The following is a 57671-nucleotide window of genomic DNA, read 5'->3' as shown; positions in this document are numbered from 1 at the left end:
TTCAAGACCAGTCAAAGCTCCCATCCCTTGAGTGCACAAGCAATGGCAGTTGGCAAAAGTTTTGACGGCAATATGAAAGTGGATAGCGCAGGTGCACTCCTATTCAATGCCTGGGCAGACCAATTAACACGTAATCTCTTCTCTAGATTAAGTTATATGTTTACTGAAAATTATGGGGCACGAAACTACCGCGCTCCACTGATTCTGCAAGTGAAAAATCCCAACAGCCCTTGGTGTGATGATCCCAAAACCGAGCAGATTGAATCCTGCCAAGAGTCATCCAACAAGGCGCTTGATAAAGCCTTGGATTACTTAAGCAAAGAATATGGCAACGATCCCAAGACTTGGGCCTGGGGTAAGGCGCATATCGCCATCTCTGAACATCGCCCACTGAGCAAGGTGCCGCTACTCGGAAGCCTGTTCAACATCAAAACGCCTTTCCCTGGGGATAGCTTTTCAGTCAATGTGGGACGCCTTGAGCTTTTAGGGTCCGAGAACCCCTACGAAACACTGCAGGCCCCAAGCTTACGGACAGTCTATGATTTAGCGGATCTAGAGAAATCACTGTTTGTGTATCAGACAGGTCAATCTGGGTGGGTGCAAAGCAAGCTTTATCGTAATATGAACTCATTGTGGGCCAATAATGAGTACCTCCCTTTGCAAATGAAGCCCGAAAAGACTAGTCGCCAGCTAGAATTAGTTAATAAGTAAGCCACCCCCATATTGGTACTGGGTGCCATAGGCGTTTAAAATAGCGTGTACACCTCAAAAGCAATGACTAAGGACTGAATTCTCATGAAATCTATCACTACCCTGCTCGCAACTTCAGCTGCATTACTCATAAGCGGGAATGCCGTAGCTGCCTGGCAAGATATTGGCAAGAATGATCAATCCACCGTATACGTAGATACTGCTACCCTGCAAACCCAGGGCAACCTAGCGCAGATCATGTCGATGCTGGACTTTAAAAAACCTGGTCAAGACCCACAAACCAAAGAGAATGTGAATTCGATTATTGGTTTAAATGAATACGATTGCAGCTCCGGAAAATATCGTCCGATTGAATTCAAGGTATTCACTGGTAATCGCGGCAAAGGCAAAGTCGTTGTGGATCAAAAAACTCCTGATAGCATTTTTGAAGCCATTCCAAACGGCTCATGGGCTGCAGGTGTATTTAATGTCGCGTGTCGTAGCAAATAATTTTCCGTATTTGCGCTTCATCCCTCTCCGCTGGATTGGCCTAATCTGCGCACTAGGATTGTTAAGCGCCTGCGCTGCACCATTAGCGGCGCTTGGTAGCTCTGGAACAGCAGCTGCCAGCACCGTTGGAACTGCTGCCATAGCCAACCCTGGCACAGCGGCTAGTCTTGCCTCTACTGCAGCAACAGGCAAATCCCCTTTAGAACATGCGGCATCCGCTGCCACCAAAAAGGAATGTAGCTTCTTTAATGTGATTGACTCAAAACCTATCTGCATCGAGGTTGTCCTACCCACCATTACCGATAACAGCGAGCCCTTATTAGGGCCCGCGGATACGACCAAACAATCTGCCCAGCAATAACTAGCCCAGCTACCCCAAACCAGTGGGATAACAGACTAAAATTACTTTTTACAAGCAATTCACTAGCAATTTAATATGACAACCGAAAACTATTACCTCACTCTCACTTGCCCCAACAAACCTGGTATTGTTGCCGCGGTCTCTACTTACATATTTGAGTTGGGCGGTGACATTGAAGAAGCCCAACAGTTTGATGACAAAGCCTCTAAGCGCTTTTTTATGCGCGTCAGCTTTAGCTGTCCTGCGAATGTAGATTCACTCAGAGCTGGCTTTTTAGAAATTGCAAAGCGTTTTGAGCTCACATGGGAATTGCGCGCAGTAAAAGATCTCAAACGAGTTTTAATCATGGCTTCCAAGTTAGATCACTGCCTGGTTGACCTTCTCTATCGCTGGCGCATTGGTGAATTGCCAATGATTATCTGCGGCATCGTCTCCAATCATCCTCGCGATGTCTATGCCAGCATCGATTTTGCGGATATCCCGTTCTACCATTTACCAGTCACACCCGAAACCAAGCCGGCGCAAGAAGCCAGGCTTCTAGAAATTGTTGCGGAGTCTAAGGTAGACATGGTAATTTTGGCGCGCTATATGCAAATTTTGTCGGATGATTTGTCGACTCAGCTATCTGGCCGCTGCATTAACGTACACCATTCATTCCTGCCAAGCTTTAAGGGTGCTAAGCCTTACCACCAAGCGCATGCGCGCGGCATCAAGCTGATTGGCGCTACCGCCCATTTTGTGACCAGCGATTTGGATGAAGGCCCAATCATTGAGCAAGACGTGACTCGAGTTACCCATGGCGATACACCAGATGATTTAGTACGCAAGGGTCGAGATTTAGAGCGCGCCGTTCTCTCAAGAGCTTTACGTTACTACCTACACGATCGCGTTCTTATTAATGGAGCGACTTCAGTAGTCTTTTCTGATTAACCGAGGAAAGACCTTTGCTAAGGCCTCACCCCTGGAGATTCTAGGGGTAGGCCTCTAGCTCGCCACATCAAAAACAACTCTAACTGCGCCATCTCTGGCGAGCCATACTCAAATTGTTGCGCTCTAACTCCACTCATGCAATTGCGCAAACGTCTTTGCAATGAACCCAAGGTTTGCCACTCTAAGCGATAGATGGGATAGGCATTGGGATGCCCTTGAGGTATTGGGCTGCCACCAAGCTTTAGACCTGACCTATCCTCATGACATTGCGCACAAGATAAATTCAGCTGCCCCATACGCTCATTAAAGGTCTGCCTGCCTTTTTTCATGAAAGGTGCGTTAGCAGAATTTTCACTAACTGTAATTGGCATTCCTTTAGACTGAAACGCTATAAAGGCCGTTAAAGCGAGGAGGTCTTTGGTCTCGTAAGCCAAGGCAGGAACTGATTGAGCGCCAACTCGACACTGATTAATTTGCCCCTCTAACGTCTGAAGTTTGCCTTTGATTACTTTAGGGTATTGCGTAGCTACACCGCGCATGGATTTTTTTGCATCACCATGACAGGCGCTACAAGATTTACTCTGTGGGCCGACCTTTTTTTGCCATAAACTTTCACCGTCACCAACCCAAAACATTGCTGGATTGAGCGAGGGATCATCTTGCATCGCTTTGTTCTCGGCAGACATTAATTCATAACTCGATTGCTGTAATAGCGGCACTGCTTTAGCCACGCCCATGCATATGAGGCTAGCAAGCGTGAGATAAAGACCACTCAGAAAAAGAGATGTCTGTTTTTTCACGAAACAGTAATATGAGACTGGTTTACCGCCTCGTAGCCATCGTCCCCAACCCATCTGAACTCGAGGGTTCCGGACTCCACAGCGATCGCGGTAAAGATGATCAAGGGATTGGCCCCTATTCCTGAATAGAAATCCGCTTTAAACACTTCCACAGTGTTGTAGGTGCAGGTAAAGGTACGAATGATATCGCGGGGAATGAGCTTGCCGCCCTCGGTATAGCGAAAACCTGACTCCATGTCATGTTGCGCAATTGCACGAATCTCAATAATGGAATCTTTTTTGGCCGTCGTTGGCATCGTGATAGAGGTACGGGAAGTTTTACTCATACCATCTCCGTACACGCTGAAAGGGTTACCAAAGTTTCAGCAGAGCCTTGCCAAAAACTGCCATTACTCATCTGCGCAATAGCCCATACCTTCTGGCTATCAGCCAAACGGACACGCGTCGTAATGTTTGCAGTGCCCGAACGTGGAGTAAGGTAAACAGTAAAGATATTAGGCAAAGGATTGCCCTCGGCAATCACATGTATGGTCTTGACGTAATCATTTGCTGTCATAGGGCTATCAACGCTGACCTTCAAGACCACTAGATTGCCGTTCTCCACCAGCGGAGGAATAGTTAAGGTAACCTTACCCTCCCGAATGGCGGCGCCACCAACAATCTTTTTAATAGCCTCTTCCGCATCCTCATTTTTAGCAAAGGCTACTAAGGGATTTGCTAAAAAGCCAAAGGCTAGTAGCCCAAGACCTTGCGCTTGCTTAAGCCATTGTCGGCGATGATGGTGAGTAAGGTTTTTCATCTAGAGTTCAATTAATTTTGATTATTCAAAGTTATTAAGAAAGCAATTACGTCTTCGATCTCTTGGCCATTCAGCATGGTTTGACCAACAAATTTAGCGGCCACGCGATTGAGATGGCTTGTTTGATAGTAAGCCGGCATGATGGTTTGTGGATTGAAATGTGCTGCATTCACGATGCGCGCCCTTAGTTGAGGAGCATTTAAGCGGGCTACGCTCGCCTTGAGCTCAGGAGCTAAGTTTCCCTGAAAACGCTCTTCTGGAAACGGGCCACTATGACATAACAAACACAAGCCAGTTTGGCGACTTGCCACAATCGCTCTACCACGCACCGGATTGCCCGCCTCAGAAGAAAGGGATTCGAAAATCGAATCCCCCGTTATTACTTGAGCGTGCACAACATTGAGATTGAGGATGACTAGCCATGAAAACGCTAGCGCAACCCTCTTTCTCATCGACACAATTTCACTGTGAGCTAATACTTAAACCAGCTTGATGCCGCTGTTTTTCAAAGGCACAGTGCGCAAGCGTTTGCCTGTGGCACGATAAATGGCATTGAGAACAGCTGGTGCAGCTACAGCAATCGTTGGCTCACCTACACCACCCCAGTCTTTGCCGCCACCCTGAATGATGATGGTTTCCACTTTTGGCATTTGAGATAGGCGGATGGAATTAAAGGTATCAAAGTTCTTCTGAACAACAGCACCCTTTTCAATCGTGATTTCCTCCTCGAATAAAGCGGAGAGACCGTAGACAAATGAACCAGATACTTGACGTGCAATTTGCGCAGGGTTTACTGCATAGCCTGGATCAGTAGCGGCAACAATACGATGAATCTTCACTTCATTGCCGTTAGTTACCGATAACTCACAAGCTGCTGCTACGTAACTACCAAAGGAACGCATTTGCGCAATGCCACGGTAAACACCTGGTTTGGCTGGCTTAGTCCAACCAATGCCATCAGCTACCGCATTGAGCACTGCTACTGCACGTGGGAAATTTTCCATATGCTTGCGACGGAACTCTACAGCATCCATACCAGTTGCTTCAGCCAACTCATCCATAAAGGTTTCAATAAAGATCGCATTTTGGTTTACGTTCACACCACGCCAAAATCCAGGTGGCACATGGGTGTTACGCATTGCATGATCGATATTTAAATTTGGGAAGCTATAAGTAATGCCATGCTCACCAGTAGGCTCCACCCCTTGGAATGCCAACGGATCTTTACCCTTGTTCGCAGCGACTACAGCTGGACGCACTGCAGCCAAGATAGACTGACCTGATAGGCGCATATTGACCGCTGTCACATTTTTCTTATCATCTATTGCGGCAGACATCTTGCACATCATGACCGGATGGTAGCGACCTTGTGTCATATCCTCTTCACGAGTCCAAATCAGCTTGATAGGAGTGCCCGGCATTTGCTTGGCAATATTGACCGCTTGTGTTGTGTAATCCTGGAAGGCTCCGCGGCGACCAAATCCACCGCCAAGGTTTACCTTGTAGACATTACATTTCTCTGCAGGAAGTCCAGATGCAGCAATTACCGCTGCTAACGAAGCTTCACCGTCTTGAGTTGGAACCCAAGCTTCACAAGAGTCAGTAGTCCACTTGGCAGTCGCTGTTTGCGGCTCCAGAGTGGCATGATTTAAGAATGGGTAGAAATAAGTAGCTTCTAATTTCTTAGAAGCGCCAGACATGGCTGCTTTGACATCACCATTGGTATTGTGAACAAAGGCATCATCAGCGTTCAAGCCCTCTTCCAACATCTTCTTAATAGAAGCACTGGATACATTGACGTTATCACCACTATCCCAAACGATATTCACTTGGTCTAAAGCGGTTTTAGCTTGCCAGAAGGTCTCTGCAACAACCGCTACCGCTGAGTCACCTACCTGAACTACCTTCTTAACGCCTTTCATACTTTGCGCTTTAGCTGCGTCGTAGCTCTTGACCTTGCCACCAAACACTGGAGACTCTTTAATGTTCGCCACCAACATGCCTGGCATCTTCAAGTCAATTGCGTAGACCTGTCGACCAGTCACCTTGTCAGAAACGCCGTCGATACGATTGACGGGCTTACCAATCAAGGTCCACTCTTTAGGATCCTTCAATGGCACGTCTTTTGGCACCTCCAACTGTGATGCCGCTACAGACACTTTACCGAAGGTTGTCTTTTTGCCAGATGGGGTATGAGTAATCACGCTATCTTTTGCTACGCATTCAGAAGCGGGCACATTCCATTGATTTGCTGCAGCCTGAATCAACATCATGCGCGCAGCAGCTCCGCCTTTACGCACATATTGCTCAGAAGTACGAATACCGCGACTACCACCAGTGGAGTAGCTACCCCATGCCAGCTTACGCTTTAAATTCTCACCAGGTGATGGATAGTCATAAGAAACTTTTTTCCAATCACATTGCAATTCTTCCGCAACCATCTGAGCTAAGCCAGTAATAGTGCCTTGACCCATTTCTGAGCGGACAATACGCACAACAACATCATCATTTGGCTTAACTACAACCCAGATACCAATTTCTGGGGTAGCTAATGGCGTCATGGCGGTGGTGCCAGTGCCCATGGCTGCATTTGCAGCAGACATAAAAGAAAGATCGAGGCCAATGGCTAAGCCAGTGGCAATTGCACTAGAGCCAATAACAAAGTGGCGACGGGAAGTATTTGTATTTGTAGTCATGTCTTTCCCCTTAAGCCTTGCTAGCCGCATGAATCGCTGCGCGAACTTGCTGGAATGTCCCACAGCGGCAGATGTTCGTTATGGACTCATCAATTTGCGCATCAGTGGGCTTTGGATTGTTTCTTAATAGGGCCGTTGTTGCCATCACCATGCCGGACTGGCAGTAACCACACTGAGGCACTTGGTTGTCTACCCACGCTTTTTGAACTTTGGATAGCTGACCACTCTTCTCTAGACTTTCAATCGTCTCAATTTTTTTACCTTCAGCAGCGCCTACAGGAATAGAGCAACTACGGATGGCCTGACCTTCAAATAACACTGTGCATGCACCACATTGACCCACTCCACATCCATACTTAGTGCCGGTTAAGCCGACCTGTTCGCGGATTACCCAAAGTAATGGGGTTTCTGGATCTACGTCCACCTTGTATTTTTTGCCATTGACATTCAATTCAGTCATGAGTGCTCTCCTATAAATTCTTTATTTGGTTTCAGGGGTAACTTTCTTACCCCTTTTTATCGTGTGCTTATATTAACTAAGAATTAATATATTGCAATGCAACATTTACCACGGGCGAGTAACTAGTTCGCCTGCCAATCGAGAATTAATTCTGAAAATAATACGGTTGCGTCTGTAATTTTGTCGACATAACAAAATTCGTCAGTTTGATGGGCCATCTCTGACTGGCCTGGCCCCAGGATTACCGTAGGTGGATTGCCGATAGCGGGCTTTAATGCTGATGCATCGGTAAAGTAAGACACGGTTTTCTCAACTGGGCGAACCCCATTAATCTTTTCACAAAAATCAAACACACTTGCCATCCAGGGATCTGTAGCAGGCGTGAACACCCCTGCAATATCAATAATGGTATCCAGACGAACAGCAGGACCTAGCGCCTTACATAAGCAGCCGTAAATATGTTGATGGCTTTGCCCTGCAACCGTACGAATATCCAGCGTCATTTCAGCTGCATCAGGAACCGAGTTGATATTGATGCCCGATTTAGCGGTCCCTACATTGAGGGTGCCCTGACCCATCAACTCATGTACAGGAGTATCGAAAGCAAATTTTTCTAGAGTTAATGCGGCCTTAGCCAGCTTATAAAACGCATTATCTCCACGCTCAGGCATCGAGCCATGCGCGGTAACACCATCGGTAGAGGCTTTCAACCAGTAGGCCCCTTTATGACCTAGCAAGGGCTCATTGGCTGTTGGCTCGGCCACAATAAAGCAACCAGCAGGGCCCAGAAAATCCAATATCTCCTGATTGGCCGCTAAATGAAATGCGCCTTCGCAGCCCGTCTCTTCTCCTGCCGTAATGATCATGCTGACACCAGCACCCTGCTTTGCGGAGTCAGCCATTTTCATAGCCGCAACAACAAAGGCAGCTACGCCACTCTTCATATCGCTAGAGCCGCGACCATAGAGCTTGCCATTCTCTATAACGCCGGCAAAGGGTTCATATTTCCAAGTACGAGCACCCAAAGGGACAACGTCTACATGCCCAGTAAAACAAATGCTTGGTTTTTGTTCGGAACAGGCGCCAATCTTGGCGACCAAGCTCATTCGATGCGGAGCAAATTCAATCTTGCGACATTCATAGCCAACGGACTCTAAAAGCCCGGCTAAATAGTTGCAAACTTGATCTTCATTGCCCGGGGGATTAATCGTATTGAAGCGAATGAGCTCTTGAGTTAATTCAATTGGATCAGGAATGCAATTAGTCATCTTCAGTTACCCAAAATAAGCTGCTTGCACTTCGGCATTCTCAGCCAATTCAGCAGCACTTCCCTTGGCTACCACTTGACCTTTGGTAATGACATACCCACGATGGGCAATTGCCAAGGTTTGTCGAACATTCTGCTCAACCAACAAGACTGTAGTTCCCATTTGATTGATTTCTTTAATGATCTTAAAGTTTTCTTTTACGAATAAAGGAGATAAACCCAATGAGGGCTCATCGAATATGAGCAACTCCGGAGAACTCATTAAGCTACGACTAATAGCCAGCATCGCCTGTTCACCACCGGACATGGTACCTGCCAGCTGATTAGAGCGCTCTGCAAGGCGCGGAAATAAATGCTTTACATGCTCACGACGCTCTTCAATGACCTTTTTGTCGGTCACCAAATAAGCTCCGGCGGATAGATTTTCATCCACCGTCATACGTGGAAACACGCGACGTCCTTCTGGAACGCATGCAATCCCCGCCTCAATAATGCGATGTGTTGGCAAATGGGCGATATCCACGCCATTAAAAATAATTTTTCCACGATTAGCTGGAGTCAACCCTAGGATGGAGCGAATTAAAGTGGATTTACCAGCCCCATTGGCACCTAGAATGCAGGTGATTTCACCCTTCTCGACTTTGATGGATACATCCTCTAATACATCAATCCGATCGTAAGCGGTATAGATGTGTTCAATCTCTAATAAGGCCATGATTATTCCTGCCCCAAATAAGCGACTTGCACTTCGCGATTATTCACAATCTCATCGTAAGTGCCCTCAGCAATCTTCTTGCCATAGTTCAGAACAATACAACGCTCAGTCATCCGTTGAATCAAACCCATTTCATGCTCAATCAGAATAATGGTGAATGGCTTAATCTTGCTGCGTACTTGCAAAATATCATCCATGACTTCAGCAGTCTCATCATGAGTCATGCCAGCTGAAGGCTCATCTAAAAGGAGTAAATCGGGTTGACTAATTAAGGCTCTGCAGATTTCAATACGGCGACGATCAATCATTGGCAAGCTTGCCACTGGCTCAAATATTTTGTCTGCTAACTTAGGATTAAAGGTAAGGAGCAATTGCCTTACCTGCTCAACTAGGCCATCGTATTCTTGCTTGAATTTCTCTCTTTGAAACAAATTAAAGAAAAGCCCAGTATTTAATCGACGGTTATCACCAATGGCGATGTTGTCAAAGACAGTCAGCGGCAAAGATAAGCGTGAGCGCTGAAAGGTGCGAGTAATCGCATGCAAATACACTTGCTGAGCAGTGGCATCAGTCAAATCCTCACCGCGGAATGAAACACTTCCTGAGCTTGCCCGATACAAACCGGTAATCACGTTAAAGAAAGTAGTTTTACCCGAGCCATTGGGGCCCAGCAAACCTAATACCTCGCCTTCATTCACATGAAGATCCAATGAATCTAATGCTGTCACGCCACCAAAACGCATGGTGAGTTTTTCTGCAACCAGAATCTGCTTCTTAGGTGATGTCAATGAATTCATTTCTCACCCCCCGCTTTGTTACCCGGGAAATACTCACGAATCCGCCTTGGCAATAAACCATCAGGACGGAATAGCAAGATCAAGATCACCACAATGGCATATAGCAAGAAACGATATTCCTGAATGAATTGAAGCTTCTCAGGAAGAATCACCACAATAGCTGCCGCAGGAATGATTCCCCATGGGTTACCAATACCACCCAAAATCACAATCGACACCAAAATTAAAGAGTCGGCAAAGGTAAAGTTATTAGGGGCAACGTAGGCAGTCATCATTCCATAGAGCGCTCCCGCCATACCAGCAATGAAGTTACCCAATGTAAATGCAACTACCTTCCAGTGCGCAATATTCACACCAAAAGTAGAAGCTGCAATTTCATCGGTGCGAACCATATCCATACTTAAGCCAATCCATGAGCGCTCTAGATTGCGGGTAATTCTGAAGCTAGCTATCAGCAGAATCAATGCGATCAGGAGATATGGAATGTAAAATGACAGCTCAAAACCACCAATGTCCAAACCATCCGATAAATTCCAGCCAAAAATAGTGAGCGGAGGGATCTTCAGACCCTGTGGACCACCCAAGGTATCGTTCACCTCTAAGAAGTTACGAAACAAGATACCAAAAGCAATGGTGACTAAGGCCGCATAGTGCCCGCGCGTTCTCAACACTGGGTAGATCAATATGCAACCAATCAAGGCAGAGAAACCCGCGGCAATAAATAGAACCAGCAAATGTGGGATTGCGGTATGCGTAGCTAGGATTGCTGCGGTATAGCTACCGATACCAAAAAATGCGGCGCCTGCAAAGTTCACAATACCGACATATCCAAATTGAATATTTAAACCCAGGCAAACAATGGAATAGATCAGCACTGTAGCGAGCATCAATAGCGCGAAGTGTGAATTGTGGAACACCAGCATGGTTATGAGCACACCTGCAATCGAAGCGTAAGCAGGAAACTGTGGATGCTCTCTTACGGCAATCGCAAGCTTATCCATCAAACCTAATTTTTTACCAACCAAACTGGTTACAAATGCGAGGATTACGAGAGCGCCAACTTCTAACTGGTTTTCAGATCCAAGCAACAGAATGCTGTAGACCAGGCAGGCAATGAAGGTAGATATTAATAACTTCATACTTAAACTCGCTCGCTGGATTTTTCAGAAATTAAGCCTGTTGGCTTTAATCCCATGATGATGATGATTACTGCAAATGCAAAAACGTCTTTGTACGCGCTGGGAACGCTCGGCATGATGGCTGGCAATAAAACAGCGCCAATGGTTTGGAGTCCCGCAAATAAGAATCCCCCCACAATCGCGCCATAGAAATTTCCTAACCCACCTACTACCGCAGCCGAGAAGCCGATCACACCTAGCAATAAACCCATACTGAAGTTGACTTCGTTGTAATACAGACCATTCATTAAGCCGGCGAGCGCAGCTAAAGCTGACCCCAGCATGAAAGTAATCAACACAATACGGTGAAAGTTAATGCCCATAATGCGCGCTGTTTCACTATCTTGCGCAACCGCCCGAATAGCTAAACCAATTTTGCTCTTGGTAATGAGGCGTTGGACAGCAACAATGGTTAACACTCCAGTAATAAGCAAGATGAGGCTGTCAGAGCGCAGAGTAAACTCACCCAGAGCGATGCCATCTACTGGCAATAATTTTGGGAAAGGTTTTGGGTTGGATCCATTGGGATAAAACAAACGAACCATTTCGCGTAGTGCGAGACCCAACATCAAAGTCACTAATAGAGTATTGATTGGGGGCGCTTTCTGCAAAGGCAGAATGAGATAGCGTGCAATGACTGCACCAAGAAAGGCTGCAACAGCCAGACTTACTACTATTAACACCAAAAGCTGTAGCCAAGGAGAGGTAAACGTCTCAGCTATACCAATATAGGCGGTGAGGCCAGCAAAGGCCCCCACCATAAGGATGTCACCGTGAGAGAACTTAATAACATCCAAAACACCGAAGTAGAGGGTAAATCCAACCGCCACGATTGCATAAATGACACCCAACATCAAACCATTGAGCAGGTACTGCAAAAAAATATCAAATGACATGCAAAATTACCCTCTTCTACTACGATTTCAATTACTGCCCTAACTTGCGCTGCTTTTTAGCATAGAGACTATCTTCCCAGAGAACCCATTTGCCATCTTGTGCAACATACTTAGAGATCAAAGGAACGATATTTTGACGATGATCATCAAAGCTCACTTTGCCAATAATCGTTTCTACGTTTTGGGTGTTGTTTAAGACTTCCATCACCTTCTTACGATTAGGGCCAGCCTTTTCAATTGCAGCCATGATCAAGTTAGTGGCGGTATAAGCAAAAGGGCCGTAGGCTTCAGGTGCATCTGGATATTTCTGCTGTGAATACTTGGCAATAAACTCAAGACCGCCAGGAAGTTTTTCCCAAGGTGCGCCTTCGATAAAAGACAAAGAGCCCTCAGACAATTTACCTAAGCCCTCGATATAAGCATCAGACTTGATGCCGGAAGTACCTTCGAATACTGCCTTAATGCCCAAGCGATCCATTTGTGTGCGGATACGAATACCAATAGGTGTGAGACCGCCAAAGTAAACCACCTCAGGATTCAGCTGCTTAATTTTGGTTAACTCAGCAGTGAAGTCTTGCTGGTCAGCAGTTACGCCAAAGGTGCCCAAGATCTGGCCGCCATTTTTGGTAAGGAACTGGGTGAAATACTTGTTGTGACCTTTGCCGTAATCGGTAGTGTCATGAATGATGACCCACTTCTTGTAGCCTAAACCAGTTAAGAATTTAGCGGCCACTTCATTTTGATTGATCATCGTGCCGTTAACGCGATGAATTTCTTTGTAGTCATTACCATAAGTGATTTCAGGGAGAACAGCGCCCCACACCATGACTGGCAAACCAAACTTATGATAAACATCAACAGTACTCATTGCCACTGCTGAGCAGTAATGGGTTACACCAGCAATAATGGAGCTGTCTGACGCTATTTTGGTAGCAACTTGTACGCCTACGTTAGGCTTGCACTCATCATCGGCAGTAACCAATTCATACTTATATTTTGCATTAGGGTCTTGGTTTTTCATACGCACCGCTAGATCAGCAGAGTTACGACCACCAATACCATTTGCAGAAACACCTCCGGTCAACGGCCCAATATAGGCAATCTTGACCGTGTCTTTAGCCGATACAGAAAAAGAAAGGCTGGAACACAAAGCAAGAAGCAAGCCAGATACGAGTGACTTCATGTTGAATCTCCTGTTTATTAATATGAACTGCTATTTTCAAACCAGTGTAGCAAGGTTTTACATACAAAATATTGACTGGGATCATCAGAGTATCCCCGCACAAGGTAAATTTAACTCGGGAAGTTATGGTGAAACCTCAGTAAAACTCCTTCTTTGGTGCCTTTGGCACTGAGATAGCTATAAGGGCACCATATTCACGCAGGCGGTAAGATAGATACATGATTTTTGGCCTCGTACAAATCCTCCTCTTTCAAAGTCTTGGCGAACTTGTTTCAAAGTTCCTTTTGCCGACGCTACCAGGCCCAGTCATTGGATTGGTTCTCTTGGTGCTGTGGCTTGTTTTACGCAAAGGGATTAATTCTGACTTAGCTATGGTGGGCGATGGCTTTAGTCAGTACCTTGGCTTACTGTTTGTTCCTGCAGCTGTTGGCGTGGTACTTTTCTTGCCCCAACTCAAGGCAAATGCATTAGCCATTATTAGCGCCCTCATTGGTAGCGTAATTCTCACCATTGCCTCTAGTGCGTTTGTCGCACGTTTATTAAGCAAGAAAGAATCTCATGAGTGAAAAGCACTCCATCGTCGAGATTTGGGTTTACTTATCGGGTAGCCCGCTTTTTGCCTTATTCATCACCCTGGCGGCTTATCAAATTGGACTCAGCATCTATAAAGCCAGTCATCAGAACCCGCTAGCCAATCCAGTAGCTATTGCCATCCTGATTGTGGCAAGCACGATTCAATTTATTGAAATGCCCTACTCCACTTATTTTGAAGGCGCGCAATTTATTCACTTCTTATTAGGTTCTGCGACAGTATCTTTAGCCATCCCCATCTATAGAGGGTTAAACAGTCTTAAAGGCAGATCACTCCCTCTAATAGCTTCGCTATGCACGGGCGGACTAGTATCAATTATTAGTGCCGTAGGTATTGCCACTATGCTTGGAGCGGATGCGAGCATCACTGGGGCCATGTATCCCAAATCAGTCACTGCTCCAATTGCTATGGGCATTGCCGAGCGGATTGGGGTCTCACCCACTCTAACGGCCATCTTTGCAGTCAGCACCGGAATACTCGGGGCTATTTTGGCGCCCTTTGTTTTGAATGCATTGGGTATGAAAGCATGGTGGCAAAGAGGTTTTGCTATTGGTATTGGCGCTCATGGCATCGGCACATCACGTGCGTTTAGCATTCACCCTGAAGCGGGAACATACGCCAGCTTAGCGATGGGAATGAACGGCGTGGTGAGTGCCGTTGCCATTCCTATCATTTATCACCTGTTTAATAAGTGATTATTTAATTTACTTATTTAATTTGCATAGCTACATCAATAGCATCACCTAAAGCGCTACACATAAATTCCAGCTCTTCTGGTTTTGAGATAAACGGAGGCCCTACGGCGATCGCATCGCCCGCTACCCTAACAAGCGTGCCTCTCTCAATACAAGCTTCCAGCACTTTCATAGCGCGCAGACCAGGCTTTCCAGGAACGGGGTCAAGCTCAACAGCGCCTGATAACCCAAAGTTACGGATATCCAAAATACCTGACTTGCCTTTTAATGCATGCAATCCACTCTCAAGAACTGGCTCAAGCGCTTTAGCCCGATTAACTAAATCATCAGACTCAAAGATATCGAGTACTGCGTGGCCAGCAGCTGCTGGAATCGGATGGCCCGAATAGGTGTAGCCATGGAAGAATTCAATAGCCTGCTCTTGACCACCATTGGCAATGATGTTGTCGTAAATATCTCCACGCACAATCACGCCACCCAAGGGAATTACGCCGTTAGTAATTCCCTTGGCAAAGGTAATCATGTCTGGAGTGACACCAAATCGATCGGCGCCGAAGTTTGCGCCCAAACGACCAAAGCCGGTAATCACCTCATCAAAGATCAGCAAAATACCGTGCTTTGTACAAATCTCACGAATCTTTTGTAAGTAACCATCAGGCGGCACTATGACTCCAGTTGATCCCTGCACAGGCTCCATGATCACAGCGGCAATCGTATTGGCATCATGAAGAGCAACAATCTTTTCCAACTCTTCCGCCAAATGAGCGCCCCACTTTGGCTGCCCTCTTGAGAAAGCCATCTGCGAAAGATTTAACGTATGCGGCAAATGATCTACACCGGGCATCATCATGCTGGCAAACATTTTGCGATTGGCGACCATGCCGCCTACGGATATACCTGCAATACCAACACCGTGATAAGCGCGATCTCGACCAATCAGCCGAATACGAGATGCATTGCCCATCACTCGGTGATAACCAATCGCAATTTTCAATGCGGTATCAACTGCCTCGGAACCGGAATTGGTGAAAAATACTTTATCCAACCCCTCTGGCGCCATCTTCGCAATTCGACTAGCCAAGCTAAAGGTAGTTTCGCTGGCCATCTGAAACGCAGGGCAATAATCCATGGTTTCAAACTGTTTTTGAATGGCTGCACCAATACGTGGATCAGCATGCCCCAATGGGGAGCACCACAGCCCAGATAAACCATCAAAAAGCTTACGACCCTGATCATCAAAGTAGTAAGCTCCCTTGGCTGACTGCATGATCTTCGGATGATGCTGGAAGTAGCGGTTAGGTGTGAAGGGCAGCCAATAAGCTGACATATCAATCCCGCCAGTTGTTTTATTCAATGTTGTCATGCGTCTCTCTTATTTGATCTTTTTAAAACTAGATTCTGAATTTCCAATACTATATTACTCATCTCACTATCGGATCATTAAATGCACTATTTCAAATCTCTCATCCTTGGCTCCTTAGGACTATTGACCTTAAGTAACTCAGTTATTGCCGCCCCTGATACAGATTGGCCTAAAAAACCGATTGTTGCGATTGTGTCCTTTCCTGCAGGCGGATCTACTGATATCTTTGCGCGTAGCGTGACGGCCCCATTGGCAGAAGCATTGGGTCAAGCCATCGTCGTCGAGAACAAGCCGGGCGCAGGCGGAATGATTGGTCTACAAGCCGGTGCTAAAGCGGCTCCTGATGGCTACACTATCAACATTAGTGCGCTGACAAATCAATCGATTTCTTCAGCCCTATTTAAAAACCCTCCAGCTGACTTACAGAAAGATTTTGTTCCCGTTGCATTAATCGGAACAATTCCCCACTTAATCGTGGTGAATCCGTCCGTACCAGCCAAAAATCTTCCAGAACTCATTGCCTTTATTAAATCTAAAAAGGGTGACTTTAATTACGCATCCCAAGGTAATGGCAGTCTCTCCCACCTAGAGTCCACTTTGTTTATGCAGCGTATTGGGGCAACAGGCACTCATATCCCTTACAAAGGTAGTAGCTTTGCTTTGCCTGATTTGATTGCAGGCAACACCCTCATGATGTTTGACAGCGTGACTGCTTCATTGCCCCACATTCAGAGTGGCAAGCTGCGCCCGATTGCCATTGCTGCCGCAGAACGTTCCCCTCTGATGCCCAATGTCCCAACTCTAGGGCAAGATGGCATGAAGCAATTTGATGTAGAAAACTTTTATGCAGTTTATGTTCCCAAAGGAACATCTCCAAATATTATTGCCAAGCTTGAGCGGGAGATACGGAAGATTTTGACTAATCCTGATTTCAAAGCACGTATGGCAGCTCAAGGTATTCACCCCCAGTTTGCAAACTCCGAGAAATTGGGTGAAATTACGGCAAGTGAAGCCAGCAAATGGGAGAAGGTAGTAAAGTCAGCGAATGTTAAAGTTGATTAAGTCGTTAAATAGATAAGCCCTTATGTTGATATCCCCTCCTTTTGGTAGTCGCGCCCCTGTTCTAGCTAAAAATACCGTTGCGAGCTCTCAACCGCTTGCTACTCAAGCTGGTATTGAAGCCCTGCAAAACGGTGGCAATGCTGTTGATGCGGCACTTGCAACTGCAATCACACTGACTGTAGTTGAACCTACGATGAATGGCATAGGTGGGGATGGTTTTGCAATTCTCTGGGATGGCAAAAAGATACACGGCTTAAATGCTTCTGGTCGCGCTCCCGCTGCTTGGAAGCCAGAGTATTTTGCTGGTAAATCTGCGATGGATCTCATTGGCTGGAATACGGTCACGGTCCCGGGCATGGTTGCGGGTTGGATCGAGCTCTCTAGAAAGTTTGGCAAGTTGCCCTTTGCGCAATTATTTAAACGTGCAATCGATTATGCGGAAAATGGTTTTCCGGTTTCACCTGTTATCGCTCGTCAGTGGCGCGAAGCCATTCCAATCCTTAAAAACCAACCTGGTTTTGTAGAGTCATTTTTAATTGATGGTAAAGCGCCTCAAGCTGGTCAAATCTGGAAATATCCAGCACAAGCCAAAACCTTAAAAGAAATTGCCGCTACAGAAGGTGAATCTTTTTATAAAGGTCCTCTTGCACAAAGCATGGTGGACTTTGCTCAAGCTACTGGTGGTTGTTTCACCATGCAAGACTTCGCCGATAACCAGCCGGAGTGGGTTGAGCCTTTAGCCTTCGATTACGGTGACTACACCCTCCACGAAATTCCACCGAATGGCTCAGGAATTGCCGCTCAAATTGCCTTAGGCATTTTGCAAGCAGCAAATGCAAAGCAATACCCCGCTAATTCAGCACAACGCATTCACTTACAAATTGAAGCGATGCGGATGGCCTTTGCAGATGTTTATGCTTATGTTTCCGATGCACGCTCTATGCAAATGCCAGTAAGCTCTCTATTAAACAGAGATTACCTGGCAAGTCGTGCAGCCATAATTGATCACAACAAAGCCGGTAGCTATGGTCCTGGAGATCCACATTCAGGCGGCACTGTTTACTTATGCGCTGCCGATGAATCCGGCATGATGATCTCGTATATTCAATCGAACTTCAAAGGCTTTGGTTCTGGGGTAGTTGCCCCAGGTGGCATTGCCTTTCATAATCGTGGCATGAGCTTCAGATTAGAGGATGGACATCCTAATCAAGTTGGACCTGGCAAGCAGCCCTTCCACACCATCCTTCCGGCCTTCCTTACTAAGGACGGCAAACCTACTATGGCATTTGGTGTCATGGGTGGCAATATGCAGCCGCAGGGCCATATTCAGTTTGTGATGCGCTTTGTAGATGAATACCTAAACCCACAAGCCTGCTCTGATGCGCCGCGTTGGCGCATCGATGATGTGGGCAAGCTAACCGTTGAGGCAGCAATGCCCCAAAGCGTGGTTGATGAATTAAAAGCGCTGGGCCATGACGTTGCCGTTCAGCCTGCAAACAGCCTGGACTTTGGCAGCGCACAAGCAATTGCTAAATTGAACGAAGAGACTCTTTCTGCTTATGTTGCTGGCAGTGATCATCGCAGGGATGGATTAGCAGCTGGATTCTAATTATCTAGAATTCGGCAAGCAATTCATATAGAAGCGCTTGATCTCTTGATCGCAACTCACATCTCTGGGCTCAATCGGTCTTTGTAGAGAAATACCTTCTATCGTTTTGCAACGGCTTAGGGCAACGTAGACTTGTCCTGAGGCAAAAGCTCCTGAGGAGAGGTCAACCTTAACCTTATCGAGCGTCTTGCCCTGGCTCTTATGAATCGTTACAGCCCATGCCAGCATGAGCGGTATCTGAACATAAGTGCCGATGATGCTAGGAGATATCTTTCCTGACATCATGTCGTGATCGTAGCGATAAGATTCCCACTGATGACCCGTGACCTCAACAGTGTTTGAGTACGGTCCATTCTGAACCATGACCTTCACCTTATCTGCCAGCATTTCACGTACCACCCCAATGGTGCCATTGACCCATCGCTTCGGAAACCCTGGATCCGTTGCAGTGAACATGACCTTGGCCCCAACCTTGAGCACTAAATTATTAGGTGATGGCAAGTTGCGCTCATCAATATTAAATTTTCCGGTTGAGCTGCCAGAGTAGACTTTACCCTCAGCAGTAATGGCACGTAAGCCGGCACCATTGATTTGATCGGCTCGGGCATTGGTAGTGGTTAGAGTAATAGTCTGCTCATCTAGCTCCACATCCTTTTTGAAGCACTGAGCATTGAGTGTGTCGATTGCTTCTTCTATATCCTGATTGATTCGGATGCGATTTAATAAGCCAGCAAAGTGCTCGTCTTTTTGACGGAAGATCTTGGAGAGCTCCACCATCGTGACATCTTTACGATGCAAGGCCATTGCGCAAAAGAAATAAGGCCCCTCATATCCTCTTTCGGACAAAACTTGCATATCGGAACTAGAAACCACTGGTGGCAGCTGAAACAGATCTCCCACAAACATCACCTGAATGCCGCCAAAGGGTTTGCCTTTTTGTGGGCCATTCTCGCGCAGAAATAAATCCATCGCATCCACCACATCGGCACGCACCATCGAGATCTCATCAATGATGAGTAGGCGGATATCTTTATAAAGACGTTTATCACGCAGCGGCTTGATATCTTCTTCTGGAAAAATTAAGCGTGGGGGCAATCTAAAGAAGGAGTGGATCGTTACTCCTTTAACCTGCAGAGCCGCAACACCTGTTGGTGCAACTACCACGACATTTCCAGGTATGGTTTCTCGCAGATAGCCAATTAAGGTGGTTTTACCAGTGCCCGCTTTACCGCTAACAAAAATATAAGGATCGTGACGCTCAATAGCCTCAATTACCGCCTGGTAATCGGGAGTAATTTCAATATCGGAAGAATCTACAGCAGGATTAGTCATTCCCTATTGTTTCACGGCATCGGCAACACAGCGAAATCCGATATAAACCACAGCAATATCGCCAGGTTTGGACTCCACATCAGATTCTTGCTGCCGCTCTGGACCGTACCACCATGAAGCACCACGAGTGATGTAGCCTCCATTACGCTCTGTAGCCGTCCACTCCCATACATTGCCACCCATATCGAACAAGCCATTCACGCCAGGTTTGGTTGAGCCAGCGATAACGTGCCCTGTACCTCGATTCAGGGCCCCGGCAGGAGCAAGACCCTTGTAATCACCACAACCACTGAGGCAGTGAGATACCGCTGGGGTGCTACCGCCCGGATAGGGGTAACGCTGACCCTTTACGTATCCAACAGGAGGATTAGCCCTTTGCTCTAAGAATGCGGTACTAGTCCACTCAACATCTGTCGGTAAACGTTTACCGTAATAGCGGCAGATAGCTTCAGCCTCTTTTTGATTAAGATGCGCCGCTGGCTCAGCATCTTTTGCAGGAACGCCGTAGGGAGTTTTCCATGTCCAATCTGGCTTTTGAACAAAGCCAGCTTCATAAGATAAGCCGCCACCCTTCTGCTCTGCTGCACTCACAAAACCCGTTGATGATGCGTAAGTCTTCACGTCAGCAATATTCATCTCGGTTTGATCCCAGATCAAGTTTCCAATTTGCACCGTAGGAATGGTCGAAATGGGTGCGCTTTGAATTGGATTTGATCCAATTAATATGGACAAAACCCCAAGGCTGATCGATGGAATTAAAATAATTTTGCGGATATTAAATTTTTTCATAAACAATCATTTTTCCCAATGTATTTTGTGCTTAAGCTTGCTTAAGAATACAAACGTTATTCGTCGCAAGCGTCACGCGGAAAAATTAAGCCTCATGAAATATCTTTGAAAACTGCCTGAATAACCTTCTCACCAAAGATTTCAATAGCGTTTCGGCCGCTGGATTTAGCTTCATACATGGCCATATCGGCATTGTTCATCAAATCGGTCTCGTTTGATCCATGGTCTGGATATAAGGCCACCCCAATACTTGCACTTGTATTTACAGTATTGCCATCAGCAATAATCGGCATTATGAGGGAGGATCGAATTTTTTCAGCAACCATCAAGGCATTCTTCTCGTCACCAACACCTGGCAAGAGCACAATAAACTCATCCCCGCCGAGACGAGCCACAGTATCAGTATCTCGCAGACAGTCTCGTATTCTTTCTGCCACTTCCATAAGAACTGCATCACCCGCAAGATGGCCATAGACATCATTAATCGTTTTAAGATTGTCTAAATCAATAAAAAGTAGCGCTAATTTAGTTTGGTTGCGCTTGCAATTGGCCAATGAATACGAAAGACGATCAGAGAATAAAGTCCTATTGGGTAATCTTGTAAGAACATCATGATGTGCGCGATATTGGTTTTCAGCATTACGCCTATAAGTCCTCAGAAGAAAATAGGTTCCAACAAATAAAATAATGATGCTCAAAACGGTGGCAATTAAGCCGCCAGTCGCATTCTTATGCCAATTAGCCAAATACAAGGATTCAGGCACAACCGTACCCACCACAAAAGGATAGCCAGAAACCTTACGATAAGAAATCATGCGCTCGACAGGGGACGTGTTTTGCCGAGTAAAGCCGGTCATGGATGTAAAGATCACGCCATTACCTTCTGCGGCAGCAGCCAAAGATTGCTCAATCAAGCTATTGGTGTTGACACGACCAATCAGATCTTCAACTAGAGGCCAACGGGTTATTAAGGTCTTGTCTTTGCGATAAAGAGTTATCGCTGCACCATCACCCAAATTGGCACCTAATCTCTCGTACAAAGAGGAGAAAACCTCTACAGAGACACCCACCAAAATCACCCCGAGAAACTCATCGTTTGCACCATTGACACGCCTGGCTAAATAAAAAACCCATTTACCGTTACCCTTATTTTGCACGGGGGTGCTATAGAACGTTTCAAGATCATTGTGATTTTTCAGGTAAACAAAATAGTCACGATCAGCCAGATTAATTTCGGGAGCGGGATAGGAGCGGGAGAAATTAAGCACTCTACCGTCATTAGCCACAAAAGTGGTGACATCTAAAATGGAATTAGATTTTGTCTTTTCCTGCAACAGCTCAAATTGATTTTTATTGGAAGCAAACTTACGATAGCTGCTCTCATCTTCAATTTTCGCTGCATAAAACACATCATCAATACTATTTAAAACGGTATTGGCTGAAAAAATAATCTGCGAAGTGTGCTCGGCCAATATTAATGTCAAGGCGGAGAGTTGATCTGCACGATCTTCTGTTGTATTGCGTCGTAGCAAATATCCAGAAATTACCGCATTGATAATAAAGATGATCGCCAAAATAATGGAAGCACCCAAAATGAGGCGAGAGTTACGGCGAACATTAGAGCTAGGCTCAAAACTAATTGTCATTTCGAGTCACCTTATAGCCCAGAGATCCAATGAGGGGTGCGTCTATAAACAACCCTAATTGAGCGCGATCGTCATCCCGATTGGCCAAGAATCGGGCCATTAAGCCTGCCAGAACGATGAATGTTGCAAAGTAAAGTGTTTGGTTTGCTAACTGCATGAAATATTTAAATAAATTGGGCTAATTAAGTGCTGGTAATTCATAATGTACCCTATTATTAAGTTTTACAAATCATAATCAATTGCCAGCATATTGCTCATCTAAATTCAATCATTCTATGGCTTGGCATACCCTTCTTCGACTTTGGCTTTTGAGCTTTGCTCTGATGCTGAACTCTCCAGTAAGCGCTTTTAGCGGTGAAGATTGGGCTCAATTTAAAACCGCATTTATTGAAAATGGCCGGGTAGTAGATAGCGGTCAAAATGGTATCAGCCATACCGAAGGTCAGGGGATGGCATTGCTGCTTGCAGTACAAAATAATGACCCAGCAACCTTTGCTCAAATCTGGACTTGGACCCAACACAATCTCCAAGTTCGTGACGATAAATTGTTTGCCTGGAGCTGGTCTCCCAAGGAAGGCATTAATGATACGAATAATGCCAGCGATGGCGATTTATTTATTGCCTGGGCTCTATCACGGGCGTATCGCAAATGGAATGAGCCGAGTTATTTATTTGCAGCCATACAGGTCAGTCAATCTATTAGGGCAACGCTCTTACGTAAAACGAGCAAGGGCACTGTTTTACTTCCTGGAGCCATGGGCTTTGAAAAACCAGAAGGCTTAAAACTCAACCTCTCCTACTGGATCTTCCCTGCAATTGCCAATCTATCTGCGCTCGATCCGGCTCCAGAATGGGAGGAATTAAGGATTAGTGGCTTAAAACTAATAGAAGAGGCTAGATTTGGCAAATGGCAGTTGCCATCAAATTGGATCAAATTAGAGGGTGAGAAGCTAGGCCCTGTAGATGGCGAGCAATTTGGATATGACGCAGTGCGCATCCCCCTCTATTTAATCTGGGGGCAACAGGCAGCTCCCTCCTCTATAAAGCCCTTTCAAAACTTCTGGGGCTCTTTTACCGGAAAACCGCTACTACCGGCTTGGGTAAACGTGATTTCTGGCGATATGGCGACCTACAATGCGTCTGCAGGCTTTTATAGTGTTGCCGCCATCACACTTGCTTATCCCAATATAGATTCAGCCCCATTGCCCAGCTTTAATCCTGACCAAGGCTATTACTCTTCTATGCTTTCTTTATTTACCAAAATGGCTCTCGAGGATCTGAAAAAGTAATATGGGAATTTGGAATTTCTATTTCATTATCAAAATAATCCTGTTTTATACAGGCTACATTCATTTTCATTTTTTTGTTAATGCCGCCTTTGCTCTTGGTCTGATTTTCTCCCATGCCAATCCGACATTGCTGCGAATTCGCAAATGGATAGCATTACCTATTGCTATCGTTATTCTGTATTTTGATAGCCCTCTCCCGCCCCTCCGAAATATCATCCCCAAAATTAGTCAGTTGCTCGATTTTAGTTTTCAGTACTACTTAGAGCTCTTGACTCGAATTTTGGATTGGCGAGTAATCGCTATCTTGCTGGGACTCTATATTGTTTACTTCCTGCTTTCTAAGAAGCTGAGAATGACAACCATTGCTTCTTTAGCAATCTTAAGCACCTTACTTCCACTGGGAGCAAATATGGCTCCCCTAGCCTATGATTCTGATGGTCAAGTCATTGGCCTCCCTAGCGATACAGAGCTAACAGAATCCCTTGATGGCTTCTTTATTGAAGAATCATCTCGCACTGCCTTCAACCGCTCACAAAAGGCTAGGAGTGTTCCGTTTGATGTCTTGGTGATTAATGTCTGCTCCCTAGCTTGGGATGACCTTAATTACATCAAAGAAGATAACAATCCGCTTTTCCAGCGCTTCCATTACTTGTTTACCAACTTTAATTCGGCCTCTTCCTATAGTGGGCCGTCGATTATTCGCCTCTTGCGCAGTAGCCGCGGACAGCAAGACCAGCGGGATTTATACAAACCGGCTGTTGAAGATTCTCTAATATTTAATAACCTCAATAAAACTGGCTACCAAGTACAACTAGCTTTGAATCATGATGGTAAATATGGCGATCTTCTAAAGGAAATCCGCAATGAAGGTGGCATGTCTGCTCCGCTATTTGATAACACCCAAGCCACCCCTTATTTAAGAGGTTTTGATGGATCACAGATTTACGACGACTACTCCGTATTATCCAATTGGTGGGATGCCCGTATGAAGTCACCAAATGAACGGGTTGCGCTCTTTTACAACACGATCTCATTGCATGATGGCAATCGCGCCTTGGATGGTAGCAAGCTAGAGAATAGTGTTGAGACTTACTCTCGCAGAGCGCGTAAATTATTGAGTGATATTGATCGCTTTTATACCAAGGTCAATAACTCTGGCCGACAAGTAGTCATTGTGTTCATTCCTGAGCATGGCGCAGCAATTCGTAGAAACAAAAATGAGATCGTAGGCATGCGCGAAATTCCAAGCCCTAACGTAACCAATATTCCCGTGGGTATCATGTTCACTAGCAAAGTAGAGGCCCCAGTAAAGACCAACATCATCAAGCAACCAACTAGCTATCTTGCTACTTCTGATCTCATCTCCAAGTTTGTCGGTAAAGCTCCTTTTGGTACGGCTGCCCCTGCACCTGAATCCTACTTAATAAATATTCCTAGTACGCGTTTTGTTGCTGAGAATGAAGATTCTGTCATCATGAAGTTTGGAGCCTCGTACTACTTCCGCTCCAACGATATCAACTGGAATTTATTCGAAACCAATAATTAGGGTTTTGATTTAACTTGAGATTCCGACCACAGCGCTGGCACATCTACCACCCTATCAGAGCTCACCGTATTGCCGAGCGCATCCAAGTAAACAACCTCGCCATTGATCTGAATGGGAGCTTTTTCTTGAGCAATCTTTCGAACCACCTCTAAGTTGGCTTTGATGTCTGGGCTGTGGGGATTTAATCGATACGCCCTCTCCAACAGTATGACAGCGGTAGAGATATCTTGATCCTTCAACGCATAAAGCGCCCGCTCATTGAGCTCCCCAGGCAGATAAGGATCAAACTCAGGGGCGCTATTTAAGGATTGAGCGCTCAATATTGAACAGGCAAATAAACCCATCACCAGAAACAAGAAAGAGCTTGGGGTACGTTTATTCATTCTCTATAGCTCATTAAAAGCGAGATGTCGGTATTACCGGCTGAGTTTGCAATGGCACAGGGTTTGGTGCAGCGCCATCAAGCGCTATCCGGACGTACAGCACAAAACTATTTGGGGCATAGTAAGGCGAGCGCTCTAACTTCAAGCGATTACCAACAAAGATTGAAGGTGTGACTTGGTACTCCCAAGCGGCCAAGAATGAATAGGCGCTACCAGGTCCAGAACTTCCTGAATACGTAGCATTATTAGAGGCAGCTTGATAATCTGAGTTGGTCGGAAAGTATGGCGCAGCATCGGTACGAGACCAGTTGGTTGATACTGAGCCACCGACAACATAGGAGAAGCGGGCAAAACGTTGCGAGTAATTTAAAGGAAGTGTCACAGAGCGATAGCTTTGTGGACTATAGTAACCGCCCTGCCCATAAGTAAACTCTCCGGCATTTCTTTTGAAACCCCAGAGCATGCCGGTTAGACCGCTGGAGAGCTGCCGATCGGTTTCGTTCACGATGCGCCAGTTCAGACCAGCCATAAATTGATTGTCACTATTGCTCTGCACATTCGTACCCGTGAGGCTTCGTGCGCGATAGTAAGTCCATCCACCGAAGGTGCCACCCTGATCTAGACTCAAGCCAACGGTTCCGCCAGTTGCAACCATGCCGCCCCAGACAGAGCCAGTCACAGGGTCACGAGTGCCAGCATAAGAAAGCAAAGTACTGGTCATTGGTCGACGAGCCAACTCTAATGAGATACCCACAGGACCCGCATCCAGTTTCTGTTTCACTCCACCAATCCAGTTCTGAGTGAGGAAGCCCAATGGGGTTGTACCGATGTCAGCCTTAAAGTTTTGCTTTTCATACCCGACATTCAGAGCGGTACCCGATGCAGACTGATTTGAAAATGTAGTTGGGCAATTAGTTTTACAGGCAGCCATGGAGCCAAAAGTACTCACTTGATATGAATTACCAGCATCAATGGTCCCCGCATTGATGTTGACCTGGTCGGCTCTGAAAGTCACTCTTTCATCCGCGCGCATAAGCATCTTCCATTCCAGCGGTATCTCCGTAGCTCGGTAATACGACTGCCCTGGAGTGCCATTGAGGGATAGATAGTCAACAGCTGAGTCAATCCAGTTGGTACGCATATCTATCATGTCGGCCATCTGTTTGTATTGGTATGCACTGCCTGATGCGACAGCTGAGGGCTCCAAGATTGGTGGCTCAATCTGAAACACAGAAACACCAGATGAGCTTGCTACTGGTTTGAGTGTAGAAAGACTGCTGAAACTAGATAGCGGTACCGGTGACTGAGCAAGTGCGCGCTGCTCAATATCAATCGCCCTATCCAAGTAGCCCTCTCTTCTTTGGATCTGACTATCTAAATACATCATCTTGTAATTATTGGGGGTAGCGGAAATCAGCGGCTGAAGCCTTTGATTAGCCACCCGAATATCACCAGACTGAATGAGTTGACCGATTGCCCTCAGCTCAGCCGTCTGCTGTAGATCCAAAAAATCCTGCTTTTGACCTGGGCTTAGCTTTTGATTTGAGATAAACGTCATTTCCTTTAGGAATGCCTCTGGCTGCTCATTAATGAGAAGGTAATTGGCATAACGCAAATGCCACTCAACCGAGAGATTTGGGGTGCCTTGTTCTATCTTCTGAAAGAGCGCATTGGCTTGCTCTGTTTTGCCAATAGAACCCCACATGAGCGCAACCAAGGAAGAAAGGTCGGGGTCATTGGACACCTCACTCTCGAGCGTGGTTAGCTGAGCGATTGCCTGGGCTTGATCTCCTTGGGCATTCAGCCTCTTTACCTGGGTCAACTGTAGATCAACCCAAACGCCCCTTTGGAAGCGCGTAATTTTAGGGGTACGTTCAGACGCAGGAATGCGCTCCAAGACTTTTAGGGCTGGTTGATTTTGCTCAAGACCGGATAAGTACAAAGCGTAGGCATATAAACCTTCAACACTATTAGGGTGCGTTTTTAGAAAGGCATCAAATATTGCGATGCCCTCTTTAGGGCGGTGCAGCTTTGCGTATAAACGTGCCAAATCTAATCTCAACCAAACCTCATCCCTATCTAGTACGATGGCTTGTTTCAACAGCGTGATTGCTTTTTGGGTATCACCCGCTTTGAGTGCCTGACGAATATCAAAATCGAGTTGTATCTGAATGAATTTCTGCTTATCGCTTGGTGATAACTGGGTTTTGGCAAGCCGTTGCAATACAGGACTCAACTCGTCATCTCGCTGCAAGCGATTGAGCACATTAGCGTGAGTTAAACGGAGTGATGTGGCATCAGAGGATGGTTTTGCTAGCGCGCCTCGCATCAAGCTTAGGGCATCCTCAGTTTTATCAGCACTCAATAAGAAGAGCACATTGGCATTAGTCATCTCAGGATCATTTGGGGCAAGCCGCAACCCCTCCTTCATGACGGCTAACCCTTTATCGACTGACCCCACGCTCTCATAGACCCCGGCCAACTGAAAACGCAACCAGGGATTGAGTGGCTCAAGCTGTAAGGCGCTCTGCAGATAGGGAATGGCAGCTACACCCTGCCCTTTGCTCACCAAGTCATCTGCCTGTGAACCAAGAATCTTAACCCTCAAATAGTCATAACCTTTGCCAGCAGCACTATTTGCAGGCGCCTGAGCATTAATTAAGGCTAGCGCTTCCTCGCGTTTGCCGTCATTAATCAATAGCCGAACTAATCCACGTAATGCAATACCGTTGTCGGCTTCAATCGCCAAAGCTTCTCTAAACTGCTTTTCTGCTTCTTTGTTGTTACCTCGATCGGCCTCAATGGTTCCCAAAACTGCGAACCCTTCGGGGCCCTGTGGCTCCAATAGAATTGCTGAACGGATTTTTTCCATTGCTAAAGGGTAATTCTTTTTGTCCCGAGCATCTTCAGCCTGATGAATTTGCAACCAGTACTCACTGGTGGATATTAGACTCTTCCACTTGCCACCGTTTTCAGGATTGAGCGTTAGAGCTTTCTGATAGTAAGTAACAGCCTCTTCATAATTGCTTTGCCTCATCCGAATTACGCCCATGCCACCCAATGCCAAATAATCCTTTGGCCTCACCTTGAGAGTGTCCATCAGCGGCGCTTCTGCACCTGCAATGTCGCCCTTATCCAATAGATCCAAGCCAAGCTGACGGCGTCTAAGTACAGGATCACTCGCAATACGTTTACGCTCTTCAAGCGTATCCTTCTCCAGAATCCATCGACCGGTAATTTCTTGATTATGGGGATCCAACTTTAGATACTGTTCGTAATACGGAATAAGTTCTGGACCGGTATGCTGGGCGTTCAGAACCTCACGCCAAACCTGAAGTACCCGTTGCTTATCTACTTTGCGAACTTTATATGTTTCAGCCAAGTTCTGGAAGGCAAGATCACGGGTTTCTGGCTTTGAACCTAATAAGGCATCTAACGCCAAGGTGTATTGCAAGTTTTTAGGATCAGACTTTACTAAGCCTTCAATCCCAGCACGCGCTTCATTCCAACCCCCCGGTGAATTGGCAATAATTTTGTAATAACCGACTGCTAAATCACCTGGTGGGGGCCCATTTGGGAACTTCTCTTTTAGAAAAGCATTTGCCTCTGCTGACTTGCCACTTTTTTGAAGAATAGTAGCTTGGGTTAATACTCTTCTAGCCCCTGCAATTTCTTGCCTGCTAAGGGAGTTATCCGAAGCATGGACAAGCTCCACCATCCCAACCGAAGTGAGCAATACAAGACTCAAGCAGAGATGAAGTGCTTTCATTTTCAAAAGAATCATTTACCAAAGGACTTGGAGGAAGCAAGACTCTTGCGCTCTTCCGATAACTCACCAGTGAAAAACAGGTATGACAGAATTCTTCTTAAATTCTGAATCGCTAATGAAAATACCATTTTGGAGCCTTGACCATAAACGAAGCTCACGATCTTAAAGAAATTACTGTTATCAACGATAAATTCTGCACCCAAAATCACTTCATCACCTTCTTTAATGACTCGGCGAACCATGCAATCCATACGATGTTTTGCTTGCAGAACACCCGTTACCGAAACTTCAATCAATTCATTATCATTAATCAAAAAAGGTAAATTTACTTTGATGCCGACACCGGTTAAAGAGATATCAAAAACGCAGCCCTCCAGGGTTGCATCTAACTTGGGAAAATAAATTGTCATCTTTTGCTCAGCGCGTAAGCGAGGGAATGTTCTTGCTTGCTGATGATCAATCAGGCCAATTACATAAACCACAAATAAATAAAATAAATAAATAACCCAACTAGCCACGCCAGTAATAGCATAAAACCAAAAATAGGGATTAAAAAGCATGACAATAAAAGTGCCCATACTCTTTGAGATGTATGAAAAATAACCAGCAGAGTTTTCACGAACAGCTCGAAGTCCTAGCTTTGTTAACATATACAACTGAAGTTTTGATTGCTTTAACTCTGCACTAGCATCCCAAATCCGCTGCCAGCGTCCGCTATCGCCATATACAAAAGCAATCGCCTCTGGACTGGCCACTTGCTCGGCAATAAATTGGGTTCCGCAGAAATAGTGATCACTTTCTTTTTGCATCCGAACGATCTTAGCTTTAAAGGAATATTTGCCGCCATAGCTATCGGTTGTCGATAATGCAATAAATTGCCCAATACTTAAATCAGTATTTAGCGGCAAAGCAAATCCTATGCCGCTCACTGAAACATCCTCTAGGTTTGCTTCGATAGGCGTGGAATGGTTATCACACTCGATGGTAACCGTTCCTCCCCCGCCAATACGGTAATAAGCCCGAATTTGACGCTTTTCCCAAAATGCGCCTAAGGACATTAATCCCAACCAAATATTGATACAACACCACACTGCAGTAATAACAATGTTGTCATGCCAAATGGGTTCGTAATACCATCGGATTGCAGCAATCCCAATAGAAATAGCATTGATGCTTACCAAAATAAATAAAGGGAATGCGTCCCAACTGAGCTGCTCTTTTTCCAGCATTACCCCTTTGGGTGTTACTAAAAACTTTTGCTTCCAAGGATTTAAAAGTACTGGCATTAACTCTCGAATCATCCTGAATCCTTTGACAGTTTCATAAATTTCCGAAAAGAAAAGTTGACGTGATCCTGCAAAAAAATAAGAGATCACCACCAGAATACTTAATGCATAGGGTACCGTGAAATCGACCATCTGATGCCAATTGGCCGAGTACACATTTAATCCCAAGATCAGGAAAGCGGATGGTGCCAAGAAAAAGATATAGCGCGCAAATCCAAAGAGCCAGGAATAGCATGAGGAAAAATAGGCTAGACGCTGAGGCAGGCTAAGCCCTCGCATAAATAATGGGTTGTAGTGCATCAAGACCTGCAGCATCCCCTTAGCCCAACGAGAATGTTGCGTCAGGTAATCAGACGGGGTTTCTGGAGAGAGCCCGCAAACCATGGGTTTGTTTATATAACTGCTGTTGTAGCCATGTGCATGAAGGATCAGTGAGGTCTCACAATCTTCTGTAATGGTCTTAATGGCAATGCCCCCAATCTCCATTACGTATTGACGACGCAATACCGCTGCAGAGCCACAGAAAAAGGCAGCATTCCAAGAATTTAGGGCTGGCTGAATTTTTCGATAAAACATTTCACTTTCATCTGGACGGTTTGAAATTCCAGTAATCACGTTATTTACCGGGGTTTCATTGATGAAGAAATGCGGGGTTTGAACTAAGAACATTTTTGGGTCGTTCAAAAATTGCCCTACTGTATTGCTCAAGATGTCTTTTGTAGGAACTTGGTCGCAATCCAAAATTAAAATCAGGTCGCCGCTGCTATGCTGCAATGCATGATTAATATTTCCTGCTTTAGCTTTCTGATTAGTATCACGTGTGATGTATTGCACTCCAAGCTCTTTTGCAAGCCTTCTTAGACTGTAATGGCGCCTCCAGGCTGCATTACCCGTCTCCTTGCTACGGCGCTTTGCATGCGTACCTCCGTCATCTAGGATATAAATGTTGAGCTTTTCTTTAGGGTACTGAATCTGGGTGGCGGCGGTCACCGTCATGCGCACAATACTTTCAGACTCATCATAAGTGGGTATAAAAACATCTACCGATGGATAGCTTGACTCATCCGGAGATAAAGGAATGATTTCACTAGACATGGGTGAGAAATTCACAAACATGTCCAGTAAAAATAAAGTGAAACCGTAGGTCTCAGCCAAAAACAACATGGCAGTACCGATAAAATCAAAAAAGCTGGTGTAAGTTAAGGTATCAAAGATACGCCAAGCCATGTAACGACAGCTTACAAATAGCGCCAAAACAATAAATAAAGATCTCCAAGGTTGATTTCGGAAATACTTGACCTTTGACATTAAATAAATGATGAAGAAACTGCCCCAACCCAGATATAGCTGACCGCCCAAATTGAGTAACTCTTCGGCGAAGTAAATCATGACGCCAATACCAAGAGCAAAAAAGCATAGGCTTACTGTGATTCTGGAGTGTCGATCTTGCAGCAGCATTAGCGATGCACCAATTGAATAAACCATGCCCAAAGGGCTTCATAGCCTATAGTCAGCATGAGCACTCCAAAAAACAGCAACAGTATCCCAGCCACTAATTTCAGACCAAAGGAACGAATCGGCTGAAGCTCCAAATCAATTGCATTGGGGTCTTTTTGCAGCTTACCTAAATCAACCTCAGTGGGGCTCCAAAAGACCTCATAGGCATTGAGCGCGCGATCTTCACCCGTTCTCAGTAGCTGCCTCGTAAAGCGACACAGAAGTAACTCTGGATTTTTTAAGCTGTCATAAGCGCCTTCGGATAGATAAAGCTCCCCAGCACCTGCTGCCTCGGCCATAAAAACCACAAGCTGCTTGGAGCGCTCGTCTTCTCGTAAGCCGGTAAAAGGGTTAACGAGCGCAACAATTCCGATGGCAACCAAACCTATAGGGTTCACATGATTTTTGGAATTTAATAAATCAGCCTCTATCTGAATGGCTACACAAGCTAGCGCAGCAAAACTAACCTGATCGAACGCATAAATCAGTTTGCCATCAGAATGATCCAGCACAACCCCATGATAGGCTTTACAAATCCTTGCAATGAGATGCGTTAATTTTTCACGTACAGCAAAATTTGAGCTCTCATCTGATACCCCGACATCATTTCTTGGAATGATATTTATCTCAAAGGCACTTAGAAAATGACTCATCAGAAAAATGGGGATAAATAACGGATAAAGATCAACCCAATAGTGAGCACGATGATGAATACCGCTGCCGCGCCGAGATCCTTAATCTTTTTAATTTCAGGATGATGATCCAAGGTAATCAAATCACAGGTCTTTTCAATGGCAGTATTCAATGCCTCGACTGCCAACAGAACCAGCGATAACACCGCCACCAATACGGTGTAGACATTGGGCTTGTAGCAGAAATAAATAATGGCAAATGCCACCAAGACTAATTCCCTGAGAACTGACTTTTCTTTAATTAACTCTTTAATACCATCAAAGGCATTACGAGTTGCGGCAAATATATTTTTATTTTTCTGCATTGCTATTTAAATCATGCTTCCGCATCCTGATAGGTATTGGCAATTTCAAGAAAATGATTCCGCTCCAACATGAATGCCTCTACTACAGCGGGGTCAAAACGAGTACCACTTAAGCGCAAGATTTCTGTGCATGCATCCTCATGAGACCAACGATTTTTATAAACACGCTCACTCACCAGGGCATCGTACATATCCGCTAAAGACATAATTCGGGCAGACAATGGAATAGCCAGACCAGCCAATCCTCGAGGATAGCCAGAGCCATCCCAGTTCTCATGGTGACCACCTGCAATTTCAATCGCAGCATCCAATATATCGGTATGTTTAGCGTCCTCTACCTTTGCAGCCTCGAGCACCTGCTCCCCCAGAGAAGTATGCGTCTTCATGATGACCCACTCCTCCTGGGTAAGGGGGCCATTCTTTTTAAGAATATGGTCTGGTATGCCCACCTTGCCAATGTCGTGCAATGGCGCTGCCTTTGCCATTGCATCAATAGCCTCAGCACTCAAATCATCTTTGTAGACGCCCATTTCGCGGAGCTTGGAGGCAATTGACCGTAAATATTTTTTTGTTCGAAGAATATGATTCCCCGTTTCATTATCACGAACCATCGATAAAGCATTTAAGCTTTGCAACATACCTCTCTCGATCGCATGAGCACTCTTTTGCTGTACTTGCATTAACTTTTCAATATAGTAGTTGGAAATCAAAATACAAACTACCGTGTTCGATAAGAACGAAGAAATCCGCAGCGAGAACCCAAGCATGTCCTCTTGATATAGACTCACGAGAGTTGGATCTGGATGCAATATCAAAACTACCGAACGCAATACACGTGCGCACAACTGAAATAATTCCACTGCAATTAATAACTTGATTTGATAAGCATCCTCTGTTCGCATAATTCGAAGCAGCGTGCTCAACTGCCACAAGGAGACCAGAGCCAGAGCGGTATTCAATAGGTGAATACGTTGTTGTGTTTGCCCGTAAGCTACTAGATATAAATAGGCACAAAACACCCCAACAAACAAAATACTCGCAAGCGTCTTTTTGGCTAGAGTGAGTGAGTTATTCCATTTGCTAAACAAAAGCGAAATACAAATTGTTCCGGCCAGCAAAGTGAAGTTGCCAACAATGAGCAGCCACTTGCCAACCCAAGGGGCAATGAAAAAAGCGAGTGATGATGTAGCAAGGAGGCCCAGCGCAAAGGGCCAATAGAAGACGCGGTATTGATCTTTCTGATCACCCTTCCCCCAAAAGAAGGAGGACATCAAGCCTAAAAAGGTGATGAAAACCGCAAAATAGAATATTTGATTAGTTAACTGCATTTAAAGGGGTGAGATAAAAGACAAAGTCATTCCCAAAATTAGACCTATTGAGACTTAATCGTAACAGCTTATAGACCTCTGAATGGCCCAAAATCAGGGAAATGCCTATATTTTTCTCGCAAATATTGGATTAATTGCGCTAATATATTTAATAGAAATGAGATCCGCATGACCCATCCAATTATTCAATTCAAGAGGCGAGACAGTGGCGTAGCCGCCGTTGAGTTTGCATTAATTTTGCCTCTGCTAATGATGATTGTTTTTGGCATCATCAATTACGGGATTTTGCTCTATGACCAGGCCGTCATTACCAATGCTGCGCGAGAAGGCGCTCGCTGGGGGGCAATCAATACTTCTGCCGCAATTAGTTGTTCTGGTACCGCCAGCGGCACAGCAGACCCCTGTCAAATCGCTAATGGCTACACCCAAGCCAATCTTATTACCTTTGGTGGAGCCACTACATCAACATCAAGCGCAACTGGTGCAGGAACATCAGGCACCACTGTGACGGTAACCGTGAGCTATACATTCACTCAAATTGGCTGGATCGTCGGCAGCTCAACAAATGCCCTGACTGCATCGGCCGTGATGTATCACGAGTAATCAACCAACAATTGGGTTTGACTTACTGAACCAATATTGTCGTACCAGCACCTAAGTTGATGTTTTGACATGGGTCAGCCGAAATACCAGCACTCATATTGCCCTTCAATGTAAGTGAATTGGCGTACAAAGACCCTGTTACTGAGAACGAGGTTGGAGACCCTTTGAAGGTAAAGTCCGTATTAGGCAATTGCACTTTTCCCGTCAGAGTGATGTTATTGCCCGCCCCCGCCACACTAATAGATTGAAAGGTATTGGTGAGTGTTACCGGTTGATATACAACCATGCCGCCACCTGCAGTTCCACAAGTCGATGAACCATTGCTACTGTTTAAATTAACGGTTCCACTTAGATTAAAAGCTTTGTCCACGCCAACAATAATTGTCACGCCCGTTCCAGTCAGAGTATTGCCGTTATTATCAAAACCACCGTTGAAATAGTATGTTCCAGCAGTTAAGGTATTACTTGCACAAGACATGGATACGGCTGCTGAATAAGTACCCGGAAGAAAGGTTCCGACATTACTCACGCAAACGGGGGCCGTTCTGACTGTTGGAGATGATGGAGGTGTGTAAGCGGGAGGAGAGGGAAGAACCGCGCCATTGCTTAGAACCGATGGAGTGCAGCTACCGCAACTATTGGTTGAGTTGTTATAAACGGTAATGGTTGCTCCTGTGCCGGTTGCATCTATACCCGACTGATTCGTGGTTGAAATTCCTCCACCAACAGCCACTGACCCACCAGATACCGTCATGATGTGATTGCCATTCATGGAAACCACACCGCGGATAATTAAAGCATCCCCAGTCGCTCGCTTTCCTGCTATGGCTGTTTTGCTCAAATTCAGGGTATTAAAGCCAAAAAGCGGCAAGAAAAAGGTATTCCAACTGGTCGAGGCTGTTGCTTGAACGCAATTATTTTGAGTGGCTGTATTTGGGCAGGTTACTGAATTTGTAGTGGCGATGGTAAATCCATACGGATTGGTTAGTGGAAATTGGTCTCCACCACTAGTGCAGGTGCTATAGGTCCTAGCGCAGGCTAACGCTTCTGCATCGGCAACTGACTGTAGCTGGGCTTGACGCATATAAGCAAAACCAAAATCTACGGCAAAGGCAGCAAACCCAAGAAGCACTACCAATAGAATTGCAAAAAAGGGAAGAACTGCCCCGCTTTCAGCATCAGACAATTCATTACGAGAGTCTATTTTTTTATGGCACATGGTTTATGGTACCCCCAATACTTTTGATTAAGCAAGCTCATTAGTCAGACAAGGATCGGCTGGTTACATAAAAAACCGCCAAACCAAAAAGAAAGTAAAAAAGGTAAGAACCCGCAATTAAAGAAACAACAGAGTATGACTTGAGTAAACGTGGCTGCACCAAGAAATAAAGCAATGGCGAGGTAATCACCATGAATATGGATGCGTAAAGCGCAGCCATTCCAGTGGCTTCAAGAATCGTTTGCAGGTGGCCCTTCTTTTGTTTCCGCACAATACCATCCCGGTACTGAGTAGAACTAAACAATTCCTTTTGCTCTTTTTCCGCCTCTTGCTCATGTTTAAGGCGCGATTGCATTGCTTCGGCCTGAAGTAATGAATCAGCATGACTCTTTGAATACCCTTCTATTCCGTAAAAAATAGAAGCTCCGCAATGCGTGCACTGATGCAGCATGATGGTGGAATCAAGTAATGCGCCACAAAAGGGACAGTTCATTTGACCTTGATCCCATTCAGTTTCAAGGGACTTCTCCCGCTATTGAGAAAATATCGGCCAAGCAAATGCGATGGCTTTTCTATCAGGAAGTAAAAACCAACCGACATACATAGCGCAATTGAAATAATCGTTAACCAATTCAGATATGAGCCAAAATTGATTGGCAAAACAATAAAGACGGAAATACTCAATACATGCATCAGGTAGATTGAGTAAGCTCCGACCCCCAAAGGTTTAAACAGGTTAAATAAATAAGGCACGTTTTTTTGGCTGATTTCAGCATAAAGCCACCAATAAATAAATGGGCTAAAAATCAGAAATGAATACTTAGTATTTAAGAGAAATATATTAGGGAAATTTGGAATGACTTCATCTAAAAAACTCAGGACCGGCAAAGCGAGTCCAAGAAAAATAATAGCAATCCTTAAGCCAACAACATGGTTAAACGCGACCTGTTTTTTCTCAACAATCGTTTGCGCTAGAAGACAGCCAAGCAACCAAATAGGTAATCCCAAGACTGCAGTTGCAATCGGTGCAATGGGATTATCGAAATAAAAGAAATTTCCATGATTATGATCAGGAAGAAAAGCGGTGAGCAATGCCGCAATCAGCGCAAAGAACAGGACTTTGGAGATCGAAAAGCGCAGAAATAATATGCGCAAGTATGGATAAGCAAGGTAATACATCATCTCGCAGTAAAGAGACCATAAAACTTTATCCAAATTTGCCTGCACAAGCCAAGATAACAATGCAGCACAAAAGAGCGGGATAGCAATACGACAGAATCGAGATACCAGGAAACGATTTGAATCGAAGGGGGCGCCAGATGCATACGGCAGATGAATACAAAGGCCAGAAATAACGAAAAATATCATGACCGCCCACCCCCCATCACTTATGCCTAGGGTTAGTAGTGCCTGAAGCGATGAAGGCAGGTTTATAAGTGGCGGCTGAATGTGCCCAAACATGACATATAAAGCACATAGGCAACGAATCGCATCTATCGCCTTGAGATGTTGGGATTTGTTAGCGACAGTTAGATGCTGCATGGATTACTCGTCAAGAGCAGAAAATTGCGACCTTATTTGGCTATGCCATTGAAAATAGGAGAAAGGGATTTTCCAATGGTAATAATTGCAGGGCCCAGTAAGACCACCATCAAGGCTGGAAAAATACAGAGTATCAAAGGAATTGTCATTTTGACCGGAATCGTTGCAGCCACCTCCTGAGCCATCAAAGCACGCTTCTCTCTTAAGGAGTCGGCGTGAACTTTTAACGCTTCAGAAATACTGGTACCAAAGTGCTCAGTTTGAATCAACATGGCAACCAGGGCATGAATATCCTCGACACCTGTGCGATCGGCTAAGTTTTTCAAAGCATTTTCACGAGTGGCGCCCGTACGAAGCTCTAAATTTAGAATATGGAACTCCTGAGCAAGGGCCTTACTTTCAATCTGCAACTCCTTGCCTACCCGCTCAATGGCAGAATCAAGACCTAGGCCAGCACTAATGCATACGCGCATCAGATCCAACGCGTTAGGAAGACTTTCAAAAATTTGCTGCTTTCTCTCTTTGACTTTTCTTGAGAGCCATATATCGGGCAAGTAATAACCAATTCCAGAGAGCAAAACAGCCACAGAAAGAATGCTTAGCAAAGAGCTGGATGATCGGCCTATTAATGAAATCAGAACATATAAGATGGGCAATACAAGAGTGAGCACTGTTTTGAGAGCAAAGAAAATCAGGGCATCGAGCTCACGGTAATATCCAGCTCTCATAAAGCGTATGCGAAAGCGAGAGCTTTCCCATTCCTCATCAGGCATCGAGAAGTTGATTAGCTTGGTAAGCATATTTTTAGAGAAAATCTCTAAACGAGTGCGCAATGGATTTAGCTCGTCCAAAGTCTCGGTGCGTATTGATCCCAAGCGACGATGAATAGAGCGCTCAGAAAAGTAGCGAATGATGATGTAGTAACTCGAGCTTGTAATCAATACAAACAGGAGGATAAAAATGAGGATGCGGATAATTTCCATAAATGCGCTTAGACCCTGATCTTTGCCATGCGCTGCATCCAAAAGATGCCGATAAACATTAATACCAGGGTGTAACCAACCATCGACCTACCGAGCTGCTCACTCCACAAGACACCAATAAAATCTGGCCTGACTATGGCCATCAAAAGTGCAACGGCAAACGGCATGATACTCAGGATCCAAGCAGATGAACGCGCTTCAGATGTCATGGCATGAAGAGTCATCTTTGTCTGAAGACGCTCACGAATCAACTTGGCAACACCATTGATTAAGCTGGCTAAATTACCGCCAATCTCTTGGTTAATAAATACCGCAACTGCAAAATAGCGCATTTCGGGGCAATCAATTCGAGCAGATAGGTCAGACATAGACTCCTGCACTGATCTTCCAAAGCTAATCTCCTGAAAGGTCTTCTGAAACTCTGAGGCAATTGGCTCGCGCGATTCATTTGCGGCCATCTGCAATGAGCCGACAAAGGTATGACCAGCTTGCATTGCACGCGCAATAAAATCTAATATTTCGGGTAACTGAGTCTCTAGCTTTACCTGTCTTTTGGCCAATTTAAACTTGAGATAAATCAATGGGCAAATAGCGGCGATTAATGAAAATAGAAGCGAAAGAAAGCCCGATGCACCCAACTCAAGAAATACAAAATTAGTTACAACAAATATCATCGCAATAAGAAACAAAAATTGATCGACCCTAATGTTCCATCTGAGCTTCTGAATAGCTTCATAAACCTGGACTGCTATTGAGTGCTGCTTTAACCACGCATCAAAACGGGGATATGAACTAAATAAAATCACCACTGACAGCTTAGAAGTCGCCCGCTGATTGTCCGATGAGATCGCCTCCAACCTTCTATCCACACGCTTGCGAATGCGACTAAATCGCACCCTCAAAAAAGAAAAGATGGCATATGACAGCCCTATAAAAAAGGCCGTAAACGCTATCAAAGTAAAGATGAACTGAAAGTTCATCTAACGCTCCTTAATTCTGCTCGGATCGAAGAGATAATCAGCCAGCGGTGCGCCGCGCGCTTGAAGGCGATCAGCAAAGCGTGGACGTATACCAGTAGCCCTGAAATGCCCCAGAACACTTCCATCTGGAGCAACACCGGTTTGCTCGAAACAAAAAATCTCCTGCATGGTGATTACCTCACCCTCCATGCCGGTAATCTCCTGAATACTCATGATTTTTCTTCGGCCATCACTCAATCGGGCAACCTGAATAATGACTGAAATGCCAGAAACAATTTGTTCGCGCAAGGCTTTTTGCATCACATTCACACCCGCGAGACCGACCATATTCTCTAAACGCGTCAAAGCATCACGGGCGGTGTTTGCATGAATCGTAGTCAAAGAACCTTCATGACCCGTATTCATTGCTTGGAGCATGTCGATCACTTCGATACCACGCACCTCACCAACAATAATGCGGTCTGGGCGCATACGTAAGGTGTTCTTAACCAAGGCTCGTTGACTTACCTCACCCTTACCCTCAATGTTGGGTGGGCGTGTTTCCAGCCTGACAACGTGAGGTTGCTGTAAGCGCAACTCCGCAGCATCCTCAATGGTAATAATCCGCTCGTTATCGGGAATATAGCCAGACATTACATTCAACAATGTAGTCTTACCGCTACCCGTACCACCTGAAATCAATATATTCGTTTTAACCTTTACCAATGCACCGATGATCAAAGCCATATCACTTGTTAAGGAGCCGTATTCGATCAGATTGTTAACGGATAAAGGGATTTCAGAGAAGCGGCGAATGGATAAGGCTGGGCCATCTAAAGCCAATGGCGGAATGATGGCGTTAACACGTGATCCATCTGGAAGGCGAGCATCAACCATAGGACTAGATTCATCAATACGACGCCCTACCCGCTCTACAATTTTCTCAATGACCTTCAATAAGTGGGCATCATTATCGAACTGAACATTGGTTCGCTCAAGACGCCCTTTTCTCTCAACGAAAATAGTTTTGTAGTTGTTTACCAAAATATCCGAAATAGTCGGATCTGAAATCAAGGGCTCTATTGGACCAAGACCAATGATCTCATTCTGAATTTCATAAACTAAGTGAGCAAGATTATCTTCACCGATCACAATCTTGTCATCAGCAACAATCTTCTGTATGCAGGACTTTAAATAAACTTTAAGTTCGGAGTCCACCATGCGATCTACCGCAGACAAGTCAATTGTCTTTAGAAGACGCTCGTGCAATAGGGCTCGAAGATTGGCTGCGCCTTGTGCCCGCTCGTCAAGCAGGGACTTTTCGCCCAACAAAACCCCGTCGCGCGTTAAATTACCTTGGATTCTTTCCCGCAATGACATTTTTATCTACCAAAAATTATTTAAACCACAGACGCCACCAAGGCGCACTTTCAACCGACTCCAGCTTAATACCTGCAATATCGCAAGCCATAGCGGTAAAAGTCTCACTCAGTGGAATGTGCGCTTGCAGCTTCTGAATAGGGATGCCGGTATTGACTGATTCAGTTGCGTTTAAGAAGTCGTTGGGGAATACCCAGTCGATCGGTTTTTGAATCGCATCTTCTATCTTGCCTAAAGAAATCGCAACCGCTTTATCCATACGATTGAGTACGGTGCCAATTTTTCGTGACTCGTAACCAAGCAAGGTAAATAGATGCAATACCTTAGCCAAGGCCCTTAGGTATGAAACAACCGGCTGAAATACAACAAATATCTTGTCAGAACGATCCAATACCTTCATCGTGATTGCTTCAATTTCCCTAGGCAAATCAACGATCACAAAATCATAGTCCTGAATCGCGACCGTCAATAAATTATCGATATGTTGCGGCTTGATACCAACCGCCTTATCTGGACTATCAGGCGCCTGCAGAAGGTAGAAATTTTCGGCAACCTGCGTAGTAGCCGAGGCAATCACACTTGAATCTAATCCTGTTTGACTAATCACATCAGTCAAGGTGCTCGGACCCGCAGATTCCACCAAGTAAAAAGCGGCATCACCAAATTGCATGTGCAAATCGATAAATAAGACCTTTTGTTTACAAACAGTGGCGAGCGCATAACCGAGGTTCCCTGCAATGAAGGTGGCGCCTGCCCCACCCTTTGCCGAGATAAATGAAAGGATTTTTCCGCGTGGGCGATAAGAGGAGGCGATATAACGTCTTGCCCTTAGGCGCTCAACAGCCTCGAGTAGCTCCAAACGAGAAACTGGAAACCCTATAACTTCAGCTACACCCGCACGCATCAACTCCAGCATTTGCCCATCTTGCGGATTACTTGTCGCATAAATAATTGCTGGATTCGCATGATCGTTCGTACATGATGAAATAGTCTTGAGGTCGCTTTTAGATAAGGTCTCAGAATCAACGATTAGAATATTTGTAGAAAATAAATCCAAGCGATCAATATCAAGCGCGCCTTCACGACGCTCTAAGAAGACAAACTGATCTTCCGACCCATTGGATTCCAGAATTTCCTTGATCCCGACTAAAGAGGACGGTGTACTAGCAATAGCTGCAATTTTCATTTAACGGCCCCCACCTGAAGAAGTGCCCATCGTGGCACCAGTTGGGTACGTACCGCTGCTAGTTGGCGCCTTTACCTCAAAGGATTTTTGATAGTTATCGACAGCCCCTTTTGCGGCTCCACCATCTAATCCGGTGGTTACCTTCTTGTTGTCAAGCGGTGCATTTGGGTTTACCAATTGGGATTGGACCGCGCCATTGACCGTTCCCCCAAAGTCAGGGGAAGTATCCCAAATGGCTTGGGTTTGACAAGCTGTTAACCCAGTCAAGATCACAAGTACAGCGAGGATTTTTAGCATTGGTTTCTGCTCAAAATGAAGTTTCATTATTTTGCTACCCCTTCAATCTTGGACTCTGGCTTTGTACCCTCTAGCTGACCATTTACAAAGAATTCAGTTTGGGTTGGGGGAATATATTTATCAGTAGGCAGAATGACTTTATTAGCCACAGGCTGAACGATATGGGGAGTCACAACAATCAGCAATTCGCTACGGTCAGCTTTAAATGAGGCGCTTCTAAATAAGGCACCCAACACTGGAACGTTTGCCAAACCTGGAAAAGCGCTGATAACTTCCGCAACGTTATTTTTAATTAAGCCGCCAATTGCAAAGCTTTGACCGTCGTATAACTGAACGGTAGTAGAGGCTTGGCGAGTCGTAATTGAAGGCAACACTGATGTGGACCCACCGGCACTCACGGTAATTCCTTGCGTCTGAACCTCGGACACCTGAGGGCTCACCTTTAAGTTAATTCGACCTTCGGATAATACGGTCGGAGTAAATTTAACCCCTACTCCATAATTTTGAGGCTGTAAGGTAATCACCGAACCGCCAGTACCGCTCGATTGAGGAACGGGTAAAAATACAATCCCGCCTGAGAGGAATTCACCTTCTTGCCCGCTGATTGCCATGATATTTGGCTCAGCTAGGATTTTAATTAAGCCACTATTAATTTGCGCTTGGAGCCATGCATTCGTGGTACCAACTGTCCCAGTCGCATTGGCTGCAAAACCTAATGGCGCAGTTGCCCCGTTGAGCATATTGAAGGAAAAATTGGATCCTTGAACTTGAATGCCTAAAGAGTCAGACACGGCCTTATCTATCTCCGCAATTTTGACCTCAATCAGCACCTGGGGAAGATGATCAGTTGTCATCATATTCAACACTTTTTTACCCGTATATTCCTGAGCAATGAGAATAGCCTGCTGAACTTTCATCGAGTCTGAGACTTGACCACTCAGTACCAGCGACTCTCCTGCCGAAGATGCTCGAATATTTTTTTCACCGGGAATTAATTTACCCAATAAACTCTGAAGTGCGCCAGCATCTACACCAACTGAAACGTCTAAGGTAGATAGATTGCCATTGGCGTGCCACATAAAGACATTGGTAGAGCCAACTTTCTTGCCAAGCAAGTAAATTTGATTTGGGCTGACCACCATCACGTCAGCAATAGCCGAATCGCCTACAGAAATTCGGGTAATGGGATCAGCATACTTGTATAGACGGGATTTACCGAGCGAGATTTCAACACTCGAAACCTTACCCACTTCTTTCGAAATTACTGCATCAGCAGCAAATAAAAAGTTAGGCGCCAGTAGCATCCATACAAAAGCAGTCAGGCTAGCCCAAACACTGGTTTTTTTAAACATTTTCATATTAGCGACCTAATCCAGATTCCATGCGCACAGATGTGCCGCGTATTACCTCAACCCCATTTTCACTAGATGAATGAGTTTGAGTCATTTCACTAGGTGTAGAGCCTTCAGTTTGATTGCGCAATACAAGCGATAAGTTTCCGGCCAAGCGAGCAGCATCCAATACTTCTGCCTGCTGAGGCGTTACCTCCAAAGTCACAGAATTCGCCAAGCGAGGCTTTGTATCTTCAACAGCAACACGATCTTGTGCGACAGCCAGTACAAGCACGCGCTGCAGAATAATTCTGGAGCTATAGCGTCCTGTTTCGTCCTTACTACTAAATAGGACATCAACAAAAGAGCCGGGTGTCACAAAACCAGCAACGTCCGATACTTCATTTACATTCATTGACATTGCCCGCTTGCCAGCAGAGATTGCGAAAGCCAGTCCAGACGAGGAGTTTGCGGAGTAAAGCATCCGATCAAAAACAACCTCACCAGCTTTGATATCGCCCTTTGGAATGCGGCCAATGAGCTCCTCTATCGTGTGAAAAATACCAGCAGGCACGGTATCGCCGGGAACCTTAATAAGCTTTAACTGGGAACCAGAAATGGGGGTTCCCATTGGGATGCTTTCATCCGCCGATACAACCATGGCAGACTTCACAGCCTGCTCATCTTTAACAACAAATGCGGCAATGAATAAGGCCAGCAATCCAATGACCGAGGCCACAATAAGAGATATGAGAATGCGTCTATTTTGCATATTTAGAAAAGAGTGGGGTTTAACAGAGCTACGCAAGCTCCAAGTGAAATAGCAAAGGCATATGGAATGCGTTCACTACTGAAACGAAGTCTGAATGCCCTGCTTAATGATTCAGCTAAGAGACCTCTATAAAGAAGGTAAGCCAACACAATCAGTCCACCAATCATTGAGGCATACAAGGCAGTGAGTAACACGGCATATGGGCCCAGAAAAGCTCCAACCACTGCCATTAGCTTGACGTCGCCAGCCCCCATCAAAGACTTTACATAAGGATAGATAAAAACCAATAGGCCTAAAGTGGCGCCAAGAACTGAGTTAGCTAGTGCGCCTAACCCACCATTGACATAAGCCAAGATGAAAGCAGCTGCCAAACCAATGAGAATGAGATAGTTTGAGATTCGCCTAGTTACGAGATCTAGAATTGTCGCTAGCGAAATTACAGCTAAAAACGGAAAAGTTACAGACATATCTTTCTACTTTCCGCCTATCTATGCGTCTATTGCGCAAAGAGAAAGCTAAAGTACATCACACTCACACCCAAAGGTGTGCCAATAACTAAAACACTGACATCCAGCCCAGCCAGATGTCAGAAATATCAATTAAAGCTTGTTAACAACAGACTGGAATGTGCTGGATACGGAATTACCTAAAGTTCCAACCACTACAGCGATTGCAACAGCAATACCGGCTGCGATTAATGCATATTCAATGGCGGTTACGCCCTCTTCACTCTTAACGAGGCTTGAAATAAAAGATTTAATTTTGCTTGATTGATTTAGCATGCTACGGCTCCTTTTAAAAAACTATCAATTTCAATAACTGATTAGTCATAATTAATATTAACCCAAAAATCATTATAGTCACGTTTTAAATTGACATAGGTCAATAAAGTTGGATAAAAATTACATATCCAAAGCTAGAAACCAATCAATAACTTCCAATATTGACCAAACGGTGGATAGATATCCTTGTAATAAACGCAACACTCGGGCATCTGAAAGACAAGGCCATAAATGATGCAAGCGCCCAGTAAGACTGCGCCACGTGGGGCGCAAGCATGCCGGCCCACAATTAGCCAAAAAGAATTGGTCTCTGGTTTAAGGGATAACCCTGAGCTGCAAAGAGTCAGCATCAGCAAGATCATTTGGTTACTCAATGAGGCAATCCACCTACCCCAGTCGCTAGCAACTAAAAACATTGGTAATAGCGTTAGAAACCCAATGAAGATCCAGCGAGAATATTGGGACTGCGTTCCATTTACGGCATTGGGGCGAATAGCGGAAAAGATATATAACAGAACTAGGAGATTGCCTGCGCCAAAAAAGATCCACACAAAAATACCGCCAGAACTGATAACGCCATACAAAGTAGTAAGGTGTTGATCTAAGCCCCAGCCCAAAGAACCAATTGCACCAAAAGCAGAGTACGGCGCAGCTGGTGATAAGGCAACCCTGTCGGTGAAAGGCAAAGCCTCCCAGATACCCTGACTCATTGCAACATCGCCATGAAAGTGAGAGCAAATCAAGAAAGTTGCCACAGCCTCAATACACAAAAAGATAAAGCCATATCGCAAATAGCGCCACTGTGGCTGCTCAATAGAAAGTACCCAAAGCAGTAAAGCTGAAACAGGGAAGCTTAAAAATAAATAGGCCTCATGAACCAATACCAACAGGGGTGAAATAGTGAGCAGCAGAAATAGGTATAAATAAGTCCAATATCGTTTATGCCCTTCTGCGGCAGTCTTGATCTGCATAAATAAGAGGCACTGTATGGCAAAGAATATGAGGAAGATATTTTCTTTTCGAGTGTAGAAGTCAGCACTCATCCCCATATGAAATATGCCACCTTGAATCAAGATGGCAACAAGTAATACATTGGCATTGCGTATGCCAGATTTCAAATACACCAGGAGAAAGCATGCCACATATAGGGCAAATGAAAAGAACATTGCTTTGTATAGAGCGCCGAGCATCCCAGTGCCACCAAAAAATCTTAGGAGCAACTCCCCAGCTAAACCTCTACGAATAAAGCCAGCTTGATAGTTAATCAGCCACTCAGTAATAGGCCAAACATTAAATCGATGTACAGAAAAGTCACCCGTCATCCAAAAATAGGAAAGAATTAATGGCAGCTCTAGGCAAATAGCAATAACAACAAAACGCATTAGCAAAAGGCTGCGACTAGACATGGTTGAATTCCGAGAAATTAAATGAGCGGCCCTTCTTGCGACACTGATATCGACCCTCGTTACGTATCACCCTATCGCCAAGCTTACGCGACTCCTGTATCACAAGCTGTCCTGTCGACTGATCAAGCACCCCATTGCGCCAAATACCACTAGGGTCTTGGCTTTGGCTTCCATCCTCGCATTTGTTTAACTGAAAATGCACTATTGAGCCTGACTCGCTATTGCTTACTTGTGGCCTACAAACTTGATAGCCGCCACTAAAGCTACCCTGTAAAAACTGGTAAATGCGACTGCCCCAAATCTCCAGCATGAGGGGGTCTTTACCTTCATACCTCTCCAACACAACGCCGCCAGCATCCAAAACAAGCTGTTGCGAACTGCCGCTACACAACCAATATTCCGGTAAATGCAATCGATCACAGGCAGTCAAAAAAAATAAAGTACCTGCAAGCACAAGCAATTTAATGGCATCAATAAAAGCAGAGGAAATATTCATTGGGGCGTTTATTTGCTCTGTGGATTCGATTGCTTTGGAACCGACTGCAATCGAAAAATAACAGCCGCTTTATCTTCATATAGATGCTGCCACTGTGCCCTACCGTCAAAATATGCTCTTGCAGGAGAGTCTGGCCTAATCAGAATCCATGTGATCTTGAAGTCACGAATCACATCATCCAAGGCGGCAGGCGACCCATCTCTAACCGCATCTAAATAGGGTCCCAGCACTTTTTCATCATACAAGTCAGCCCTTCCGTCGATAAAGACGGGGATGCCCCGGCTAATTAAGTAGCCGCCAAATTCATATGCATTTAAAACAGGTCCCTCAATACCTTGGCTCTGAACAAAATCCACGGCAGCCACTGGAAAAACCTCTTTAGAGGGTTGGTGATGGTCGTTGCGCGCCTCTATCAATGCAACCAACAGAATAAGCACCGCACTTACCAATACCGCCTTTTTTGAAGCCAATCCTGCAAGGCGTTTAAAGAATACATCTAGACCAGAGGGAGTTACCCCCTTATCACCACCTTGCAGTAATTGATAGCGAACACCAAATGAACTAGCAATAATCATTGGCGTGATCAGCCCAAAAATGGAGGCGTAACGATTATGCGTTAATGCTTGGTGAAGTAAACCCACAATCAAAAGAGCATTAATAGCACTAACCTGAATGCAACCTATGAGCGCAAGAAATAAGTATGACGCAATCACCACCTCCAGACCACCAAGGCCAGAAAATTGATATGGCATCCATTCAATGATGGCACCCAAATGCGTTAACTTAAACAAAGCAAATGGAAACAGTAGGCCCCGCCAACCGAGCGGAGTTAATGTGCACATACCTACTGCTAGCAGCCAAAATAAAACCCAATGCCGCAATAATCGCATCCGGTCAGATGCCGAGGCTACCCATATGGCCTGGGCACCCAAGGGAAGTGCGATAGCTAAGCCAAATATAAAACTACCGTGCAAATTAGCCCATATAACCATGAGGGGCAATAAATAAAATGGTGGGCTTATATGTTTTTCAGAGGAGTTAATTAGTGAACTAACCCACACTACCAATAGTGGCCACGATAAAACATGAGGTCTAATTAAAAGATGACTTGCAAGCGCAGAGTAAGCCAATGCGGTAAAAAAAATAGCATAAATTGGCGGGGTGCGTTTCAGTAAGAAACGCAATAACAAGGCAAGAGTGGCTGCCAGTGCCAGGCCCGTCGTCAATACAAGGGCTGTCCAGCCGCCAACAATATAAACCGCCGCAAAGATGCACTCAGATAGCCATTCATGAGCGGTCCACGGCTGACCAACAAGTGAGTGAGAATAAATATCCGTACTTGGAACTAAGCCATGATCCAGCATCCACTTCCCTACCGTCAGATGCATATAGGTATCAGGATCAACAGAGATATGCCAAGACGTTAAGGCCAGCAAGCCAAGACAGGCGATGACTCCAACCAGAAGCGGCCATGAGATGCCATAGAACGAGGATAGTCCCGATGGTTCATCATTAAGCTTGAGCTCTTGATATCTCATGCGTCCATCATAAACAACTCAAGACTGCATTTCTAAATCGGCCTCGCCGAATGCGCCAGGTATCACGCCCTAAAGAGAAAAGGTGCCAATTTACAGAGGTGCGCGCGCTAAATATTTTGGTTGAATTTCTTTTGATGAATACATTCTGAAGGAGAAATGTAGCAACCTAAAAAATGCTTGAAACAGCTTCCTTAGCACCACTTATTGAACGGCCCGCGACAATCAGGCGCCTTAAAAAATACGTTTAAGCAACTGCAATAGGTTGGATTGAGTCGCTGCACCATGAATTAACCAATCCCTCTAAATCACACTGTTCAGCCCTTTTAGAAGCAGAAACGGACAGTCTTGCTACTACTAGCGGCTGTATTCGCTCATTAGGGGTAAATAGGGATGATTAATGGATGCAATTCCCGTTTCGGGAATATTTAGCGTTTTTAGAATGAAGAGACGCGGTACAGGACAGCAAGTCCATATTCCAAATGGGGCGAACGACGGGGCTCGAACCCGCGACAACCAGAATCACAATCTGGGACTCTACCAACTGAGCTACGTCCGCCACTGAAGACCTAGATTATAGCTTTTTGCCCAAAATCCTGTCAAAAACACCCTTTTTAAGGCTCAGCTAGATATTTTCAACCTCAAAAGCAGCCCAATCTCCAAGACATAAGCTGGCATCAATGAAAAAGTCGGTTATGGCTGCTTTACTCTGAACTTTAGCTAGCGCATGGTGATCTGAGAGGCGTTGGCGCCAATAACGGGAGCCCGCCCTGCCATGAGCTAAGCCCAAAATATGCCTTGTGAAAGCGCCAATGTAGAAGGGTTTGCCTTTGGCTTGACACTCCTCAAACCATGCCTGAACTTGCCTCACTAACGCAATCTGAATACGATGCCACTCGGTCTCACTAAAAAGATATCCAGCGGCATCGCCATTGGTATGAATCATGTCATACCAGCCTAAAAGCAAAGCCGGAAAATGATAGGCGGCCCTACCCACCATGAAGCCATCGAAATCATCCCAATGTCCTGCAATTTGCTCATTGGTTTCTAAGCCGCCGTTGAGCAAGACCTTGAGGTTTGGAAAATGTTTTTTTGCATCTAACCTAAGTTTTGCAGCAACCTCATAACGCAATGGGGGCTTACTTCGATTTTCTTTTGGGGACAAGCCTTTAAGAACTGCATTACGCGCATGAATCGTGACCTGGCTAGCACCTGCTTCGGCAACGGCCAAGATAAAGTCCAGCGCAAATTGATAATCCTTTTCGGAGCTAGCCGCGTCCATCGAATCTAAGCCCAATCGATGCTTAACGGAGATGGGAATGTCCACCGCGCTCTTCATCGCTTTGATACATTGAGCCACTAAGCCCGGCTCTGCCATAAGACATGCTCCAAAGGCTCCACGTTGAACGCGCTCCGAGGGGCAGCCGCAATTCAGATCAATTTCATCGTAATTCCACTGCTGCGCTAGCTCGGCAGATTTTGCCAAATCAGAAGGCTCTGAGCCCCCTAATTGTAGAACTACTGGATGTTGATCTTGCGAGTAATCTAAATGACGCGGGACATCACCATGCAGAAGTGCACCTGTAGTCACCATCTCGGTATAAAGAACTGCTTCTTTAGTAAGCGTACGATGAAAAGAACGACAATGACGATCGGTCCACTCCATCATGGGAGCAACCGCTAATCTCTTTTTCTCTTTATTTTTCACGGATACTATTTATCAATAATTTATTAATGAATATTTTAGTTTGTTTTTGATGAAAACCAAATTAAACCAAGGCTCCGTAGGATCCAAGTAAAAATAGCTTCAGAAAGAAAATTGGTTGCGGAAAGATTGAAGTCGCAATAGAAATCTTAATCACTCTAAAAATTACTAGAGTGATGCATCCTAAATTTGCCCTAAATTCAGTCTATTTAATACTCAATTAAATGTCTGCTTGTGACTCTAAACAATCATTTACATCAAAAAACAACCACCCGAAGGTGGTTATAGTATTCCTTGACTGCCTGGGGCGACCTCGACCAAGACCTGAGATTCTTTACAAAACTTTTGCCTACGAATTATCAACTTTTGAAGCCTCGATCTATCGCTTAGTACACCTTATCAATAGATAATTTAAAGCCGTTTTTACCCATTGTTTGGCAGGATAAAACTTTGCAAATATTAATTTAACTTGCGGTTTTAAACTTCAAAGATCAATATCTTCTTTTCGGCGCACCAGCAAAAGATTGCTTCTTCTCAATATGTCTAAATGTGATGCGGCCTTTGCTCAAGTCATAAGCGGAGATCTCTAAAGAAACCTTATCTCCAGCCAATATACGGATGTGATTTTTTTTGACTCTGCCTGCTGTATAGGCAATAAGCTTATGGCCGTTGTCTAAAGTAATCCGATAACGAGAATCCGGCAGAATTTCATCAACAAGACCGTCCATTTCAAGCAACTCTTCTTTTGCCATTTAACATCCTTAATGAAAATAAAAAGCCCAGTCATGCTGGGCTTTAGGCCAGGCAAATAATTTTCGCCTGGTATTTGCTTCTGATTTAAACAGGCTGAATATTGGATGCTAACTTGCCTTTAGGGCCAGTAGTAATATCAAAAGTCACCTTTTGACCTTCAGCTAATGACTTAAATCCGCTGCTATTAATTGCTGAAAAATGGGCAAATAAATCTTCGCCACCGAGTTCAGGGGTAATAAAGCCGAAGCCTTTAGCGTCGTTAAACCATTTCACAATTCCGTTTGCCATATCTGACTATTCCTTAAAAAAATATAAAAAGGGGCAATGCCCCCAAGTGGGGCGAAAGTCAAGAATGGCGGGGGAGATGCTAAAAAGAACTATCGCAGAACTGCGGTGTTAATTACTAGTACAACAACACTATAAGCTTGAAAATCGCTATATGTATTTTACTCTACTTTAGTCATAAAAGGTTGCTTACCTACAAATTACCTTCATAACAGCCATAGTTACAGGTAAAAGTGCCTTGGCAATGGCGCGCCCACTCTATTTAAAGACTGCTTACGACCCAAAGTAGCCATTAAAGACTTAGAACTTAAACCTTAATTCAGCGCCACCGCCATACTCTTGACCATAGCTATTAGTAGACGCAACTACTCCAATCCGAGCAGAAATATCTTTTGTTATGCCGCCCTGAATCCCCAATCCAAACATATTGGAAACAGGACCCATATTGGCGCCTACCTGAGTAAATGATCCATAGCTTGGACTTACAGCAGCAATGGAATGCGCTGAATTGCTATTGGCATACTAGTCATAACCAAACTTATAAAAACCAATTAAAGACAATGGGTTATTCATGCCCTTGAGTAGCGAATATACAAAATCAGCTCCCGCAAAAGATAGGAAAATTAAATTAAATTTCCTTCCAGAGCGAACGCAAGGCTTGCAATGTTTTCACATCAGGGTCACCAATATTGGCAATGAGTTCTGCGAATTGAGGGAATGCCACCGAGAATTGTTGGGCGTCAAAAAGCTTCATCGACCACTTTGGGAAACGTCTCTCTTGAATTTCAGTGATACCCAGCAGTTCAATATTATGGTGTCTTGGGTCATCTTTAATTCTGCCCCATATTTCCACTACCGCGCTTCTAGTGCCCTCAAGGATTTGACCAAAATATCCTTTGTCAAAAAAGAGGATGCCTGTAATCGAGTGCAGGGCATTTGAGGCTGTAGCAACATCCACTATCGCAGTCAAACCCCAAATATTCATATCCACTTCAGCTTCACTTAAGTACTTTAATTCAACCAAATCTGATTTGTGCATAGGGTGTACCCGAAATAGATAAAACAAACACAAACAAGGCTGGAAAGCCTTATTTAACATGAACATCATATTACTGGGGTATGGTGTTACTATGTGCGTTAACGCACATACTTGAGCTATATTGAGAGCTATATTTAAAAGTTGAGTAAAAACTGGCTAATAGGGATATAAATGGATAAAGCTGGATTAAAAGACCAGAATTGGCTATTCCACTCCATTCCCGAAGATGCATGGCAGAGACTTTTGCCTCATATTGAAGAGTTCGATATGCCGCTCGGCCTAGTTTTATCTGAATCAGGCGACAGAATGTCTTACGTTTATTTTCCTACCAACACTATTGTTTCTCTACTGCATAACTTGGCGAGTGGATCTTCAGCTGAAATTGCCGTTATCGGCAATGAAGGCTGTGTAGGAGTAGAACTCTTTATGGGCGGAAATTCCACTCTGACTAGGTCAGTAGTACAGAGCGCCGGAAAGAGTTATCGCATCAAAGCAAACGTGATAGTAGAGGAATTCAATAAGGCGGGTGCACTCATGCACTTGCTATTACGCTATACCCAAGCCTTAATTACGCAAATGACTCAAACGGCAGTGTGTAATCGCCACCACTCCCTTGATCAGCAATTTTGTCGTTGGCTGCTCTTAAGTTTAGATAGATTAGATAGCAATGAGCTTGTAATGACCCAAGAGCTGATTGCCAACATGCTGGGAGTGCGAAGAGAAGGTGTAACTGAAGCAGCTTTAAAGGCTCAAAAAGCAGGTCTGATTAAGTATTCTCGCGGCCACATTACGATCCTAGACCGAATAGGCCTTGAGAAGCGAGCATGTGAATGCTATCAAGTTGTTAAAACGGAATGTGAACGAATTCTTCCAAAGAAAGTGGCTGTTTAATTAAGTGGCGATAGAAATTCCAGCATTATTGTTAATCCAAAAACCACTCTTATTCACGGCTCAGCAAGGAGCATCTCATTAATTTCTTTTTTAGTAACCCCCAAGATCTAACCCTGCTGACGTATTCATACAGCGCACCCCTTGTCGCCCTATCTCTTTTGGTTGCCATAGGTGGCGCATCACTTGCTTTATTCATAGCAAGTACTGTTTCAACTGCACGAGACTTGCGCTCTAAAAATCTATTGATGCTGGTCGGGGCAATTGCCTTTGGATTGGCCGTTTGGAGCATGCATTTTATTGGTATGCTAGCTTTTGAACTATGCACTTCTGTGAGCTACAACTCCGCTTTGACATTTTTATCCGCCTTACCTGCAGTATTGGCTGCTTGGGTCGTGCTGCACCAGATCTCTCGTCAGAATAATTCTTTTCTCACTTTGCTACTGGGTGGCCTAATTACTGGCGCAGGCATTGGCTTGATGCACTACTCAGGAATGATGGCGATGCGCATGTCTGCAACCTTGCGTTTTGATCCCTTCCAATTTTTTATTTCTATAGCTGCCGCTGTAATTCTGGCCACTCTTGCGCTTTGGGCTCGAAACGGTCTGATTTATCAAGCCAAAATCAAGCCTAGGTACGCCAATACGTTTGCAGCCGTTGTGATGGGTCTGGCAATTGCAGCCATGCATTATTTGGGTATGGCAGCGGCACGATTTATCGGCATGCCTCAGACTGCAGAACCCATTGCACCGACAGATTGGTTTTACCTTGCCATGCTGATCACCATGGGTATTGTGTCTATCCTTGGATTTGTTGGATCAGGGGTCTTTTATATGCGCCTCAAGGAGAGTTTGGCCACCATCAGACTTCACAAAGATGAGCTTGATACTATCATTCAAAACTCTACGGAAGCCATTATTACCGCACATGCCGATGGCGCCATTACAAGCATCAACCTTGCCTTCAAAACAATATTTGGGTATTTGAATAAAGAGATTGCAGGCGACCACCTCTCCACGTTTTTGCCAGAATGGCCAATCCTGATTCAACAGAAGGTTGAAAAGAAGAGTTATGAAACTCTTGGAAGACGAGAGGATGGAAGTGAATTTCCAATTCGGGTTACCCTATACCGGATTGATAGGGATGAACTTGCAGTTTATATGGGATTTTTAACTGACCTATCAGACATCAAAAAAATTCAAGATAAGCTCATACACGATGCTAATCATGACTTTTTAACCGGCCTAAGCAATCGCCGCTATTTTTTAGATCAGCTGCAACTTGAATTGGAGCGTACTAAACGTACTAAATCAACACTTTCATTGATCATGCTCGATATTGATCACTTCAAGCGCATCAATGATGAATATGGTCACCTGTGTGGTGATCACGTCTTAAAAGTACTCGCAAATGAGATAAAAAAATTAGCGAGAAGTGGTGATGTTGTGTCGCGTTACGGCGGAGAGGAATTTATTTTGCTCTTACCAAACACTGACCTGGCTGAAGCCAAGGATGTGGCAGAGCGCCTAAGGGTGATGACAGCAAAGCTCAAACTCAAATCTGATGATGCGCGTGAAATTCAGTTCACCGTATCGCTTGGTGTTACTTGTAACCACAAACGAGATCTAATCGATTGCGAAATCCTCATTGGGGAAGCCGATAGAGCAATGTATCGGGCAAAAAACTCCGGGCGTAACCGAGTTAAAGAATTTTTAGATTGGCAGTAGAGATATTTACAGCTAGATGAGTAACGGCGGTGATCAGCATAAATACTCGCCCTACCCCTAGCCAATGAGAACATCCACTCGATCAAATGCATCGATACTATGGTGCTCATCGGTCTTAACATTGAGGTTTTCAGGTGTAACACTGGGTGACCCATCTCTTTTGGGCATATGACCACAAAGTTCATCAAGCAGAGATCTTCTCGTTGCGGCAATATCAGCGCTCGATCGTGCGCCACTTACTAGCTAGCTTTAGTCCTTATGGCAAAAAAGGCTCGCATTGACTTGAGTCAACCTAAAGTAGCCATCTATGAAACATTCCTAGAAGACAAAATTCATGAACCCATAGTAGTTTTAGTAGCCAATAGATGTCTGCCCGCATCCGCTATGCCCAAATCCTGCATAGCCTTTATGACTTCTAAGTTCGAGTCTGCAATATCCTCAATTGCGTTGACCAGCTGAGGCAATAACCTAGCAAATTCTTTGCCATCATAAATTTTTAATGCCCAATTAGGAAAGCGTCGCCGCTCGATCGCCATGATGCCCAGAAGCTCAATACCATCATGTCTTGGGTCTTTTTGAATTTTTGCCCAGATTTCTTCAACGTCATCTCTTTTACCCTCAAGGATTTGGCCAAACTGGCCACGATCATAAAAAAGGACTCCCGTAAGACCGTGCTTTAAATTCCAATGATAAGAAACCTCAAATAGGCGCATGATTCCAAGTAGGCCGAAATCGTATACCGCTTTACTTCTATACCTAAGCTCAACTAAGACATCTTGTTTGGACATGAGATTAATTGCCTTCTCTTAGATGCGTTGTGTAGGAGTATTAAATCCTTTTTGCTGGCCGATTCAAGGAGATTACCTAAAGCGCCAGATTTAAGGATTAGAGATTCCCATAAAATACTTTTAGAAAAAAATAAGGGTAGCTTCAAATATCTCGGTTAAAAATAATTACGCAGTTTTACGGTCTTTAGCGCCTGGCTTAGCAACTACATATTGATCTTGAGCGCTTTCCAATGCAGCATCAACACTTTTTCCATAGCTAGAGAAGGCGTCATTTGCAACACTATGGACTTGGTCAAAATATTGAAGCGAGGTTTCAAATACGGCTGTAAAAGCAGTAACAAAAGCTTCAGAACCAGAAGGACTACTCTTGGTGGCTTCAATAACAAACTTCTCTAGATCATTGCGTACATTGGCGATAGAAAGATCGATCACTTGCTTAATTTCATTACCGCTATTGCGAATAACTTTTCTTACCCTCCCTTGGTATGCGGTGGCATATTTGGCAGCCTCTTGAGCAACTTCTGGCTGAGCTAATTTAGCCAACCGCTGAGGATCCTTGATGGCCATCAAATGAGTGTTGACTTTTTGAGCAGCAACCAAAATCTCATTTGCGACGGCTTGGTTAATTTCAGCCAATTCTTGCGCGCTTTGAAGGACAGCTTGAGCTAGTCGTTTGGTGTTTTCTACTGCTGTAGCCTGAGCTTGGGAAATTTGTTTATTTATTTGACTTTGAAACATGATCTATCCCTTTATTTTTATTTGCACGATTTTTGATGGATTCTCAGGCGCAAATCTACCTGATTAACTGTAATAGAAGCCACTAAATGAGTATGTACGATATCAGACATAAGAATGGATCTTAGAGGCAGTCTTTGGGACGTCATTGAGGATGGCTTTATCTCAAATTACTACACCAATTAGGGCAAATAGCCACTTAACTGCTTGCCCCTAAATGAACGATAGCCGCCGTTGAATAATTCGAAGACTTTGATACAAGATATTTCAATTATTAAAAAGAGAAAGCCGCCCTAAGGCGGCTCTCCATATTGCCAGCAGATTACATCCTAACAATATGCCAAGCACCATTTAAGTAGTTATCGCCATTACGATCGTCAGGCGTTTTGTCCATGCTGAAGAAATATAAAGGCTTACCTTTATAGGCAAACTGCTTCTTGCCATCATCGCGCGTAATAATGGAGTAGTCACCATAAGATGTTGCATTTTTATCTACAAGTAATGGGGGCCAATTTATAGCGCAATCTCCATTGCAGTTTGATTTGCCCGATCCCGCCTGATCCTTATCAAAGGTATATAAAGTCATATTGCTAGTGCTGACTAAAATTCCATTGTCGGTTTTAACGATACTTTGTCCAACTGACATTGAAACGCACGCAGCCAAAGCAAAATGAATCGCTACCAATATCCTAGACACTTCCCAACCTCGCTTGGTACTGCTGTTCAAATCTTACCGGAGAAAGCCCATTGTTGTAACTATGGCGTCTAACCGGGTTGTAAAAAATTTCGATGTAA

Annotated in this window: 59 protein-coding genes and 1 tRNA gene (1 of these 60 running past the window's edge); 13 read left to right on the top strand and 47 right to left on the bottom strand. The window is 44.8% G+C overall.

Features of this window, described 5'->3' with window-relative positions; all coding sequences use genetic code 11:
- From ICN39_RS08305 to purU, 4 genes are all read left to right on the top strand, one after another.
- Positions 1 to 711, top strand: the 3' end of a protein-coding gene (locus tag ICN39_RS08305) for a penicillin acylase family protein (RefSeq protein ID WP_255532396.1). The gene continues 1710 nt to the left of window position 1, outside the view; the window shows 711 of its 2421 coding nt (coding positions 1711–2421); the start codon falls outside the window, past its left edge; its stop codon occupies positions 709 to 711.
- A gap of 84 nt (positions 712 to 795) precedes the next feature.
- Complete coding sequence (locus ICN39_RS08300) at positions 796 to 1200, top strand: surface-adhesin E family protein (RefSeq protein WP_216233585.1); 405 nt, start codon at positions 796 to 798, stop codon at positions 1198 to 1200.
- Complete coding sequence (locus tag ICN39_RS08295; RefSeq protein WP_216233584.1) at positions 1178 to 1561, top strand: hypothetical protein; 384 nt, start codon at positions 1178 to 1180, stop codon at positions 1559 to 1561. The genes ICN39_RS08300 and ICN39_RS08295 overlap by 23 nt, the downstream gene beginning before the upstream one ends.
- Before the next feature lie 75 nt (positions 1562 to 1636).
- Positions 1637 to 2491 (top strand): formyltetrahydrofolate deformylase, encoded by an 855-nt coding sequence (gene purU / locus ICN39_RS08290; protein WP_216233583.1) that lies wholly within the window; start codon positions 1637 to 1639, stop codon positions 2489 to 2491.
- A 17-nt stretch (positions 2492 to 2508) separates the two neighbouring features.
- Here purU and soxA read toward each other — a convergent pair whose 3' ends face one another.
- From soxA to ICN39_RS08230, 12 genes are all read right to left on the bottom strand, one after another.
- Entirely contained in the window at positions 2509 to 3291 is a 783-nt protein-coding gene (gene soxA / locus ICN39_RS08285; protein WP_370623715.1) for a sulfur oxidation c-type cytochrome SoxA, read from the bottom strand.
- Complete coding sequence (locus ICN39_RS08280; RefSeq protein WP_216233581.1) at positions 3288 to 3617, bottom strand: thiosulfate oxidation carrier complex protein SoxZ; 330 nt, start codon at positions 3615 to 3617, stop codon at positions 3288 to 3290. The genes soxA and ICN39_RS08280 overlap by 4 nt, the downstream gene beginning before the upstream one ends.
- Positions 3614 to 4090 (bottom strand): SoxY-related AACIE arm protein, encoded by a 477-nt coding sequence (locus tag ICN39_RS08275; RefSeq protein WP_216233580.1) that lies wholly within the window; start codon positions 4088 to 4090, stop codon positions 3614 to 3616. Before ICN39_RS08275 ends, ICN39_RS08280 begins: the two co-directional genes overlap by 4 nt.
- Positions 4091 to 4101: 11 nt before the next feature.
- A complete protein-coding gene (gene soxX, locus ICN39_RS08270) occupies positions 4102 to 4542 on the bottom strand; it encodes a sulfur oxidation c-type cytochrome SoxX (protein WP_216233579.1) in 441 nt (146 codons plus the stop codon).
- 27 nt (positions 4543 to 4569) lie between these two features.
- Positions 4570 to 6786, bottom strand: coding sequence for a xanthine dehydrogenase family protein molybdopterin-binding subunit (locus ICN39_RS08265; protein ID WP_216233578.1), 2217 nt, complete (start codon positions 6784 to 6786; stop codon positions 4570 to 4572).
- Positions 6787 to 6796: 10 nt separating this feature from the next.
- Positions 6797 to 7246: a (2Fe-2S)-binding protein gene (locus ICN39_RS08260; RefSeq protein ID WP_216233577.1), complete on the bottom strand. Its 450-nt coding sequence runs from the start codon at positions 7244 to 7246 to the stop codon at positions 6797 to 6799.
- Between the two features lie 122 nt (positions 7247 to 7368).
- A complete protein-coding gene (locus ICN39_RS08255; RefSeq protein ID WP_216233576.1) occupies positions 7369 to 8514 on the bottom strand; it encodes a M20 family metallopeptidase in 1146 nt (381 codons plus the stop codon).
- Between the two features lie 6 nt (positions 8515 to 8520).
- Positions 8521 to 9228 (bottom strand): ABC transporter ATP-binding protein, encoded by a 708-nt coding sequence (locus ICN39_RS08250; protein ID WP_072583534.1) that lies wholly within the window; start codon positions 9226 to 9228, stop codon positions 8521 to 8523.
- 2 nt (positions 9229 to 9230) lie between these two features.
- Positions 9231 to 10025, bottom strand: coding sequence for an ABC transporter ATP-binding protein (locus tag ICN39_RS08245; protein WP_216233575.1), 795 nt, complete (start codon positions 10023 to 10025; stop codon positions 9231 to 9233).
- Positions 10022 to 11164, bottom strand: coding sequence for a branched-chain amino acid ABC transporter permease (locus ICN39_RS08240; protein WP_216233574.1), 1143 nt, complete (start codon positions 11162 to 11164; stop codon positions 10022 to 10024). The genes ICN39_RS08245 and ICN39_RS08240 overlap by 4 nt, the downstream gene beginning before the upstream one ends.
- A gap of 2 nt (positions 11165 to 11166) precedes the next feature.
- Positions 11167 to 12099 (bottom strand): branched-chain amino acid ABC transporter permease, encoded by a 933-nt coding sequence (locus ICN39_RS08235; RefSeq protein ID WP_216233573.1) that lies wholly within the window; start codon positions 12097 to 12099, stop codon positions 11167 to 11169.
- Positions 12100 to 12130: 31 nt separating this feature from the next.
- Entirely contained in the window at positions 12131 to 13282 is a 1152-nt protein-coding gene (locus ICN39_RS08230) for a branched-chain amino acid ABC transporter substrate-binding protein (protein ID WP_216233572.1), read from the bottom strand.
- A gap of 218 nt (positions 13283 to 13500) precedes the next feature.
- Between ICN39_RS08230 and ICN39_RS08225 the strand changes: the two genes are divergently transcribed.
- Both ICN39_RS08225 and ICN39_RS08220 read left to right on the top strand, forming a co-directional pair.
- Complete coding sequence (locus ICN39_RS08225; RefSeq protein ID WP_216233571.1) at positions 13501 to 13848, top strand: CidA/LrgA family protein; 348 nt, start codon at positions 13501 to 13503, stop codon at positions 13846 to 13848.
- Positions 13841 to 14569 carry an LrgB family protein gene (locus ICN39_RS08220; protein ID WP_216233570.1) on the top strand — a complete coding sequence of 243 codons (729 nt, stop codon included), beginning with the start codon at positions 13841 to 13843 and terminating at the stop codon, positions 14567 to 14569. Before ICN39_RS08225 ends, ICN39_RS08220 begins: the two co-directional genes overlap by 8 nt.
- Positions 14570 to 14582: 13 nt before the next feature.
- Here the strand turns inward: ICN39_RS08220 and ICN39_RS08215 are convergent, their stop codons facing one another.
- On the bottom strand, positions 14583 to 15932 hold the full coding sequence (locus ICN39_RS08215; protein ID WP_216233569.1) for an aspartate aminotransferase family protein: 1350 nt from the start codon (positions 15930 to 15932) through the stop codon (positions 14583 to 14585).
- Between the two features lie 81 nt (positions 15933 to 16013).
- Here ICN39_RS08215 and ICN39_RS08210 point away from each other — a divergent pair, with 81 nt between their 5' ends.
- Both ICN39_RS08210 and ICN39_RS08205 read left to right on the top strand, forming a co-directional pair.
- Positions 16014 to 16994, top strand: coding sequence for a tripartite tricarboxylate transporter substrate binding protein (locus tag ICN39_RS08210; RefSeq protein ID WP_216233568.1), 981 nt, complete (start codon positions 16014 to 16016; stop codon positions 16992 to 16994).
- 22 nt (positions 16995 to 17016) lie between these two features.
- On the top strand, positions 17017 to 18603 hold the full coding sequence (locus tag ICN39_RS08205) for a gamma-glutamyltransferase family protein (protein WP_216233567.1): 1587 nt from the start codon (positions 17017 to 17019) through the stop codon (positions 18601 to 18603).
- Here ICN39_RS08205 and ICN39_RS11225 read toward each other — a convergent pair whose 3' ends face one another.
- The 4 genes from ICN39_RS11225 to ICN39_RS08185 all read right to left on the bottom strand — a co-directional run bounded on the left by ICN39_RS11225 (position 18604) and on the right by ICN39_RS08185 (position 22527).
- Positions 18604 to 19935 carry an ATP-dependent RecD-like DNA helicase gene (locus ICN39_RS11225; RefSeq protein ID WP_216233566.1) on the bottom strand — a complete coding sequence of 444 codons (1332 nt, stop codon included), beginning with the start codon at positions 19933 to 19935 and terminating at the stop codon, positions 18604 to 18606.
- Between the two features lie 3 nt (positions 19936 to 19938).
- Entirely contained in the window at positions 19939 to 20724 is a 786-nt protein-coding gene (locus ICN39_RS08195; RefSeq protein ID WP_216233565.1) for an SUMF1/EgtB/PvdO family nonheme iron enzyme, read from the bottom strand.
- A 92-nt stretch (positions 20725 to 20816) separates the two neighbouring features.
- Positions 20817 to 22370: a diguanylate cyclase domain-containing protein gene (locus ICN39_RS08190; RefSeq protein ID WP_216233564.1), complete on the bottom strand. Its 1554-nt coding sequence runs from the start codon at positions 22368 to 22370 to the stop codon at positions 20817 to 20819.
- Complete coding sequence (locus ICN39_RS08185; protein WP_216233563.1) at positions 22360 to 22527, bottom strand: hypothetical protein; 168 nt, start codon at positions 22525 to 22527, stop codon at positions 22360 to 22362. The genes ICN39_RS08190 and ICN39_RS08185 overlap by 11 nt, the downstream gene beginning before the upstream one ends.
- A 166-nt stretch (positions 22528 to 22693) precedes the next feature.
- Between ICN39_RS08185 and ICN39_RS08180 the strand changes: the two genes are divergently transcribed.
- Both ICN39_RS08180 and bcsG read left to right on the top strand, forming a co-directional pair.
- On the top strand, positions 22694 to 23659 hold the full coding sequence (locus ICN39_RS08180; protein WP_216233562.1) for a glycosyl hydrolase family 8: 966 nt from the start codon (positions 22694 to 22696) through the stop codon (positions 23657 to 23659).
- A 1-nt stretch (position 23660) separates the two neighbouring features.
- Complete coding sequence (gene bcsG, locus ICN39_RS08175) at positions 23661 to 25205, top strand: cellulose biosynthesis protein BcsG (RefSeq protein ID WP_216233561.1); 1545 nt, start codon at positions 23661 to 23663, stop codon at positions 25203 to 25205.
- Here bcsG and ICN39_RS08170 read toward each other — a convergent pair.
- From ICN39_RS08170 to ICN39_RS08145, 6 genes are read right to left on the bottom strand one after another with little or no spacing between them, the layout of a single operon-like run.
- The gene (locus ICN39_RS08170; RefSeq protein ID WP_216233560.1) at positions 25202 to 25588 is read right to left on the bottom strand and encodes a tetratricopeptide repeat protein; all 387 of its coding nucleotides are present in this window, start codon (positions 25586 to 25588) and stop codon (positions 25202 to 25204) included. The genes bcsG and ICN39_RS08170 overlap by 4 nt on opposite strands.
- 13 nt (positions 25589 to 25601) lie before the next feature.
- On the bottom strand, positions 25602 to 29357 hold the full coding sequence (locus tag ICN39_RS08165; protein WP_216233559.1) for a cellulose synthase subunit BcsC-related outer membrane protein: 3756 nt from the start codon (positions 29355 to 29357) through the stop codon (positions 25602 to 25604).
- Positions 29358 to 29368: 11 nt separating this feature from the next.
- Positions 29369 to 32128 (bottom strand): UDP-forming cellulose synthase catalytic subunit, encoded by a 2760-nt coding sequence (bcsA, locus tag ICN39_RS08160; protein ID WP_216233558.1) that lies wholly within the window; start codon positions 32126 to 32128, stop codon positions 29369 to 29371.
- A complete protein-coding gene (locus tag ICN39_RS08155; protein ID WP_216233557.1) occupies positions 32101 to 32793 on the bottom strand; it encodes a hypothetical protein in 693 nt (230 codons plus the stop codon). Before ICN39_RS08155 ends, bcsA begins: the two co-directional genes overlap by 28 nt.
- Entirely contained in the window at positions 32793 to 33137 is a 345-nt protein-coding gene (locus ICN39_RS08150) for a diacylglycerol kinase (RefSeq protein ID WP_216233556.1), read from the bottom strand. The genes ICN39_RS08155 and ICN39_RS08150 overlap by 1 nt, the downstream gene beginning before the upstream one ends.
- 11 nt (positions 33138 to 33148) lie before the next feature.
- Entirely contained in the window at positions 33149 to 34408 is a 1260-nt protein-coding gene (locus ICN39_RS08145; protein WP_216233555.1) for an HD-GYP domain-containing protein, read from the bottom strand.
- Positions 34409 to 34633: 225 nt separating this feature from the next.
- Here ICN39_RS08145 and ICN39_RS08140 point away from each other — a divergent pair, with 225 nt between their 5' ends.
- Positions 34634 to 35068, top strand: coding sequence for a TadE/TadG family type IV pilus assembly protein (locus ICN39_RS08140; protein WP_216233554.1), 435 nt, complete (start codon positions 34634 to 34636; stop codon positions 35066 to 35068).
- Between the two features lie 22 nt (positions 35069 to 35090).
- On the opposite strand, the gene ICN39_RS08135 is transcribed toward ICN39_RS08140, so the two are convergent.
- From ICN39_RS08135 to ICN39_RS08035, 21 genes are all read right to left on the bottom strand, one after another.
- Positions 35091 to 36287: a TadE/TadG family type IV pilus assembly protein gene (locus tag ICN39_RS08135; protein ID WP_216233553.1), complete on the bottom strand. Its 1197-nt coding sequence runs from the start codon at positions 36285 to 36287 to the stop codon at positions 35091 to 35093.
- A gap of 40 nt (positions 36288 to 36327) precedes the next feature.
- On the bottom strand, positions 36328 to 36780 hold the full coding sequence (locus tag ICN39_RS08130) for a hypothetical protein (RefSeq protein WP_216233552.1): 453 nt from the start codon (positions 36778 to 36780) through the stop codon (positions 36328 to 36330).
- Positions 36777 to 37829: an acyltransferase gene (locus ICN39_RS08125; RefSeq protein ID WP_255532391.1), complete on the bottom strand. Its 1053-nt coding sequence runs from the start codon at positions 37827 to 37829 to the stop codon at positions 36777 to 36779. Before ICN39_RS08125 ends, ICN39_RS08130 begins: the two co-directional genes overlap by 4 nt.
- A gap of 32 nt (positions 37830 to 37861) precedes the next feature.
- Positions 37862 to 38812, bottom strand: coding sequence for a type II secretion system F family protein (locus ICN39_RS08120; RefSeq protein ID WP_216233550.1), 951 nt, complete (start codon positions 38810 to 38812; stop codon positions 37862 to 37864).
- An 8-nt stretch (positions 38813 to 38820) separates the two neighbouring features.
- The gene (locus ICN39_RS08115; protein WP_216233549.1) at positions 38821 to 39792 is read right to left on the bottom strand and encodes a type II secretion system F family protein; all 972 of its coding nucleotides are present in this window, start codon (positions 39790 to 39792) and stop codon (positions 38821 to 38823) included.
- The gene (locus ICN39_RS08110; RefSeq protein WP_216233548.1) at positions 39793 to 41151 is read right to left on the bottom strand and encodes a CpaF family protein; all 1359 of its coding nucleotides are present in this window, start codon (positions 41149 to 41151) and stop codon (positions 39793 to 39795) included. It lies immediately after the preceding gene.
- Between the two features lie 16 nt (positions 41152 to 41167).
- Complete coding sequence (locus ICN39_RS08105; protein ID WP_216233547.1) at positions 41168 to 42337, bottom strand: AAA family ATPase; 1170 nt, start codon at positions 42335 to 42337, stop codon at positions 41168 to 41170.
- Entirely contained in the window at positions 42338 to 42661 is a 324-nt protein-coding gene (locus ICN39_RS08100) for a hypothetical protein (RefSeq protein ID WP_216233546.1), read from the bottom strand.
- Positions 42661 to 43992: a type II and III secretion system protein family protein gene (locus ICN39_RS08095; protein ID WP_216233545.1), complete on the bottom strand. Its 1332-nt coding sequence runs from the start codon at positions 43990 to 43992 to the stop codon at positions 42661 to 42663. Before ICN39_RS08095 ends, ICN39_RS08100 begins: the two co-directional genes overlap by 1 nt.
- Before the next feature lies 1 nt (position 43993).
- A complete protein-coding gene (cpaB, locus tag ICN39_RS08090; RefSeq protein WP_216233544.1) occupies positions 43994 to 44737 on the bottom strand; it encodes a Flp pilus assembly protein CpaB in 744 nt (247 codons plus the stop codon).
- Between the two features lie 2 nt (positions 44738 to 44739).
- Positions 44740 to 45204: a prepilin peptidase gene (locus ICN39_RS08085; RefSeq protein ID WP_216233543.1), complete on the bottom strand. Its 465-nt coding sequence runs from the start codon at positions 45202 to 45204 to the stop codon at positions 44740 to 44742.
- A gap of 132 nt (positions 45205 to 45336) precedes the next feature.
- A complete protein-coding gene (locus tag ICN39_RS08080) occupies positions 45337 to 45519 on the bottom strand; it encodes a Flp family type IVb pilin (protein ID WP_216233542.1) in 183 nt (60 codons plus the stop codon).
- A 134-nt stretch (positions 45520 to 45653) separates the two neighbouring features.
- Complete coding sequence (locus ICN39_RS08075) at positions 45654 to 46925, bottom strand: hypothetical protein (protein ID WP_216233541.1); 1272 nt, start codon at positions 46923 to 46925, stop codon at positions 45654 to 45656.
- Positions 46918 to 47421 (bottom strand): hypothetical protein, encoded by a 504-nt coding sequence (locus ICN39_RS08070; RefSeq protein ID WP_216233540.1) that lies wholly within the window; start codon positions 47419 to 47421, stop codon positions 46918 to 46920. Before ICN39_RS08070 ends, ICN39_RS08075 begins: the two co-directional genes overlap by 8 nt.
- A gap of 8 nt (positions 47422 to 47429) precedes the next feature.
- On the bottom strand, positions 47430 to 48959 hold the full coding sequence (locus ICN39_RS08065) for a hypothetical protein (RefSeq protein ID WP_216233539.1): 1530 nt from the start codon (positions 48957 to 48959) through the stop codon (positions 47430 to 47432).
- A gap of 480 nt (positions 48960 to 49439) precedes the next feature.
- Positions 49440 to 49515: transfer RNA gene (locus tag ICN39_RS08060), tRNA-His, on the bottom strand.
- Between the two features lie 66 nt (positions 49516 to 49581).
- Positions 49582 to 50664, bottom strand: a complete 1083-nt coding sequence (dusA, locus tag ICN39_RS08055; RefSeq protein WP_370623714.1) for a tRNA dihydrouridine(20/20a) synthase DusA — start codon at positions 50662 to 50664, stop codon at positions 49582 to 49584.
- Positions 50665 to 51152: 488 nt separating this feature from the next.
- The gene (gene infA, locus ICN39_RS08050) at positions 51153 to 51413 is read right to left on the bottom strand and encodes a translation initiation factor IF-1 (RefSeq protein WP_216233538.1); all 261 of its coding nucleotides are present in this window, start codon (positions 51411 to 51413) and stop codon (positions 51153 to 51155) included.
- Between the two features lie 85 nt (positions 51414 to 51498).
- Positions 51499 to 51702: a cold-shock protein gene (locus ICN39_RS08045; protein WP_072583619.1), complete on the bottom strand. Its 204-nt coding sequence runs from the start codon at positions 51700 to 51702 to the stop codon at positions 51499 to 51501.
- Positions 51703 to 51999: 297 nt separating this feature from the next.
- Positions 52000 to 52143 carry a hypothetical protein gene (locus ICN39_RS08040; RefSeq protein ID WP_216233537.1) on the bottom strand — a complete coding sequence of 48 codons (144 nt, stop codon included), beginning with the start codon at positions 52141 to 52143 and terminating at the stop codon, positions 52000 to 52002.
- Between the two features lie 184 nt (positions 52144 to 52327).
- Positions 52328 to 52738: a BLUF domain-containing protein gene (locus ICN39_RS08035; protein ID WP_216233536.1), complete on the bottom strand. Its 411-nt coding sequence runs from the start codon at positions 52736 to 52738 to the stop codon at positions 52328 to 52330.
- Between the two features lie 171 nt (positions 52739 to 52909).
- Here ICN39_RS08035 and ICN39_RS08030 point away from each other — a divergent pair, with 171 nt between their 5' ends.
- Positions 52910 to 53629, top strand: a complete 720-nt coding sequence (locus ICN39_RS08030) for a Crp/Fnr family transcriptional regulator (protein ID WP_216233535.1) — start codon at positions 52910 to 52912, stop codon at positions 53627 to 53629.
- A gap of 158 nt (positions 53630 to 53787) precedes the next feature.
- On the top strand, positions 53788 to 55353 hold the full coding sequence (locus ICN39_RS08025; protein WP_216233534.1) for a diguanylate cyclase domain-containing protein: 1566 nt from the start codon (positions 53788 to 53790) through the stop codon (positions 55351 to 55353).
- 332 nt (positions 55354 to 55685) lie between these two features.
- On the opposite strand, the gene ICN39_RS08020 is transcribed toward ICN39_RS08025, so the two are convergent.
- The 3 genes from ICN39_RS08020 to ICN39_RS08010 form a co-directional block, all read right to left on the bottom strand.
- Positions 55686 to 56141: a BLUF domain-containing protein gene (locus ICN39_RS08020; protein ID WP_216233533.1), complete on the bottom strand. Its 456-nt coding sequence runs from the start codon at positions 56139 to 56141 to the stop codon at positions 55686 to 55688.
- Between the two features lie 165 nt (positions 56142 to 56306).
- Positions 56307 to 56879 (bottom strand): phasin family protein, encoded by a 573-nt coding sequence (locus tag ICN39_RS08015; protein WP_216233532.1) that lies wholly within the window; start codon positions 56877 to 56879, stop codon positions 56307 to 56309.
- Positions 56880 to 57198: 319 nt separating this feature from the next.
- The gene (locus ICN39_RS08010) at positions 57199 to 57603 is read right to left on the bottom strand and encodes a hypothetical protein (RefSeq protein ID WP_255532388.1); all 405 of its coding nucleotides are present in this window, start codon (positions 57601 to 57603) and stop codon (positions 57199 to 57201) included.
- Between the last annotated feature and the right edge of the window lie 68 nt (positions 57604 to 57671).

It is taken from the genome of Polynucleobacter sp. AP-Reno-20A-A9, assembly GCF_018882085.1.
Classification (GTDB): Bacteria; Pseudomonadota; Gammaproteobacteria; order Burkholderiales; family Burkholderiaceae; genus Polynucleobacter.
This window is presented reverse-complemented; position numbering and strand designations above follow the sequence as displayed.

Bases quoted from the DNA above. Each gene is read 5' to 3' on its own strand.
- ICN39_RS08120 (WP_216233550.1), bottom strand. From the start codon at position 38,812: ATGGAAATTATCCGCATCCTCATTTTTATCCTCCTGTTTGTATTGATT.
- ICN39_RS08070 (WP_216233540.1), bottom strand. From the start codon at position 47,421: ATGAATATTTCCTCTGCTTTTATTGATGCCATTAAATTGCTTGTGCTT.
- ICN39_RS08015 (WP_216233532.1), bottom strand. From the start codon at position 56,879: ATGTTTCAAAGTCAAATAAATAAACAAATTTCCCAAGCTCAGGCTACA.
- ICN39_RS08180 (WP_216233562.1), top strand. From the start codon at position 22,694: ATGCTGAACTCTCCAGTAAGCGCTTTTAGCGGTGAAGATTGGGCTCAA.
- ICN39_RS08210 (WP_216233568.1), top strand. From the start codon at position 16,014: ATGCACTATTTCAAATCTCTCATCCTTGGCTCCTTAGGACTATTGACC.
- ICN39_RS08235 (WP_216233573.1), bottom strand. From the start codon at position 12,099: ATGTCATTTGATATTTTTTTGCAGTACCTGCTCAATGGTTTGATGTTG.
- ICN39_RS08100 (WP_216233546.1), bottom strand. From the start codon at position 42,661: ATGAAACTTCATTTTGAGCAGAAACCAATGCTAAAAATCCTCGCTGTA.
- ICN39_RS08110 (WP_216233548.1), bottom strand. From the start codon at position 41,151: ATGTCATTGCGGGAAAGAATCCAAGGTAATTTAACGCGCGACGGGGTT.
- ICN39_RS08085 (WP_216233543.1), bottom strand. From the start codon at position 45,204: ATGTCTGTAACTTTTCCGTTTTTAGCTGTAATTTCGCTAGCGACAATT.
- cpaB (WP_216233544.1), bottom strand. From the start codon at position 44,737: ATGCAAAATAGACGCATTCTCATATCTCTTATTGTGGCCTCGGTCATT.
- ICN39_RS08190 (WP_216233564.1), bottom strand. From the start codon at position 22,370: ATGACAATTAGTTTTGAGCCTAGCTCTAATGTTCGCCGTAACTCTCGC.
- ICN39_RS08130 (WP_216233552.1), bottom strand. From the start codon at position 36,780: ATGAACTGTCCCTTTTGTGGCGCATTACTTGATTCCACCATCATGCTG.
- ICN39_RS08300 (WP_216233585.1), top strand. From the start codon at position 796: ATGAAATCTATCACTACCCTGCTCGCAACTTCAGCTGCATTACTCATA.
- ICN39_RS08155 (WP_216233557.1), bottom strand. From the start codon at position 32,793: ATGAGTCATTTTCTAAGTGCCTTTGAGATAAATATCATTCCAAGAAAT.
- bcsG (WP_216233561.1), top strand. From the start codon at position 23,661: ATGGGAATTTGGAATTTCTATTTCATTATCAAAATAATCCTGTTTTAT.
- ICN39_RS08250 (WP_072583534.1), bottom strand. From the start codon at position 9,228: ATGGCCTTATTAGAGATTGAACACATCTATACCGCTTACGATCGGATT.
- ICN39_RS08035 (WP_216233536.1), bottom strand. From the start codon at position 52,738: ATGCACAAATCAGATTTGGTTGAATTAAAGTACTTAAGTGAAGCTGAA.
- ICN39_RS08150 (WP_216233556.1), bottom strand. From the start codon at position 33,137: ATGCAGAAAAATAAAAATATATTTGCCGCAACTCGTAATGCCTTTGAT.
- ICN39_RS08145 (WP_216233555.1), bottom strand. From the start codon at position 34,408: ATGTCCTCCTTCTTTTGGGGGAAGGGTGATCAGAAAGATCAATACCGC.
- ICN39_RS08215 (WP_216233569.1), bottom strand. From the start codon at position 15,932: ATGACAACATTGAATAAAACAACTGGCGGGATTGATATGTCAGCTTAT.
- ICN39_RS08045 (WP_072583619.1), bottom strand. From the start codon at position 51,702: ATGGCAAACGGAATTGTGAAATGGTTTAACGACGCTAAAGGCTTCGGC.
- soxX (WP_216233579.1), bottom strand. From the start codon at position 4,542: ATGAGAAAGAGGGTTGCGCTAGCGTTTTCATGGCTAGTCATCCTCAAT.
- ICN39_RS08135 (WP_216233553.1), bottom strand. From the start codon at position 36,287: ATGTGCCATAAAAAAATAGACTCTCGTAATGAATTGTCTGATGCTGAA.
- bcsA (WP_216233558.1), bottom strand. From the start codon at position 32,128: ATGGTTTATTCAATTGGTGCATCGCTAATGCTGCTGCAAGATCGACAC.
- ICN39_RS08115 (WP_216233549.1), bottom strand. From the start codon at position 39,792: ATGAACTTTCAGTTCATCTTTACTTTGATAGCGTTTACGGCCTTTTTT.
- ICN39_RS08185 (WP_216233563.1), bottom strand. From the start codon at position 22,527: ATGCAGTTAGCAAACCAAACACTTTACTTTGCAACATTCATCGTTCTG.
- ICN39_RS08095 (WP_216233545.1), bottom strand. From the start codon at position 43,992: ATGAAAATGTTTAAAAAAACCAGTGTTTGGGCTAGCCTGACTGCTTTT.
- ICN39_RS08230 (WP_216233572.1), bottom strand. From the start codon at position 13,282: ATGAAGTCACTCGTATCTGGCTTGCTTCTTGCTTTGTGTTCCAGCCTT.
- ICN39_RS08170 (WP_216233560.1), bottom strand. From the start codon at position 25,588: ATGAATAAACGTACCCCAAGCTCTTTCTTGTTTCTGGTGATGGGTTTA.
- ICN39_RS08245 (WP_216233575.1), bottom strand. From the start codon at position 10,025: ATGAATTCATTGACATCACCTAAGAAGCAGATTCTGGTTGCAGAAAAA.
- ICN39_RS08065 (WP_216233539.1), bottom strand. From the start codon at position 48,959: ATGAGATATCAAGAGCTCAAGCTTAATGATGAACCATCGGGACTATCC.
- ICN39_RS08080 (WP_216233542.1), bottom strand. From the start codon at position 45,519: ATGCTAAATCAATCAAGCAAAATTAAATCTTTTATTTCAAGCCTCGTT.
- ICN39_RS08140 (WP_216233554.1), top strand. From the start codon at position 34,634: ATGACCCATCCAATTATTCAATTCAAGAGGCGAGACAGTGGCGTAGCC.
- ICN39_RS08295 (WP_216233584.1), top strand. From the start codon at position 1,178: ATGTCGCGTGTCGTAGCAAATAATTTTCCGTATTTGCGCTTCATCCCT.
- ICN39_RS08275 (WP_216233580.1), bottom strand. From the start codon at position 4,090: ATGAAAAACCTTACTCACCATCATCGCCGACAATGGCTTAAGCAAGCG.
- ICN39_RS08265 (WP_216233578.1), bottom strand. From the start codon at position 6,786: ATGACTACAAATACAAATACTTCCCGTCGCCACTTTGTTATTGGCTCT.
- ICN39_RS08225 (WP_216233571.1), top strand. From the start codon at position 13,501: ATGATTTTTGGCCTCGTACAAATCCTCCTCTTTCAAAGTCTTGGCGAA.
- ICN39_RS11225 (WP_216233566.1), bottom strand. From the start codon at position 19,935: ATGACTAATCCTGCTGTAGATTCTTCCGATATTGAAATTACTCCCGAT.
- ICN39_RS08220 (WP_216233570.1), top strand. From the start codon at position 13,841: ATGAGTGAAAAGCACTCCATCGTCGAGATTTGGGTTTACTTATCGGGT.
- ICN39_RS08280 (WP_216233581.1), bottom strand. From the start codon at position 3,617: ATGAGTAAAACTTCCCGTACCTCTATCACGATGCCAACGACGGCCAAA.
- ICN39_RS08030 (WP_216233535.1), top strand. From the start codon at position 52,910: ATGGATAAAGCTGGATTAAAAGACCAGAATTGGCTATTCCACTCCATT.
- ICN39_RS08020 (WP_216233533.1), bottom strand. From the start codon at position 56,141: ATGTCCAAACAAGATGTCTTAGTTGAGCTTAGGTATAGAAGTAAAGCG.
- ICN39_RS08040 (WP_216233537.1), bottom strand. From the start codon at position 52,143: ATGGGTCCTGTTTCCAATATGTTTGGATTGGGGATTCAGGGCGGCATA.
- ICN39_RS08195 (WP_216233565.1), bottom strand. From the start codon at position 20,724: ATGAAAAAATTTAATATCCGCAAAATTATTTTAATTCCATCGATCAGC.
- ICN39_RS08165 (WP_216233559.1), bottom strand. From the start codon at position 29,357: ATGAAAGCACTTCATCTCTGCTTGAGTCTTGTATTGCTCACTTCGGTT.
- ICN39_RS08205 (WP_216233567.1), top strand. From the start codon at position 17,017: ATGTTGATATCCCCTCCTTTTGGTAGTCGCGCCCCTGTTCTAGCTAAA.
- ICN39_RS08255 (WP_216233576.1), bottom strand. From the start codon at position 8,514: ATGACTAATTGCATTCCTGATCCAATTGAATTAACTCAAGAGCTCATT.
- ICN39_RS08125 (WP_255532391.1), bottom strand. From the start codon at position 37,829: ATGCAGCATCTAACTGTCGCTAACAAATCCCAACATCTCAAGGCGATA.
- infA (WP_216233538.1), bottom strand. From the start codon at position 51,413: ATGGCAAAAGAAGAGTTGCTTGAAATGGACGGTCTTGTTGATGAAATT.
- purU (WP_216233583.1), top strand. From the start codon at position 1,637: ATGACAACCGAAAACTATTACCTCACTCTCACTTGCCCCAACAAACCT.
- ICN39_RS08105 (WP_216233547.1), bottom strand. From the start codon at position 42,337: ATGAAAATTGCAGCTATTGCTAGTACACCGTCCTCTTTAGTCGGGATC.
- ICN39_RS08075 (WP_216233541.1), bottom strand. From the start codon at position 46,925: ATGTCTAGTCGCAGCCTTTTGCTAATGCGTTTTGTTGTTATTGCTATT.
- ICN39_RS08240 (WP_216233574.1), bottom strand. From the start codon at position 11,164: ATGAAGTTATTAATATCTACCTTCATTGCCTGCCTGGTCTACAGCATT.
- ICN39_RS08260 (WP_216233577.1), bottom strand. From the start codon at position 7,246: ATGACTGAATTGAATGTCAATGGCAAAAAATACAAGGTGGACGTAGAT.